Annotated in this window: 47 protein-coding genes, 8 tRNA genes, 3 rRNA genes and 1 pseudogene (1 of these 59 running past the window's edge); 20 read left to right on the top strand and 39 right to left on the bottom strand. The window is 43.0% G+C overall.

What is annotated here, in order from left to right; translation table 11 throughout:
- A protein-coding gene (metG, locus tag AO382_RS00370; RefSeq protein ID WP_064617207.1) for a methionine--tRNA ligase crosses the window boundary here: on the top strand, window positions 1–1,217 show its 3' portion. 838 nt of this gene lie to the left of the window's left edge; 1,217 of the gene's 2,055 nt are visible here — the last part of the coding sequence; its start codon lies off the left edge, out of view; the stop codon is at window positions 1,215–1,217.
- 99 nt (window positions 1,218–1,316) lie between these two features.
- Here metG and AO382_RS00365 read toward each other — a convergent pair whose 3' ends face one another.
- From AO382_RS00365 to AO382_RS00340, 6 genes are all read right to left on the bottom strand, one after another.
- Window positions 1,317–2,702, bottom strand: coding sequence for a wax ester/triacylglycerol synthase family O-acyltransferase (locus tag AO382_RS00365; protein WP_064617204.1), 1,386 nt, complete (start codon window positions 2,700–2,702; stop codon window positions 1,317–1,319).
- Window positions 2,703–2,849: 147 nt separating this feature from the next.
- Window positions 2,850–3,632 carry a thiazole synthase gene (locus tag AO382_RS00360; RefSeq protein WP_064604058.1) on the bottom strand — a complete coding sequence of 261 codons (783 nt, stop codon included), beginning with the start codon at window positions 3,630–3,632 and terminating at the stop codon, window positions 2,850–2,852.
- A gap of 178 nt (window positions 3,633–3,810) precedes the next feature.
- Window positions 3,811–3,886 (bottom strand) — tRNA-His (locus AO382_RS00355).
- A gap of 18 nt (window positions 3,887–3,904) precedes the next feature.
- Window positions 3,905–3,981 (bottom strand) — tRNA-Arg (locus AO382_RS00350).
- A gap of 54 nt (window positions 3,982–4,035) precedes the next feature.
- A tRNA-Pro gene (locus tag AO382_RS00345) sits at window positions 4,036–4,112 on the bottom strand.
- Between the two features lie 137 nt (window positions 4,113–4,249).
- Window positions 4,250–4,573 carry a rhodanese-like domain-containing protein gene (locus AO382_RS00340; protein ID WP_064617202.1) on the bottom strand — a complete coding sequence of 108 codons (324 nt, stop codon included), beginning with the start codon at window positions 4,571–4,573 and terminating at the stop codon, window positions 4,250–4,252.
- 87 nt (window positions 4,574–4,660) lie between these two features.
- On the opposite strand from AO382_RS00340, the gene AO382_RS00335 reads away from it, so the two are divergent.
- From AO382_RS00335 to AO382_RS00325, 3 genes are all read left to right on the top strand, one after another.
- Window positions 4,661–5,749: a DUF4105 domain-containing protein gene (locus AO382_RS00335; RefSeq protein ID WP_162270565.1), complete on the top strand. Its 1,089-nt coding sequence runs from the start codon at window positions 4,661–4,663 to the stop codon at window positions 5,747–5,749.
- A gap of 153 nt (window positions 5,750–5,902) precedes the next feature.
- A tRNA-Leu gene (locus tag AO382_RS00330) sits at window positions 5,903–5,987 on the top strand.
- 51 nt (window positions 5,988–6,038) lie between these two features.
- Window positions 6,039–6,115: transfer RNA gene (locus tag AO382_RS00325), tRNA-Ile, on the top strand.
- 250 nt (window positions 6,116–6,365) lie between these two features.
- On the opposite strand, the gene AO382_RS10820 is transcribed toward AO382_RS00325, so the two are convergent.
- From AO382_RS10820 to dxs, 3 genes are all read right to left on the bottom strand, one after another.
- Window positions 6,366–6,506 (bottom strand): hypothetical protein, encoded by a 141-nt coding sequence (locus AO382_RS10820; RefSeq protein WP_181878877.1) that lies wholly within the window; start codon window positions 6,504–6,506, stop codon window positions 6,366–6,368.
- Window positions 6,507–6,776: 270 nt separating this feature from the next.
- Window positions 6,777–7,610, bottom strand: a complete 834-nt coding sequence (locus tag AO382_RS00320) for an inositol monophosphatase family protein (RefSeq protein WP_064617200.1) — start codon at window positions 7,608–7,610, stop codon at window positions 6,777–6,779.
- Between the two features lie 152 nt (window positions 7,611–7,762).
- The gene (gene dxs / locus AO382_RS00315) at window positions 7,763–9,859 is read right to left on the bottom strand and encodes a 1-deoxy-D-xylulose-5-phosphate synthase (RefSeq protein ID WP_064617198.1); all 2,097 of its coding nucleotides are present in this window, start codon (window positions 9,857–9,859) and stop codon (window positions 7,763–7,765) included.
- Window positions 9,860–10,199: 340 nt separating this feature from the next.
- Here dxs and ribA point away from each other — a divergent pair, with 340 nt between their 5' ends.
- The 3 genes from ribA (at window position 10,200) to AO382_RS00295 (ending at window position 12,520) form a co-directional block, all read left to right on the top strand.
- Window positions 10,200–10,808: a GTP cyclohydrolase II gene (gene ribA / locus AO382_RS00305; protein ID WP_064617195.1), complete on the top strand. Its 609-nt coding sequence runs from the start codon at window positions 10,200–10,202 to the stop codon at window positions 10,806–10,808.
- A 17-nt stretch (window positions 10,809–10,825) separates the two neighbouring features.
- Window positions 10,826–11,776, top strand: coding sequence for an oxygen-dependent coproporphyrinogen oxidase (hemF, locus tag AO382_RS00300; protein WP_064617193.1), 951 nt, complete (start codon window positions 10,826–10,828; stop codon window positions 11,774–11,776).
- Between the two features lie 285 nt (window positions 11,777–12,061).
- Window positions 12,062–12,520 (top strand): c-type cytochrome, encoded by a 459-nt coding sequence (locus AO382_RS00295; protein ID WP_064604075.1) that lies wholly within the window; start codon window positions 12,062–12,064, stop codon window positions 12,518–12,520.
- Between the two features lie 159 nt (window positions 12,521–12,679).
- Here AO382_RS00295 and AO382_RS00290 read toward each other — a convergent pair whose 3' ends face one another.
- The 3 genes from AO382_RS00290 to AO382_RS00280 form a co-directional block, all read right to left on the bottom strand.
- Window positions 12,680–13,474, bottom strand: a complete 795-nt coding sequence (locus AO382_RS00290) for a crotonase/enoyl-CoA hydratase family protein (RefSeq protein WP_064617191.1) — start codon at window positions 13,472–13,474, stop codon at window positions 12,680–12,682.
- Window positions 13,475–13,584: 110 nt separating this feature from the next.
- Window positions 13,585–14,091, bottom strand: a complete 507-nt coding sequence (locus AO382_RS00285) for a DUF2726 domain-containing protein (RefSeq protein ID WP_227513585.1) — start codon at window positions 14,089–14,091, stop codon at window positions 13,585–13,587.
- Between the two features lie 108 nt (window positions 14,092–14,199).
- Window positions 14,200–15,297, bottom strand: a complete 1,098-nt coding sequence (locus AO382_RS00280; protein ID WP_064617189.1) for an SPOR and LysM peptidoglycan-binding domain-containing protein — start codon at window positions 15,295–15,297, stop codon at window positions 14,200–14,202.
- A gap of 346 nt (window positions 15,298–15,643) precedes the next feature.
- On the opposite strand from AO382_RS00280, the gene AO382_RS00275 reads away from it, so the two are divergent.
- Entirely contained in the window at window positions 15,644–16,831 is a 1,188-nt protein-coding gene (locus AO382_RS00275; protein WP_064617187.1) for an NnrS family protein, read from the top strand.
- A gap of 129 nt (window positions 16,832–16,960) precedes the next feature.
- On the opposite strand, the gene folC is transcribed toward AO382_RS00275, so the two are convergent.
- The 8 genes from folC to AO382_RS00235 form a co-directional block, all read right to left on the bottom strand.
- A complete protein-coding gene (folC, locus tag AO382_RS00270; RefSeq protein WP_064617185.1) occupies window positions 16,961–18,286 on the bottom strand; it encodes a bifunctional tetrahydrofolate synthase/dihydrofolate synthase in 1,326 nt (441 codons plus the stop codon).
- A 105-nt stretch (window positions 18,287–18,391) separates the two neighbouring features.
- Complete coding sequence (locus AO382_RS00265) at window positions 18,392–18,949, bottom strand: DUF2059 domain-containing protein (RefSeq protein ID WP_064617183.1); 558 nt, start codon at window positions 18,947–18,949, stop codon at window positions 18,392–18,394.
- 136 nt (window positions 18,950–19,085) lie between these two features.
- Window positions 19,086–19,967 (bottom strand): acetyl-CoA carboxylase, carboxyltransferase subunit beta, encoded by an 882-nt coding sequence (gene accD / locus AO382_RS00260; protein ID WP_064617181.1) that lies wholly within the window; start codon window positions 19,965–19,967, stop codon window positions 19,086–19,088.
- Between the two features lie 159 nt (window positions 19,968–20,126).
- A complete protein-coding gene (gene trpA / locus AO382_RS00255; RefSeq protein ID WP_064617179.1) occupies window positions 20,127–20,957 on the bottom strand; it encodes a tryptophan synthase subunit alpha in 831 nt (276 codons plus the stop codon).
- A 43-nt stretch (window positions 20,958–21,000) separates the two neighbouring features.
- Entirely contained in the window at window positions 21,001–22,215 is a 1,215-nt protein-coding gene (trpB, locus tag AO382_RS00250; protein WP_064610726.1) for a tryptophan synthase subunit beta, read from the bottom strand.
- A gap of 43 nt (window positions 22,216–22,258) precedes the next feature.
- Window positions 22,259–23,002: an SDR family NAD(P)-dependent oxidoreductase gene (locus tag AO382_RS00245; protein WP_064617177.1), complete on the bottom strand. Its 744-nt coding sequence runs from the start codon at window positions 23,000–23,002 to the stop codon at window positions 22,259–22,261.
- 147 nt (window positions 23,003–23,149) lie between these two features.
- Window positions 23,150–23,782 (bottom strand): phosphoribosylanthranilate isomerase, encoded by a 633-nt coding sequence (locus AO382_RS00240; RefSeq protein ID WP_064617877.1) that lies wholly within the window; start codon window positions 23,780–23,782, stop codon window positions 23,150–23,152.
- A gap of 45 nt (window positions 23,783–23,827) precedes the next feature.
- Entirely contained in the window at window positions 23,828–24,499 is a 672-nt protein-coding gene (locus tag AO382_RS00235; RefSeq protein WP_115346508.1) for a DUF4230 domain-containing protein, read from the bottom strand.
- A gap of 194 nt (window positions 24,500–24,693) precedes the next feature.
- On the opposite strand from AO382_RS00235, the gene AO382_RS00230 reads away from it, so the two are divergent.
- Window positions 24,694–26,412, top strand: a complete 1,719-nt coding sequence (locus AO382_RS00230) for a proline--tRNA ligase (RefSeq protein ID WP_064617175.1) — start codon at window positions 24,694–24,696, stop codon at window positions 26,410–26,412.
- An 80-nt stretch (window positions 26,413–26,492) separates the two neighbouring features.
- Here AO382_RS00230 and queF read toward each other — a convergent pair whose 3' ends face one another.
- From queF to AO382_RS00210, 4 genes are all read right to left on the bottom strand, one after another.
- Window positions 26,493–27,335: an NADPH-dependent 7-cyano-7-deazaguanine reductase QueF gene (gene queF / locus AO382_RS00225; RefSeq protein ID WP_064617173.1), complete on the bottom strand. Its 843-nt coding sequence runs from the start codon at window positions 27,333–27,335 to the stop codon at window positions 26,493–26,495.
- An 86-nt stretch (window positions 27,336–27,421) separates the two neighbouring features.
- A complete protein-coding gene (locus AO382_RS00220) occupies window positions 27,422–28,195 on the bottom strand; it encodes an ABC transporter permease (RefSeq protein ID WP_013108116.1) in 774 nt (257 codons plus the stop codon).
- A gap of 73 nt (window positions 28,196–28,268) precedes the next feature.
- Window positions 28,269–29,240: an ABC transporter ATP-binding protein gene (locus tag AO382_RS00215; RefSeq protein ID WP_064617171.1), complete on the bottom strand. Its 972-nt coding sequence runs from the start codon at window positions 29,238–29,240 to the stop codon at window positions 28,269–28,271.
- A gap of 129 nt (window positions 29,241–29,369) precedes the next feature.
- On the bottom strand, window positions 29,370–29,945 hold the full coding sequence (locus AO382_RS00210; RefSeq protein ID WP_064608495.1) for a c-type cytochrome: 576 nt from the start codon (window positions 29,943–29,945) through the stop codon (window positions 29,370–29,372).
- Window positions 29,946–30,239: 294 nt separating this feature from the next.
- On the opposite strand from AO382_RS00210, the gene AO382_RS00205 reads away from it, so the two are divergent.
- Window positions 30,240–30,316, top strand: a tRNA-Arg gene (locus tag AO382_RS00205).
- A gap of 55 nt (window positions 30,317–30,371) precedes the next feature.
- Here the strand turns inward: AO382_RS00205 and gloA are convergent.
- The 10 genes from gloA to miaB all read right to left on the bottom strand — a co-directional run bounded on the left by gloA (window position 30,372) and on the right by miaB (window position 40,571).
- Complete coding sequence (gene gloA, locus AO382_RS00200; RefSeq protein ID WP_064604400.1) at window positions 30,372–30,908, bottom strand: lactoylglutathione lyase; 537 nt, start codon at window positions 30,906–30,908, stop codon at window positions 30,372–30,374.
- A 40-nt stretch (window positions 30,909–30,948) separates the two neighbouring features.
- On the bottom strand, window positions 30,949–31,575 hold the full coding sequence (locus tag AO382_RS00195) for a carbonic anhydrase (RefSeq protein ID WP_064617169.1): 627 nt from the start codon (window positions 31,573–31,575) through the stop codon (window positions 30,949–30,951).
- Between the two features lie 20 nt (window positions 31,576–31,595).
- Entirely contained in the window at window positions 31,596–32,540 is a 945-nt protein-coding gene (locus AO382_RS00190) for a hypothetical protein (protein ID WP_064617873.1), read from the bottom strand.
- A gap of 12 nt (window positions 32,541–32,552) precedes the next feature.
- On the bottom strand, window positions 32,553–33,668 hold the full coding sequence (gene aroB, locus AO382_RS00185; RefSeq protein ID WP_064617168.1) for a 3-dehydroquinate synthase: 1,116 nt from the start codon (window positions 33,666–33,668) through the stop codon (window positions 32,553–32,555).
- Window positions 33,665–34,264 carry a shikimate kinase gene (locus tag AO382_RS00180; RefSeq protein ID WP_220271523.1) on the bottom strand — a complete coding sequence of 200 codons (600 nt, stop codon included), beginning with the start codon at window positions 34,262–34,264 and terminating at the stop codon, window positions 33,665–33,667. The genes aroB and AO382_RS00180 overlap by 4 nt, the downstream gene beginning before the upstream one ends.
- Before the next feature lie 230 nt (window positions 34,265–34,494).
- Window positions 34,495–35,916, bottom strand: coding sequence for a type IV pilus secretin PilQ (locus AO382_RS00175; RefSeq protein ID WP_064617164.1), 1,422 nt, complete (start codon window positions 35,914–35,916; stop codon window positions 34,495–34,497).
- A 3-nt stretch (window positions 35,917–35,919) separates the two neighbouring features.
- Window positions 35,920–36,570 carry a pilus assembly protein PilP gene (locus AO382_RS00170; protein WP_064617162.1) on the bottom strand — a complete coding sequence of 217 codons (651 nt, stop codon included), beginning with the start codon at window positions 36,568–36,570 and terminating at the stop codon, window positions 35,920–35,922.
- Window positions 36,560–37,198, bottom strand: coding sequence for a type 4a pilus biogenesis protein PilO (locus AO382_RS00165; protein WP_064617160.1), 639 nt, complete (start codon window positions 37,196–37,198; stop codon window positions 36,560–36,562). Before AO382_RS00165 ends, AO382_RS00170 begins: the two co-directional genes overlap by 11 nt.
- The gene (gene pilM / locus AO382_RS00160) at window positions 37,191–39,068 is read right to left on the bottom strand and encodes a pilus assembly protein PilM (protein ID WP_064617158.1); all 1,878 of its coding nucleotides are present in this window, start codon (window positions 39,066–39,068) and stop codon (window positions 37,191–37,193) included. Before pilM ends, AO382_RS00165 begins: the two co-directional genes overlap by 8 nt.
- Window positions 39,069–39,101: 33 nt before the next feature.
- Window positions 39,102–40,571: a tRNA (N6-isopentenyl adenosine(37)-C2)-methylthiotransferase MiaB gene (gene miaB, locus AO382_RS00155; RefSeq protein ID WP_064617156.1), complete on the bottom strand. Its 1,470-nt coding sequence runs from the start codon at window positions 40,569–40,571 to the stop codon at window positions 39,102–39,104.
- Window positions 40,572–40,734: 163 nt separating this feature from the next.
- Between miaB and AO382_RS00150 the strand changes: the two genes are divergently transcribed.
- The 10 genes and pseudogenes from AO382_RS00150 to fhuB all read left to right on the top strand — a co-directional run bounded on the left by AO382_RS00150 (window position 40,735) and on the right by fhuB (window position 52,449).
- Entirely contained in the window at window positions 40,735–42,744 is a 2,010-nt protein-coding gene (locus AO382_RS00150) for a lytic transglycosylase domain-containing protein (RefSeq protein ID WP_064617154.1), read from the top strand.
- Between the two features lie 250 nt (window positions 42,745–42,994).
- Window positions 42,995–43,981 carry a malate dehydrogenase gene (locus AO382_RS00145; RefSeq protein WP_064617152.1) on the top strand — a complete coding sequence of 329 codons (987 nt, stop codon included), beginning with the start codon at window positions 42,995–42,997 and terminating at the stop codon, window positions 43,979–43,981.
- A gap of 153 nt (window positions 43,982–44,134) precedes the next feature.
- On the top strand, window positions 44,135–44,374 hold the full coding sequence (locus tag AO382_RS00140) for a DUF2789 family protein (RefSeq protein WP_064610744.1): 240 nt from the start codon (window positions 44,135–44,137) through the stop codon (window positions 44,372–44,374).
- A 76-nt stretch (window positions 44,375–44,450) separates the two neighbouring features.
- Window positions 44,451–44,764: pseudogene (locus tag AO382_RS11390) on the top strand (IS701 family transposase); the annotation flags it as partial.
- Window positions 44,765–44,799: 35 nt separating this feature from the next.
- Window positions 44,800–44,979: a hypothetical protein gene (locus AO382_RS00135; protein ID WP_064617150.1), complete on the top strand. Its 180-nt coding sequence runs from the start codon at window positions 44,800–44,802 to the stop codon at window positions 44,977–44,979.
- Between the two features lie 249 nt (window positions 44,980–45,228).
- Window positions 45,229–47,364 carry a TonB-dependent siderophore receptor gene (locus AO382_RS00130; RefSeq protein ID WP_064617148.1) on the top strand — a complete coding sequence of 712 codons (2,136 nt, stop codon included), beginning with the start codon at window positions 45,229–45,231 and terminating at the stop codon, window positions 47,362–47,364.
- A 69-nt stretch (window positions 47,365–47,433) separates the two neighbouring features.
- A complete protein-coding gene (locus AO382_RS00125; RefSeq protein WP_064617146.1) occupies window positions 47,434–48,513 on the top strand; it encodes an SIP domain-containing protein in 1,080 nt (359 codons plus the stop codon).
- 156 nt (window positions 48,514–48,669) lie between these two features.
- A complete protein-coding gene (locus tag AO382_RS00120; RefSeq protein ID WP_081261314.1) occupies window positions 48,670–49,443 on the top strand; it encodes an ABC transporter ATP-binding protein in 774 nt (257 codons plus the stop codon).
- Window positions 49,440–50,402, top strand: a complete 963-nt coding sequence (locus tag AO382_RS00115; RefSeq protein ID WP_064617144.1) for an ABC transporter substrate-binding protein — start codon at window positions 49,440–49,442, stop codon at window positions 50,400–50,402. The genes AO382_RS00120 and AO382_RS00115 overlap by 4 nt, the downstream gene beginning before the upstream one ends.
- A complete protein-coding gene (gene fhuB / locus AO382_RS00110; RefSeq protein ID WP_081261313.1) occupies window positions 50,392–52,449 on the top strand; it encodes a Fe(3+)-hydroxamate ABC transporter permease FhuB in 2,058 nt (685 codons plus the stop codon). The genes AO382_RS00115 and fhuB overlap by 11 nt, the downstream gene beginning before the upstream one ends.
- Window positions 52,450–52,494: 45 nt before the next feature.
- On the opposite strand, the gene rrf is transcribed toward fhuB, so the two are convergent.
- From rrf to AO382_RS00085, 5 genes are all read right to left on the bottom strand, one after another.
- Window positions 52,495–52,608, bottom strand: a 5S ribosomal RNA gene (gene rrf / locus AO382_RS00105).
- A gap of 112 nt (window positions 52,609–52,720) precedes the next feature.
- Window positions 52,721–55,578, bottom strand: a 23S ribosomal RNA gene (locus AO382_RS00100).
- Between the two features lie 245 nt (window positions 55,579–55,823).
- Window positions 55,824–55,899: transfer RNA gene (locus tag AO382_RS00095), tRNA-Ala, on the bottom strand.
- Window positions 55,900–55,903: 4 nt separating this feature from the next.
- Window positions 55,904–55,980: transfer RNA gene (locus AO382_RS00090), tRNA-Ile, on the bottom strand.
- A 61-nt stretch (window positions 55,981–56,041) separates the two neighbouring features.
- Window positions 56,042–57,570: ribosomal RNA gene (locus tag AO382_RS00085) — 16S ribosomal RNA — on the bottom strand.
- Together the 16S, 23S and 5S rRNA genes with 2 tRNA genes alongside form the textbook arrangement of a ribosomal RNA operon.
- Between the last annotated feature and the right edge of the window lie 101 nt (window positions 57,571–57,671).

The following is a 57,671-nucleotide window of genomic DNA, read 5'->3' as shown; positions in this document are numbered from 1 at the left end:
TTGACGAATATTTTAATAAAGACAGTCAAACCGAGCTATATCATTTTATCGGTAAAGATATCGTGTATTTTCATGCGCTGTTTTGGCCAGCCATGCTTGAAGGTGCAGGCTATCGCACCCCAACAGCCATTAATGCACATGGATTTTTGACCGTCAATGGTGAAAAAATGAGTAAATCTCGTGGCACATTCATCAAGGCAGAAACTTATTTGGCACATTTAAATCCTGAATATTTACGCTATTATTTTGCCAGTAAATTATCAGCAAGCGTCGAGGACATTAACCTTGATCTGGATGACTTTATGCAAAAAGTCAATTCAGATTTGGTTGGTAAAGTGGTTAATATCGCGTCGCGTTCGGCAGGATTTATCCATAAAAATAATGCAGGCAAACTTGCCGACAGCTTATCTGAACCCAAGCTTTTGGAAGATATCATCGCAGCGGGTGATGAGATTGCCGCCGCTTATGAAGCACGCGAATTTTCTAAAGCTACCCGCCTAATCATGGCGTGCGCCGACAAAGCCAATGAATATATCGACACTCATAAGCCTTGGGCGCTCAATAAAGAAGGTAAAGTCGATGAGGTTCAAGCAGTTTGTACGGTCGCACTCAATATTTTCCATAAGCTTGTGATTTATCTTGCGCCTATTTTGCCTAAATTATCAGAGCAAGCCAAAGCATTTTTAAATGTCGATAGTCTGGATTTTGAGGCTCGCCATCAACACCTAACAGCGCACACCATCAATGCCTTTTCGCCGCTCATGCAGCGTATCGAAAAGGATAAAATCAGTGCCATGGTCAATGATTCAAAAGAAAGCTTGACTGAGTCAAAGCCTGCCAAAAACACCAATCAGCAACAATCTAACAAAAAATCAGCCGTACAAACTGGCGATCATATCAGCATTGATGATTTTGCCAAAGTGACAATGCAAGTGGCACATGTGGTCAAATGCCAAAGCGTTGAAGGTGCAGATAAGCTATTACAATTCACCTTAGATATCGGTGAAGAAACTACTCGCAATGTATTTAGCGGCATTGCCAAGTTTTACCAACCTGAAGAGCTGACCGGTAAAAAGGTGATTTGTGTAACCAATTTGGCACCCCGCAAGATGAAGTTTGGTATCTCAGAGGGAATGATTTTATCCGCCGAAAAAGACGGACAATTAACCGTGATCACCCTGCCTGATCAAATGCCAATCGGCGCCACTTTGGCATAAACGCACAATCATAAAATCCGCTGAATGTTAGGCATTCAGCGGATTTTTTTTCAAAAAATCAAATAAGTTTAATAGATATCATCTCTCAGCAACTGAATGTTAGCTATTCTTGTCATCACAGAGGCTTTCATATTCATCAAGCGCTTTTTCAAGCAATGATGGTAATGATTGGATGTTTGGCAGTGCCGCTTGGCAAGCGGTGATCCCAAAATCAATACAATCTTGATAATTGGTAAAGCTGATATTGAGTGCTTGACCATCAAATAAAACCGAAGCAGGATACATGGCTGTCAGCTTCGCCCCATTTAAATACAAAGGCGTACTATCACCGGGGATATTGGAGATAATCAGGTTGAATGCCTGCTTAGCTGGATAAAGACGCATTGCCAAATTTATCCCCGCCCAAGCATAATGCACTGCCGTATAATTGATGAATTCAGCTTGTGTCATACGCCCAGCACGCATCTTGCCTGCTTGCACACTGTCATGAATTAACCTAAGGCGTGCGATGGCATCAGGGTTATTTGTACCCAAATTGGTTGGAATAAATGAGATTTGATTGCCCAACGCAGTATCATTTTTTCGTAAAGAAATCGGCACAAAAGCAATCAATGGCATATCCGGCAAAGCGTTTTGAGACAGCAGGTAGTTTCTGATGGCAGTGGAACAAACTGCCAAAATCATATCATTGGTACTGACATTGAGCCGTTTTGCAACTTGGACAAACCGTGCTTTTTTTAAGGTCAGAGCACAGATATGCCGACTGGTACCAATGCGTTGATTAAGTATTGACGGAGGGGCTTGTAAACTGCTGATAAACTGCGTTTTTGATGTTTGGGATGCGATGGACTGGCTAAGCTGATAATCAGATTTAAGCTCTTGATAGACTGGCTTTAGACCCGCAATTTGGTCTTTAAAATGCTCAACGATTGGCTTTTTATCCATCACAAAGCTTGCGTCTTTGCGGCGAATATTACGAAGCCAAATTGGTTTGGACAGCTTTTCATCAGGTGAGTGCGACAGTGAACGCTGAAATAAACGCATCGCAGCAACACCATCTATCATGGCATGATGAGCTTTTAGGTACAATAAAAATCGCCGAGTGCCGCTTTGCGTTTCTGGCTCAAGATTATCAAATAAATGCAGCTCCCATAATGGTCTGTTGCGATCTAATTGACGCTCATGCAGTCTTGAGATTTGAGCGAGTGCCTCTGACATCTTGCCAGTCTGTAAACTGTGCCGATAACAATGGCGGTCTATATAAAATTTGCGAATGGTTTTCCAAGCAAATTTATGGTAAAGCACTTGATTAAATGGGAAATTAGGAATAGCATCAGAGTCAATTTGGTTGGCAAGCTCATTGATAAAGCTCACCTCATCTTGATCGTTGGGTAACTCAAATACACAAATGCCAGCCACATGCATGGGTTGTTTGGTATTTTCTAGCCATAAAAATAGTGAATCCACAATGCTCAGCGCACGCATAATCCAAGTTCCCTTAACCTAAAATCACCCAAAATTTTCTATGATAACAAAATTTTGGGTTAACAATAAGTCCTCAAATTTTATTTTTGATACCATTAAGTATTTCCCAAATCAAGCGACAACCACTCAATTTGAGATACCATCTGGCTATTTAAAAAAGTACCCTGTCTGCGGTGAGCTTGCTTGTGCCATATGGCGTGCAGGCATACGCCCTGCCAAAAACGCTTCTCGACCTGCGACAACTGCATGATTCATCGCCGAAGCCATCATCACTGGATTTTTGGCATGGGCGATGGCAGTATTCATTAAAACACCATCACAACCAAGCTCCATCGCTATTGCTGCATCTGATGCTGTGCCTACGCCTGCATCGACCAGTACAGGCACTTGGGTCTGCTCAATAATCAAGCTTAGAGTATGGCGGTTTAAAATCCCAAGCCCTGAGCCAATCAAGCTACCCAATGGCATAATTGCCACACAGCCCATGCTTTCAAGCTCTTTGGCAACAATTGGGTCATCTGAAGTATAGACCATGACCTCAAAACCATCATCAATCAACACCTTTGCTGCTTTTAGTGTTTCGGTGACATTTGGGTAAAGGTTTTTTTCATCACCAAGCACTTCAAGCTTAACCAAATTATGGCCATCAAGCAGCTCTCGTGCCAACATGCAAGTACGCACCGCACTATCGGCATCAAAGCACCCTGCAGTATTTGGTAAAATAGTGTATTTATTCGGTGAGATTACATCCAAAAGATTCGGCTCATCTTTATTTTGACCGATGTTGGTTCGGCGGATGGCAACCGTAACAATATTGGCACCACTGGCATGGATGGCGTCTTTGGTTTCATTTAGGTCTTTGTACTTGCCTGTACCAACCAACAAACGCGAATTAAAACTTCTGCTACCAATAATCAATTGATCCAACATATTACCCCCATAACATCTAAAATTCAGCATTATTCATGCTTTGATTGGTTCATCATCATGAAATACGCCAAATATTGTACAGTAAAGACCTTTTTATGACAATCATTCACCTTATAATTTCAACTATGGCAACAAACAAAAAATCCCATCAATAAATTATTGATGGGATTTTGAAATATGGGGCGACTAATGGGGCTCGAACCCACGACAACCGAGATCACAACCCGGGGCTCTACCAACTGAGCTATAGCCGCCATAGTAATGCAGGCATATGGCGCGCCTGGCAGGATTCGAACCTGCGACCACCTGCTTAGAAGGCAGATGCTCTATCCAACTGAGCTACAGGCGCTCGAGTGTCTTAATGTGTTGACAGTGCCAACAAAAAAGCCTGTTAGGCTTTAAATGGTCGGAGTGGAGGGATTCGAACCCCCGACCCTCTGCTCCCAAAGCAGATGCGCTACCAAGCTGCGCTACACTCCGATTTTATCACTTCAAGCTTCTTATTATCAGCTCGTCGTTGTGGTGCGTATAATACAACTAAGGCTCCAAGCTGTCAACCACTAATTTATAAAATAAACCATAAAATCTATAACTTATTGATTTTAATATAAAAAATATTAATTTCTTTCTAACGGTTGCTCAGAAATAATCACCATGCCACTGGCGATTGCCCCTCGGGTACCACCAGTTAAATGAATGATACGACGGTCATTATCCAGCTCATTGATGAGCTTTGCTGCTTTTTGTGCCTTAGTACCGCCGCCACATAAGACATAAATATCGCCTTTTGTGGCATCTAAAAGCGTTTTATCAATTGTGCTAAGCGGATGATTGACCGCATGTTCAATATGCCCTTCTTGGTACTGCTCGGCATCACGCACATCCCAAATAACCTTATCTTTGGTTGGTGTAAATTCAGTGATTTTAAGCTCAGTAATCATTGTTAACGCCTTTAATTATCCAAATAATTCTTATCAATCAGTTTATCATATATGCTATGATGATTAAAAATTATTTGATCAATGACCATGATACCACTTAAGTCCGATCAGTTTCGACAAAAATTACAGCGCCTTAATCCATTCACAAAGCCCAGCTCAGTATATTCAGCTTATTTGGCATCTTTTTTACGGCACTTGGCATTTGGGCTATGGACAGTTTGGGCGGTATTAGCGTTGTCCGTACACAGACCATTTGGTCTGGCAACCTATCCTGTCATATTGGCATTACCCATCATTTATCTATACACTTTTCGACGCTCAGCGACTACTCAGACGCTTCTATTGACGGCTGCACTTAGCATCATAACCTTTTGGCTATATACTCAAAAGCCAAGCAATGATCGACCTTGGCAAGATGAAGTTAAAGCACAGATCCAATTTCATCAAATCGGCGATCAAGTCACTGTCAAAAATGTCAGAAATTTTGAATGGATCAGCAAAACTGACTATGTGCCTAGATGGGAAGTGCGCAGTTATGATTTATCCCAAATTAAGTCGCTGGATTTGATCGTCTCAATTTGGGATAACGACAATATTGGACATACTTTGCTTTCATTTGGCTTTGATGATGGTCAGCAGATAGCCGTTTCTTTTGAAATACGCAAAGAAATTGGCGAAAGTTTTTCATCCATTGGTGGGTTTTTTCGTCAATATGAGATGACCATCATCGCCGCTGATGAAAAAGACATCATCTACACTCGCAGTAATGCCCGCGGTGAGCGCGTTTATCTTTATCCACTGTCATTGCCGCGCAGCGAAATCCGTAAGCTATTTTTGGCTTATTTATATGCCGCTGAAACTCTTGCCGCGCACCCTTCTTGGTACAATACACTATTAGATAACTGCACAACAGCAATATTTGATTTACTCAATCCGATACGCGCCATACCCAATGACTATCGCATCTTATTATCGGGCCGTTTGCCTGAATATTTATACGAAATTGGTATAATTGATTCGGATTTGAGTTTTGATGAACTTAAAACTTTGGCGTTCATCAATCCAAAAGTTGAACAATACAATCATCACAACCCCATATCGTCAGCAGAATTTTCCCAAAAAATCCGTGAAAATCTTCCAGATTCCACCATAGAATTTGACAAACAGGTGAAATAATTCCAAAAATTATCAATAAAATCAAAACTTTATAAAATTTTTATGAAATTGTTATCATTTTATCAAAAAAAAGCTTGCCAAAAGTTTAAAAATCTATATAATACCCAACATCAAGAACGCGCAGTCATGCGTAGATCGCTTGAAAAACAACTTGGGGACGTGGCGGAATTGGTAGACGCACTGGATTTAGGTTCCAGCGCCGCGAGGTGTGAGAGTTCGAGTCTCTCCGTCCCCACCAAATTTAAAAAGCCAGTGACAGTCATCATTGGTTTTTTTATTATCTAAATTTGGGCCTATAGCTCAGTTGGTTAGAGCAGAGGACTCATAATCCTTTGGTCGCAGGTTCAAGTCCTGCTGGGCCTACCATTTTTACCTTAATAATCAAGGGTTTGCCAGTGTGCAAGCCCTTTTTTTATTTAAGACTCCATAACCACCACTACTCATATCCTATTAGTCCTGATAAATCAGTCATGTCTAGAACTTTTAATCGTATTAAACTGAGCGAGCTTTGAGCCAAAACAAACAAACCGCCATTAAAGGCGGTAAGTTTGCTTGAAAACCAACAAGTTTTGGAGAAACGATTAAATAATTTAGTTATGTATTTTTAGTTATGCATTTAAGCGGTTAGTGCCAATGATTCACGACGACCCTTGGCAAGTTTTTTTAGGACGGCGGTGATCATCTCGGTGGTGATTGGTTTTTCGGTGCCTTTGGATAAAATATTCATTTCAATGTTTTGGCATTTTGGCTGATTCATTGTCATATCCTATGTCTATCACCAGCAGCTGTTATAAATTTGCTTTGGTGTTTGATTGATTTGTTGAGATTAGTATAGTCTATGTTTACAGATGTATACAACCAATTATTGCCAATTTACCCCGATAAAGTGTAAACACTTGTTTCATTTTTGACATATCTTGTCATATTTGATGGCTTTGGATAAATATGTTAAAAAACAAAGCTTTTTATGGATCATCCATAAAAATAACGCTCAAATTGAGCGTTATCATCAAAAATTGCAAAAGCATTAACCCACCAAAGCATTTTCCCAGCGTGGTACGACCAATTGCATCAGCGGCTTTAATAATTTGACATTACAAGCAAACACAGAACCAGTCGTCATCGCATTTGGCGCGCCTTTATGATCAACCACCACACCACGCGCTTCGGTGACAATTAGCTCGCCTGCCGCCACATCCCAAGGCTTCAGCGACATCTCAAAATAACCATCATAGCGACCTGCTGCAACATAGCACAAATCCAAGGCAGCAGAACCAAAGCGGCGTACTTGACCACCATTTTCGCAGATGGCTTGCAAACTGGCGAAATGCTGACGCGCAAAGCTGACGCGCTCTTCGCCCATCATACGCTCGTAAGGATGACCTGTGGTAAACAGTCCGCCTTCAATGGTCTTGCGCTCACTGACCTGCAAGCGGCGCTGATTCATCACTGCACCACGACCGCGGCTTGCCGAAAACATCTCATCACGAACAGGATCATAAATCACGCCATGCTCAGTGACGCCATTTTTTTGGACAGCGATAGACACACAAAAATGTGGGACGCCATGGACAAAGTTTTGGGTGCCATCTAGTGGATCAATTACCCAACACCAATCAGCATCATGACCCTTACCCTCTTGTAAGCCAAATTCTTCACCCAAATACGAATGACTGGGATAGCTTTCTTTGAGTGTAGCAATCGTCAGCTCTTCAGCATAACGATCAATTTGGGTAACCAAGCCATCAAGCCCCTTGGATTCTACCGCCAAATCAAGGCGATGGCGATTTTGATGTGCTCGCAAAATTTCATGACCCACTTTTTTGGCTGCGTTTGCCGCCATGACAACCATCGGTTCCATACTACACCTGCTTTATTGAATTAAACTGCTTAAAGAGTTAATTTGCGCTCATCACGCAAAAAATTTTTATTATACGTGAAAAACCGCCAAAAACCAATGAAAATTATGGCAATGGCGGCAAATACACAACACGGTATCAATCTGACAAGGATTTAATGTTTACTCATTAACTCACTCAAAGACTGATAAATCCCATCAGCATCCAATCGGCAATACGACAGCTGCTCTTCGTGACTGGCATGATGAATGAACGCATCTTTGATACCGATATTTAAAAGCTTAACTGGCGATTGAGTAGTAATCACAAATTCATTGACCGCACTGCCTGCACCGCCTGCGATTTGATGCTCTTCAACAGTTGCAATGTGATCAACGCCTGCTTCAAGCAGCTGTACAATCAGCTGGCTATCAATGGGCTTAACCCAGCGCATATCGACCACGATACAAGCGATTGCTTGGCTATCGGAGAGTCTTTGAGCAGCTGTCAGAGCATCTTTTAGGCGAGTACCGAATGACAATACCGCCAGTTTTTTGGTAGTTTGTGTATCAAAGTTTGGTGATTGCCAAACCACATTGGCGCGCCCGATTGGGTAATGTTCGTCCGTCATATCGACCTTGCGCCCCACGCCTGCACCGCGCGGATAGCGTACTGCTGCTACACCTTGATACTGATAGCACGTGTTCAAAAGCTGATGACATTCGTGCTCATCACTTGGCGCGGCGATGATCACATTTGGCACACATCTTAAGTATGCCAAATCAAAAACACCTGCGTGCGTTGCACCATCCTCACCCACCAAACCTGCACGGTCAATGGCAAAAGTCACATCCAGATTTTGTAGGGCAACATCATGAATCAGCTGATCATAACCCCGCTGCAAAAAAGTAGAATAAATCGCCACGACGGGCTTAACACGATCAGAAGTCGCCATGCCAGCTGCCAGCGTTACTGCGTGCTGCTCAGCAATCGCCACATCAAAAAACCGCTCAGGATATTTGGCAGCATACTCAACCATGCCCGAGCCTTCTGCCATGGCTGGCGTGATGGCGACCAATTTATCATCACGACAGGCTTGATGAAGTAGCCAATCACCGAATATTTGTGAGTATTTTTTTGGGGTGGATTTGGATATTGGGGGGTTATTTTCGCCTGCTTTGGGCAATTTTACAATGGCGTGATAGCCGATTGGATCAGCTTCGGCAGGTAAAAATCCTTTGCCTTTGACCGTATGCACATGGATAAGTACAGCACCTTTTAATTGTTTGGCACGCTCTAGCACTTGAATCAACTTAGGCAAATCATGACCATCATAAGGACCAAGATAAGTAAAGCCAATCGCTTTGAATAAATTATCTGCAAACAATCTGTCGCCAATTTTTTCGGCAATTTTATCAGGTAATGGTGACGATGGCACACCATGGATCAGCTCACTGATTTTTTCGCTGATTTTACTTGGTAGACGGCTTGAGACATCTTCGATCGCGCCATTTGCCATCTGTAGATAATGGCGGATGCGGCGGTCATCAGAAGAGATGGCACGCTTGACCATCAAAATATTGCCATGCTTATCAATATCCATAGCAAGACCGCGTTGCCAAAGCTTCGCCAAATGACGTGAAAAACCACCAATCGCTGCTGAAATGGACATATCATTATCATTAAGGACGACCATCAAATCGGCATTTTGTTGTACTGCATCATTCATCGCCTCAAATGCCATGCCACCCGTCATTGCGCCATCGCCGATGACCGCCGCCACTTTGCGATCCTCGCCATGCAGACGCGCCGCCAGACTCATGCCAAGGGCAGCTGAGATTGAAGTAGAAGAATGCCCCACGCCAAAAGTATCATATTCGCTTTCTTCTCGCTCAGGAAAAGCAGTCAAACCATCTTTTGAGCGGATGCTTGGCAAGCGCTCACGGCGACCTGTCAGCACTTTATGAGCATAGGCTTGATGACCTACGTCCCACACCAGTTTGTCATAGGGCGTGTTCAGTACCGCATGCAGCGCAATGGTCAGCTCAATCACGCCAAGATTGGCGCCAAAATGCCCGCCGCTGACGCCTGTAGAGTACAGTAAATACGCGCGCAGCTCATCGGCAAGCTGGATCAGTTCGGCGTGCGTCATCGTCTTTAGGTCATCAGGACTGGCGACACGGTCCAAGATCGGCGTGTCAGGACGCGTCGTCAAAATCTCATCAAAGACTTTGGCACGATACGATTGGCGATGGGTGGCTGAATCCGTCATGATTACTTGGCTTCCGATTATCAATAAATTCACATTTCATCATCAAAAAGAGTATGGCATAATAGCATTTTTGATGATATACCGCCAATCTTTTAATAAAATCACGGTTTTATTATCATCAGTTTACGCAATGGTACTGATGTGTTATTTTACAAGACAAGCTTTATTTTTGCTAGAAAAACCCCATTGATTGCTTAATTTTTATTAAAATTGAGATGTTAGCAACACTCAAATCATAAAAACACTCATTACCCATCGCTTAAGTGGTTGACTTACCCAAAGATTTGGGCAATTATTTATGATAAAAAACCGATTTTAAAAATGTTTAAGGTATTTTCCCTTGTATAAGTTTATTACCAAAGCCAAACTACCGACCATTCATGGTGAATTTGACATTCATATTTTTGAAAATGAGGACGGTCAAGAGCATATTTTATTAAGTACAGGGTTACCCAATCATACAGATAAATTACCCCTTATCCGTATCCATTCAGAATGCCTAACGGGCGATGCGTTTGGGTCACTAAAATGCGACTGCGGCCCACAGCTAAATGCTGCCATGAGTGCCATTCAATCGCATGGCGTGGGTGCAATTTTGTATTTGCGTCAAGAGGGGCGTGGGATTGGATTAACCAACAAAATACGCGCCTACGCTCTACAAGACCAAGGACATGATACACTGGAGGCAAATTTATTATTAGGTCTGCCAGCTGATGCACGCACTTATGAGATGTGCCAAGTGATGCTTGCACATGTAGGCATTAATCAAGTGGCTTTAATGACAAATAATCCCAATAAAGTCAATGAGTTAAATGAATTGGGTATCACAGTAGTTAAGCGAATTCCTCTGATTGTTGGCATCAATCAACACAACACTTCTTATTTAACCGTTAAAGGTGAACGCATGAATCACTATATTAATACAGATGATTTGAGCCAAAAACCCTAATCCATCAGGAACATCTTATGCAAGCACAAATCCAAGCAGTCAGAGAGTTTTTGTTAAACTTACAACAAGCCATCGTTCAAGCCCTTGAAAACCAAGAAAATTCAGGTGGTTTTGATGGTCGTACTGATACCAAATTCATCGCAGATACTTGGGAGCGTCCCGAAGGTGGCGGGGGTCGCTCTTGTGTCTTATCAGGTGGGCAAGTCATCGAAAAAGCAGGCGTCATGTTTAGCCACATTCACATCAAGCAGATGCCTGCTTCTGCGACCGTACGCCACCCTGAGCTGGTTGGTGCTCAAGCACAAGCACTGGGGGTCTCTTTGGTTGTCCACCCCAAAAACCCCTATGTACCGACAAGCCATGCCAATGTACGGTTATTTGTTGCCACACCCACCGATGGCAGCGCGCCAATTTGGTGGTTTGGTGGCGGATTTGATCTAACGCCTTTTTATCCCAACCTTAATGATGTCAAGCATTGGCATCAGGTGGCTTATGATTTATGCCAGCCTTTTGGCGATGAAGTTTATCCCAAGTATAAAACTTGGTGTGATGAATATTTTTATCTTAAACATCGTCATGAGTGTCGTGGCGTTGGGGGGCTGTTTTATGATGATGTTAATACCGCCTCCACAGGGTGGGATTTTGAAACTTGCTTTAAATTTATGCAAGCTGTCGGACAAGGCTATATTGAGGGTATCGTGCCAATTTTTGAGCGCAATAAACATCAAGGCTATGCCGAGCGTGAGCGGAATTTTCAGCTGTATCGCCGCGGTCGCTATGTGGAGTATAATTTGGTGTTTGACCGCGGTACGCTGTTCGGTCTACAATCCAATGGGCGCACCGAATCAATTTTGGTTTCTATGCCGCCGCTGGCAGCTTGGGAATATCGCTACGAGCCTGAGGAAGGTACGCCTGAGTTTGAGCTCACCGATTTTTATTTAAAGCCTCAAGATTGGTTAAACTTATAAGATAAATATCCAATAACCTTGCTAATGTTAAAATTTGTGTGTTTTTCTCACAACTGCAGATTTTTAGCCAAAACTTAATTACAATACCAAAATTCTATTTAATGGAAATTTATCATAAAGTTTTTGAGGTATAACTTCATCAAAAAACACTGTTATTCTGATTGCAGGTTATCATTGTTTATAATCAGAATAGACATTTCATCAATCATTTTGGTAAATAATATTAGGTTGCCAAATAACCTGTTTTACCAAAATAAGGTATTTTAACAAAACGGAGCCGCCGCCATGTTTCATAAAATTGCCTTAGCCGCTGCATGTTTTACGACTGTTATTTTAGCAGGTTGCAACAGCTCAGGGACTGCCACCGCCAATAATCCACAGGTTGAAGACCGTGCTAAGCTCATGAAAGATTGGCGTCATGCCAATGAAGGTATGAAGGCAATGATTGAAGACCCAAGTCGCTTTGATGCCATCACCTTCAAAGAACGAGCTGATTTTATTGCTGATACCAATGCCACCATGTGGGTACACTTTGAAGGAGAAATGGCTCAAGGCGGTCATGCCAAAGATGAGATATGGACAGACCCTGAAGGATTTAAAGCCAAAACCGAAGCGTTTACCAGCTCAATTAATGCACTTGCCTTAGCAGCATCAGAAGCTGCCTCGGCGGCTGATGTTGAAGCAAGCTATGGTGAGATGGCCAGCCAGTGTGGTTCTTGCCATAAGGCTTATAAGAAAAAATAGCACACCCAGCAGTCGTTTAATCCCCCTACCAATGCCCCTAATATACGGGGGCATTTTTAGTACAATCATGGATAGGCTTTCAAGTTTTGATCGTATGTTATAAAAAATATCATCAATGCTAAGCATACTTGATGCCAAAGCCTTAATGCCCTAAATTAATCACTCAAATTGACGCTGAATAAATTGCACCGTACTATCTTTTGCTTTTTTGATGGCAAGCTTTCGGTTGGCGCCAAGTATCAGTTTGATTTGCCAAAGCTTTTCTTGATACAGTGCCAAATAATCTTGTCGCTGCGTGGTATTTATCACACGCTTGGCTGCAAGTACTGCATCAGGCGAACGCATCTTGATGGTATCTATCAAAGATATCGCCATACAAACAGGGTCATCACTGATATGCGTCAATAGTCCATAATCTTTGGCAATCGGTGCATCCATCATCTCAGCGGTCATGGCAATCTGCTTCATCACATCTCGGCGAATATCACAAGCGGTATGCGTAATGCCCATATCAGCAACCAAACCCCACTTAGCCTCAAGCACTGATAAGCGAGCGTCCATCGCTGCAATACGAATATCCGCCCCAAGTGCCAGCTGCAGACCACCGCCAACGCACACACCCTGTACAACAGCAATGACTGGCACAGGTAAACTCTGCCAAATCAAGCAAACCTTTTGAAACTTACTGGGTGTCGGTTTGGCAAGTTCATACAAAGCAACGCCCAAGCTCTTAGGGTGATTTAAATCCACCAAATCCAGCCCTGAGCTAAAATTCCCATCTGCACCCATCACAATCACCGCTCGAACTTCACGATTGTGCTTAAGCTTATGAGCAACCTTGATCAGTTCGTCCATCATCTGAAAGCTGATGGCATTTTTTTTATCAGGTCGATTGAGCGTGATGGTGGCGATCTGATGTTCGATTTGTACAGTGAGCGTCTTTAAATTTTCCATAATTATCCTTTTTGGCGATTTAGCACATGGTATCATATTGAATACACACTAAAATAAAAATGAATAACCGATCGGTCACGATCATGATTTTTATAGTAAGTCTCTAAAAATCAGCGATAATGCCGCAGTACTTCTAAAATATCATAGCGCATCATCTGTGCTGTCGGCATTTTTTCGGCATGAAATCGAATAATGGGAATGCCAGAGCTGGCAAGCGCTTTATCTTTTTTAGCATCTTGCTTTTGGCGCGTCTTACTGCTGTGTGTCCAGTCGTCAAGCTCGATGGCGGCAAGCACAGTTTGCAAATCATCGGCCACCAAAACAAAATCAACGCTCTGCCGACAAACTCGATTAAACCAAAACTGTCTTTCATTCGCCACATCTTCGGTCGGCTCAATGATTCTAGATAATTGAACTTGTCCAAAAATATGATACTCTGGCAGTGCCATCTTGAGTTTCTTAAAAAACAACACTTCACTGTCAGTCATCAAAGGCATGGGTTCAAATGGCCACACAGGCATATCATCGCCTTTGACTTTTTTGGACTTAGGACGCAATAAAAACACCAGGATCGCCACACCAGCGATCAGTCCATAGATCATCAAATGATTATCCAATATTTTATCCTTGTTATGTCAAGCCGTATAAAAAAGCACGGCTTTTGATCCATGCTTTTAAATTCGATAGGTTATCGATCGGTCAATGCAGCGCAAACATCGTGCCGATTATTGAGCCTTATGTACAAAGGCGCCTGATGAAGGAACACGAGAGTCTGCCGCGATCTTGGAGCGCAGGGCTTTTGCCCCTTCTTCTGTTTTTTCGCTACCGACCAATACGCGCAAACCACGACTTGTGTTGCTGGTTGTGACTTTATAGCCAGCATCACGATACTTTTTAACCACCTCATCAACCCGATCTTTGTCTGGAGAGATTGCTACTTGAACCATGTACCGCTCAGATGTTTGGGAACTTTGAGATTTTGATTCGGTTTTTTTATCCGTCTTAGATTGAGACTGATTGTCAGATTTTTTATTATCGTCTTTGGATGCAGCTTCTCTGGCTTTATTATCACGCTCCAAACGAGCTATTTGAGATGCAGATGGTATCTTGATACGATGTTCTGCTCTTAAAATATCATTGCGTGTCATGCCATTAGCTTCAACCAAGGCGGCAACTGAAATGCCGTAACGATTTGCAATACCTTGCCAAGTTTCACCACGCTGAACATCGTGAGTACCCGCCTTAACAGGTGCTTTGGTTTGGGTGTTTTTATCCTCTTTTTTGTTTTCAGCTTTATTTTCGGTGGGCTTATCAGCGGTTTTGGCTTTTTCGTCCTTCGTTTCTTGTTCAGAGTTCTTAAGCGCCTCAGCAGCCTTTTTGGCTTCTTCAGCTTTACGGGCGGCTTCGATCGCCTCGGGGCGTGTCTGAACTGTTGGCGCTGCGATCAACTCACTTTTGGCAGCACTGTCCGCTGAAACTGTTTGGGTATCGTTCGTCATGCGTCCATTAGCTTCGGCACTGGCTTTTTCAAGTGCTTGTTTGCGTGCATTATTTTGTTCTTCAAGCAAGGCAGCTGCTTGCTTTTGCATTTGCAGCGTATGTGCTTCACGCGCACGCTGCTTTTCGGCAAGTAGCTTTTCTTCGGTAGCTATATCTGCCGTCAAAGGCTGAACCACAGGTTTTGCCACCTTGGTATCACTTGGTATCTGCTGGGGCGTTTGTACTGATTTGGTTGTTTGAGCGTCATTTTTTGCCAAGGCAAAAAAAGCCACGCCGCTACCAATGACCAGCGTAATGCCCAATACAATTTGTTTAGAAATCATAACCAAACCACCGACCTGTTATTGACTTTATGGATAGAATTTGCATGTGCAATCATAGGGCTAATTTTATCACAAACCATTAAAAATATAGTTTTTTTATCAAATTGTCAAGACAATCATGGATAAAATTTGTGTGATACGACCAATCTGCCACCAAAATATTTATTTTATCATCCATCTTATCAAAAATACCTTTGATTCTATCAAACCTCTTAGATGAATGTCATATGATAATTAATTTTAAAATCATGTGTTATTTTGAAATGAATTGACTATAATATACTTATGATTTAAATCATATATTTGATGAATTTAAATCAAAAATTTGGCGAGTAAGGATTTTTTGATGAATAAAATGCTTCCGAATCTGGCAGATCGAGCAATTTTTAATTTGGGTTTCCGAATATTTTTTGCAAGTGCGGCGGTATATGCTGTGATTAGTATGGCTCTTTGGCTATTTGTATATCGTGGCGGCGTGTTTAGTGCCCATATGAGCATTGCACCGCAATATTGGCATGGTCATGAAATGGTTTTTGGCTACTCAATGGCGGTTGTGGCAGGATTTTTATTGACCGCTGTTGGTAACTGGACAGGCAAAACCATGCCAAGCGGACAACGGCTTTATCTTATTTGGTTGCCGTGGTTATTTGCACGCATTATTTTCATTATTTTGCCACAGTTTTTATGGCTAGGTGTATTGGCAGATATTGTATTTACGATTTTATTTTTAATCAGTATTACAAAGCCTGTGATAAAAACCAAACAATGGCGACAAATGGGCATTATATCAAAAATTATCCTAATGCTTATTGCAAATTTATTCTGTCTTGCGGCAACATTAGGTTGGCAGATTGGTTGGTATTATGCACTTTATTTAGGGGTTTTTGTGATTATCGGTCTTGTTCTTACCATAGGAAGACGGGTAACGCCTTTTTTTATCTCACGGGGTGTGGGCTATGCGTTTGAACCACGCAATAATCACTACATCGATCGCATGAGCTTGATTAGTTTCGTGATTTTCTTTTTGCTTGAGGTTTTTACCTCACAGCAGCTGCTGGCCAGTTTATGTGCGTTGGTTTGTGCATTAGTACAAGCTTGGCGGCTTCAAGGGTGGTATACACAAGGGATTTGGAAAAAACCTTTACTCTGGAGTATGTTTGTTTCGATGGCTTGCATTGTATTTGGGCAACTCATGTATTTTTTGCGAATTTTCCAATTCGGCATCACCAATTCATTAGCAATGCATATGATGGCAGTTGGCGGCATTGGCATACTCAGCCTTTCTATGATGGCACGCGTCAGTCTTGGGCATTCAGGGCGTAGCATCCATCAGCCACCAAAAACAGTGCCTTGGGCTATCGGCTTATTAAGCATGGCAACAGTTTTTCGTGTTATTTTACCGTGGTTTATGCCACAGCATCTGGCAATATGGATCATTCACGCACAAATACTATGGTTGATAGCCTTTTTCTTACTTAGCATCAGCTACATGAATATTTGGCGAACACCTCGTATTGATGGCAGAGCAGGATAGCACTACTATCCACCAAAATAATAGCGTAAATCTTGCATGCGCTATTATTTTGGCATTATGATTACTGCTCAAAGCGATAACAATCACACTTGTCCAAATACCACAGTACATAAAAAGGTGATTAATGTCCTAATACGGTCTGCCCAATAACGCCACCAAAGTTTCGCTGATGGTATGAAAAGAGCCAAAAACCACAATCAAATCTTGGGTGCTGGCATTGGTTGAGACACTTTGGGCAGCTTGTGCTAAATCTTGGTATACTTTAAGGTTTGATGGCTGGATATGCGTATGAACATGGTCCAAAAGCGTCTGTAAATCCATCGCACGAGGATGATTGATTACGGCGATTGACCAATCATGGATGCTTATTTTTTTATCATCAAGGGCAGCTTTAATCACCTCAAGAACCGCATCAACATCTTTATCGCCCAACATTGAAAATATGACCTTAAGCTTAGCATCTGGATATATTTTTTTGTGTTTATGCCATTCATCAGCCCATTGTACCAAAAAAAATCTTATCCCATGTGAATTATGCGCCACATCAAATATCCAATGCCGATCATTAATGATACGCCGATCAAATCGCCCTGCCAGTTGTACCTGATGAAGTCCGTCGATTACGCTATCTAAATGAATTTTTATCCCACTTTCTAACACCGCTGCAACAGCATTAACAGCATTTTGCAATGATAATTTTGGTTTGGGCAATTGTATGGTTAATGCTGCATTTGAAAAAATCCATGTCTCACCTTGCTCCATATAATCATAGTTAACACCCAGCTGATGCACATGCTTTGTCAAACGATTTGCAAGCTCATGCACACTATTTGGTAGCTGCCTTGCACCCAAGATGACAGGAATATTTTCTCGAATGATGCCCGCTTTTTCTTGACCGATACGCTCAATGTCATCACCCAACCAATCCACATGGTCAATACCAATGTTGGTAATCACTGCCACATCAGGATCGATGATATTAACCACATCCAATCGCCCGCCAAGCCCAATTTCCAGCACCCAAACATCACATTTTTTTTGATTAAAATGCCAAAATGCCGCCAAAGTTGTCATCTCAAAAAATGACAGTGTGACATTTTTGGCCACTCGTGCATTTTCCACCGCCTCAAACGCTGCCACCAAGTCGCTTTCACTAATTTCATTGCCATTAATACAAATGCGTTCTGTAAAAGATACCAAATGCGGTGACTGGTACAGTGCTGTTTTTAGACCGCCAGCTTCACAAATGGCAGCGATGGTTTTGGTGGTTGAACCTTTGCCGTTGGTGCCTGCGACAGTAAAAATGATTGGTTTTTTGTCCATCTGATCTTGGGTTTTTGTCGGGATAATGCCCAAATAACTTGCCACAGGCAACACCCGCTCAAGCCCCATATCAATGGCAGATACATGAATGCCGCCAATATATTCTAGCCACTGGCTTAAAGTTCTTGTCATAATTATGATTCCCAAATACTTTAGGCTATTGTACTTGGTTTGGTGGGCTTTTAAAATAAAAATCACTCAGGGTTGGAGGATTTTATTCAAGGCAGTAGCGTGACTTTATTTCTCAAAAATTTGATGTAATTGCGGGAACAATTTATCATATATCGCTTCAAGCTCTTCTTTGGGTATACCCAATTCATCCATCTCCATGAAGATATTTGATAAGCTATTTATGAGATCTCGATTAAACGCCATATGTTTTTTGTGTATACTTTTGCCTATTGGTGAACTATAAAACTCAATCAAAGCATCCATCTGTTGTTGCGTGAAATGCTGTTTTACCATCTTATTAAATACTTGTTGCACTTTCTGATAAAAGTGTGGGTTTTTAGAAACTCGTTCGGCGGGTTGCTGAAGCATATCTTCAATTAGCTGATCGGCAGCGGCAATTTGTTCAGCCGTGGCATCAGGATAAGCTTTTTTAATGGATAATAAGATTCTTGTTTTAGCAGAGCTGATATAGCCAATTACCACTCCTTGCTCAAAATCATTTTTAAAATCAGTAATCAGTGCCCACTGAGCGATCGATTCATCGCTGGGCGTTTGTGCGTATGTATTTTGACTTAATAAACCCAAACTTAATAAGCTTACCATCATAGCCATTTTTATATGCATAAGATTCTCCATAACCAGTTTTCATTTACAAATAAGAAGTAATTCTATCAAGATACGATTCATTATTCAAGATGATCTTTTGATAATAAAAAAGACGCCCACAAAGCGTCTTTAATGCATCAAATTTAAGTGAAGGCTAAACGGCAGATTTTGAGAGTTTTGCTAAAATACGATGTGTGGTATTGATAAGCTCATGGCGATGTACCACCATATCCACTGTACCTTTTTCAAGTAAAAACTCAGCACGCTGAAAAGGTTCACCCAGTACTTCTCGCACAGTCTGCTCAATCACTCGCTTACCTGCAAAGCCAATCATTGCTTTAGGCTCGGCAATATGTACATCGCCCAGCATTGCCAAAGATGCTGTCACACCACCATAGACAGGGTTGGTCAAAATAACCACATAAGGCACGCCTGCCAGCCTTAACCGTTCAATGGCTGCTGAAGTGCGCGCCATCTGCATCAGCGATAATAAGCCTTCTTGCATACGAGCCCCACCTGAGGCAGCAAAGCATACTAAAGGCTTGTTCTCTGTCAAGGCTTTTTCGGCAGCTTGTACAAAGCGGTCGCCCACGACAGAACCCATCGAACCGCCCATAAACCGAAAATCAAACGCACAAGCAATGATATCTAAGTTTTTAAGCTTACCTGTCATCACCACCAAGCCTTCAGATTCGCCGGTCTTATTTTGGGCTTCTTTCATGCGTTCAGGATAAGGCTTAGAGTCAATAAAATTTAATGGATTGCCTGTCGTGAACTCTTGACCAAGCTCTGAATCAATGCTGCTTAAGAACCACTCCAAACGCTGACGCGCCGTCATAGTCAAATGATGATCACATTCAGGGCATACATACTGGTTCAAATTCAGCGCCGTATTGGTAATCAGCGCATGGCAATTTGGGCACTCGGTCGACGGCTCAGTCTCGACAGCGGTCAAGGTCGGCACAGTGGTTCGCTTAACGCCAGGCACTTCACGCTTTAGCCAGATGGTGGGTTCGGTCAGTTGAGCTTGACTCATAATTTATCCTTTTTACTATTTTTGGGCATCCACCCAATATGGCATATAGTTTACACTTGTAAATTGATTTTGGCAAACAAAATTTAGCCCACAGCCCATCAAGTCATGCCATCACAAGCGACCATACCCGCCCTCTTAAGACTTTTGATTCAGCAAAAATCAATAAATCTCATCAAGCGCTTGTCTTAATTCATCCATCTTGGCAAGCAGCTTAGCTTTGGCTTGGGTGATTTTTTGATCATTATTGTTACAGCCCGCGAAGTTTTTGACCAGTTCTGAGCCGACGATCACGCCATCTGCCACCACGCCCAGCGACTTGGCCGAAGCACCATCACGGATACCAAAGCCCACGCATACAGGGATGTCGGTTTCGCTCTTGACTTGCGCGACTTGCTTGCGCACTTCGTCCACATCCAGCGCGCCCGAGCCTGTCACCCCTTTGAGCGATACATAATAGATGAATCCGCTACAGTTTTCGATCACTTTGGCGCGGCGGTCGGGCTCGGTGGTCGGTGAAAGCAAGAAAATTTGATTGATGGGGTGATCGGTCCGTCCAGTGAGCGCTTTGGGATAATTCACTGCCTCGCTTGGTGGCAGATCCACCATTAAGATCGCATCGACGCCAGCGTCAGCGCACATCTTAGCAAAGTTATCATACCCAATGATCTCAACTGGATTTAGGTAACCCATCACTAATACAGGCGTCGTTTGGTCGTGTTCACGGAATTTGGCAACCATATTCAGCGCATCTCGCGTACTCACGCCTGCCGCCAGCGCCCTTTCAGCTGCATGGGCAATCACAGGTCCGTCTGCCATCGGATCACTAAATGGCAGCCCCACCTCGATGATGTCCGCCCCATGCTCAACAAGCTTATGCATCAAATCCACCGTCACATCAGGACGTGGATCGCCGGCCATAATATAAGGGATTAACGCTTTTTTGCCGGCTTGGCGCAGTGCCTCAAAAGTCAGTTCAATTCTTGTTTTCATTATGTTCTCATCAAATCATTTACTGTCGGTAATTGGTGATGGCTTAGTCAGCCTCAATGCCATCTTTTGCCATGACTGTATGCAAGTCCTTATCGCCACGACCAGACATATTCACGATAATTGACTGATCTGGGCGCATAGTTGCTGCTAATTTTAGACCATAAGCCACTGCATGGGCGCTTTCAAGCGCTGGGATAATGCCTTCTTTGCGAGTGACTTCTTTAAAGGCATGTAAAGCCTCATCATCTGTCGCGCCGACATAGTGAACACGCTCAACATCTTTTAAAAAGCTGTGCTCAGGTCCCACGCCTGGATAGTCAAGCCCTGCCGAGATCGAATGCGTGCCCAAGATTTGACCTTCGTCATCTGCCATCAGATAAGTACGATTACCATGCAAAACGCCCACGCGTCCTGCCTGCAAGGGGGCTGCATGATCAGGCGTATCAAGACCCAGGCCATTGGCTTCCACACCATACATCGCCACTTCACTGTCATTCAAAAAATCATAAAACAGCCCAATGGCATTCGACCCGCCGCCAACACACGCCACCAGTGCATCAGGCAGGCAACCTGTTTTTTCAAGATGCTGAATCCTTGCTTCACGACCAATGATCGCCTGAAAATCGCGTACGAGCATCGGATAAGGATGCGGACCTGCCACTGTGCCGATGATATAATAAGTGGTATCAACATTTGCCACCCAATCACGCATGGCTTCATTCATGGCATCTTTTAGGGTGCGTGAACCTGAAGTGACAGGCACAACGGTCGCCCCAAGCAGGCGCATCCGATAGACGTTCATTTTTTGGCGCTCGACATCATCTGCACCCATATAAACCACACACTCCAGACCAAGGCGTGCCGCAATCGTGGCGGTAGCGACGCCATGCTGACCTGCTCCCGTCTCCGCAATGATGCGCTTTTTACCAACCATCTTAGCGAGCAGCGCCTGACCGATGGTATTATTAACTTTATGGGCACCTGTATGATTCAAATCCTCACGCTTAAAAAAGATTTTGGCGCCGCCAATCTCACGGCTCAAGCGCTCAGCAAAATACAGTGGCGTTGGGCGTCCGACATAATCCGTCAAGTCCGCCATGAATTCACTCCAAAACTCAGGATCGGCTTTAGCAGTTTTATAGATCTGCTCAAGCTCTTCAAGCGCCTTCATCAAAGTCTCTGAAACAAAACGACCACCGTGTACGCCAAAATGTCCACTGGCGTCAGGGAATTGTCCAAAATCAAGATTCGTTGTCATAAATTACCTTATTTTATTAACCTTTTAAACCACTTCTAAAAATTTAAATATCACGCGCAACCGCAAGCCCTGTATAAGTTTGGGCGGTTGGCATCAGCTCGATGGCATTGATATTCACATGCCAAGGCTGTGAGGCGACCCACTGCACTGTATTGCTAATATCGCTAGCAGTCAGATACTCCACACCTTCATAGACTGCGGCTGCCTTAGTGTTATCGCCTTTAAAGCGCACCTGACTAAACTGCGTACCACCGCACATACCAGGCTCGATATTTGTCACACGCACTCGTGTATTGATCAGATCAGCTCTAAGATTATTACTAAATTGCTTAACAAAAGCCTTAGAAGCGCCATACACATTTGCGCCAAAATATGGATGATTGCCCGCTGTTGAGCCGATGTTAATGATTAATCCATGATTATTTGCCACCATATACGGCAAAACCAGATGCGTCACACCCACTAATCCTTTGATATTCACATCTATCATGGTCTGCCAGTCTTGAATGTCGGCAAGATGTGCCGGCTCAAGTCCAAGCGCAAGCCCCGCATTATTAATCAGCACATCAATCTTGGTCAGATCAATGCCGCCAAGCACTTCTGACATCGCCTTAGTATCACAAACATCAAAATGAAGTGGTATGAAGTGCTCGCCAAGCTCTGCCTTGAGTGCATTTAATTTATCCAGTCGCCTGCCTGTACCATAGACGGTGTGCCCTGCAACGACAAAATCTCGCGCAATTTGCTCTCCCAGTCCTGCTGTTGCACCTGTGACAATAATATGCATATGGTGTCCTATTTTATTCATAATTGACTCACTGAGGGCTGAAAAAGCCACTATATCAAAATCGTCAGAATTTGGCATCATTTGATTGTTGGCTTTTATTTTGTATTTATATATAAAGCCAATCAGCCGTCTAACGCCAAACAAAATCTATCTGACAGCTGCAATAAAAGCTTGCATTTTACCAATGTCCTTGACGCCTTTGGCTGATTCAATGCCGCCGCTGACATCCACAGCATGAATCGGCAGCCGCTTGGTGAGCGCGACATTTTCAGGGGTCAGACCACCCGCCAAAATGATCGGCAAACTGGCATGTTCAGGGATAATTGACCAATCAAACCGCTCGCCCGTGCCGCCAAACTTGTCCGCATGATAAGCATCAAGCAAAATCGACACCGCCCCTTTGGCATGATACTCATTGACCATCTGAGTGATCGCTTGGGCATCGTGTCGAGATGCATCGATGCGAAGTGCCTTGATCCAGCGCTTGCCTACAAGTGCTGCTTGTCTTTGGCATTCGCTTGCAGATTCATCACCATGAAACTGTATCACATCAAAAGGTACAGTGTTAGCGATATGAATCATCTCATCATCACTGATATTCACCACCAGCGCCACAATACTCACAAAAGCTGGAATATGTGCCACAAGGGTTTGGGCAAGTGAAACATCGACAGATCGCGGGCTGGGCGGATAAAACACAAGTCCAATGGCATCGACACCCACCGCTACTGCCGCTTGAACATCTTGGGCGCGCCTAAAGCCACAAAACTTGATGCGCATGACTGACTGAGGCGCATCTTTCAAAGAGTAAGTCATTTAAAATACCTATGAGCTTGGCAACTGACAAGCGCCTGTACCTTGGGTTGAGACTTCCACCTGAGCACCTGTGAGCATGAATAGATTTTTGACTTGCTCGGCAGCGTTGGTCATCGCCAAGGTCAGCACATCACCTTGACATGCTTTAGAAAGCACCTGTGCTTTGGCATCGGCTTGAGCTTTAGCAAATAATGCCGGATCGCCAGCTACCGCCCCAAATAAACCAGTCTGCCAATCATACACTTCAATATTATCCAAAAATACCTCAAAGATCTCAGACGGCGGCAAAGTGATATGTACGCTTTGGATAGGCTCGCCTGCTGCATTCTGCGATTCGCTGATATGCACCATCTCAGATCCGATGGCACTCAAATCAATGCCTGCGAGCACTCGACCTTTGATAACAAATAGCCCTCGTTGCTTGTCTTGCCAAAGCGCCTGCCATGTGCCATCTTTATTGGCAGTCACAATGGTCTCAACCCCAAATGCCGCCGTTTGTAGGCGAGACAGCGACTGAATCTCTGTGATAACGCCCTCTCGTGTGATCACTTCGGCTTGAGCATCCGGCTTTTTGACTAGCATAAATACGGCAATCAGCGTCAACATACCCAAAAGTGCCATCACAATATATGCCGCCTTGCCTTGTTGGCGGCGATGATTGGTCAAATCTTGTCGAATCATTTTAAAATCCATTGATTGAGATCGTGTTGTTTAAAATACCATAAAAGCCAAGAAATTTGTGTAAAATCCCCAAAAATTTGTTGTACATTCTTTAAAGTTTGCCGTAATATAAGCTGTTTATTATGAGTTTTGTTTCATAAAATATTTATTTCAAAAAATAAAGTTTAGCTTTGCTTAATTTTAAAGGTCATATCATGAAAGCCAGCCAATTTATATTTGCCACTTTAAAAGAAACGCCCAATGATGCCGATATTGCCTCAAGCCAGCTGATGGTTCGTGCAGGTCTGATTCGTAAGCTTGCCTCAGGGTTGTATGTATGGATGCCAATGGGTCTGCGTGTGCTTAAGCGCGTCGAGCGCATCGTGCGTGAGGAGATGGAGGGCATTCATAGCCAAGAGCTTTTGATGCCGGTGACGCAGCCAGGCGAGCTTTGGCATGAGTCTGGGCGCTGGGAAGATTATGGCGCTGAACTTTTAAGATTCAAAGACCGTCACAGCCGCGATTTTGTGTTGGGCCCAACCCACGAAGAAGTCATCACTGACATCGCGCGTAATGAACTTAAAAGCTACAAGCAGCTACCGATTACCTTTTATCAGATCCAAACCAAATTCCGCGACGAGATCCGTCCACGCTTTGGGGTGATGCGCGCTCGCGAATTTACCATGAAAGACGCGTATTCTTTTCATATTGATCAAGAATCACTGGCAACGACTTATCAAGATATGTATGACGCCTACAGCCGCATTTTTACGCGCTTGGGGCTAAATTTCCGTGCCGTGCAAGCAGACACAGGCTCGATTGGTGGTTTTGCATCGCATGAGTTTCATGTGCTGGCGGACAGCGGTGAAGATGACATTGCGTTCTCAAGTGATTCTGATTTTGCTGCCAATGTAGAGCTTGCCGAGGCGGTTTGTTATGATAAGCGAGCAGCACCAACTCAAGCACGCACCGATGTGGATACACCAAATATGACCACATGTGAAGCGGTTGCTAAGCACCTAAATATTCCACTTAGCCAAACCGTCAAAACACTGATTGTCAAAGGTCGTCATAGCCAAGATAATCCAAAAGCACCCAAATTTATTGCTTTGGTTTTACGAGGCGACCACACACTCAATGAAATCAAGGCTGAAAAAATTGCCGATGTTCATACGCCTTTGACTATGGCAACCGAAGATGAGATCAAAGAAATTGGACTTATCAAAGGCTATATCAGTACCGATTTGCAGCTACCTGTTTATGTCGATCGTGCGGCGGCGGCATTATCTGACTTTGTGTCAGGTGCCAATATCGAGCACAAACATACCACAGGCATGAACTGGGATCGTGATGCCACCATCACGCAAATTGTTGATATTCGTAATGTCGTTGATGGTGATCCTTCTCCTGATGGTAAAGGTATCATTAGTATCAAGCGAGGGATTGAGGTGGGTCATATTTTCCAGCTTGGGGATAAATATTCAAAAGCCCTAAACTGCTCTGTGCTTGGAAAAGAAGGCAAACCTGTCACTTTGATGATGGGTTGCTACGGTATTGGTGTCAGCCGTATCATCGCCGCCGCCATTGAACAAAATCATGATGATAATGGCATCATCTGGGCAGAAGCTCAAGATAAGGCGGACAGCATCGCCCCGTTTTATGTTGCCATTGTACCAATGAAATCCAAAGATGGCGATGCTGAAGCTAAGGCTGAAGAGCTGTACCAAACCCTAAAATCTCGCGGTATTAATGTCCTACTTGATGACCGTGATGAACGCCCAGGTGTGAAATTTGCTGACCTTGAGCTGATCGGTATTCCGCATCGTATTGTGGTTTCACAAAGAAATCTTGCCGAAAATAAATACGAATACACCAACCGAGCTACAGGTGATCAGCAAATGCTAAGCCTAGATGAACTATTGGCATTATTTTAATTTAAATCATAAAATCAGTGCTATAAAAAACCTTGTCATAAAGACAAGGTTTTTGAATGATTTGGTAATTTATCCATCATTCATTGACGCACCTGTCTGGTTACCGCTGGCAAAGCATGGTTTAGCACACGGACAGGATTGATATCAATGCCCCCACGGCGAGTATAGTTGGCTTGTACCATCAAGGCCGATGGCTCAAAATTCACTAAAAAATCTGCAAAAATACGCTCAACGCATTGTTCATGAAAACCATTATGCTGACGGAAGGTGAGTACATATCTTAGGATTTTTTGGTAATCTAAGGCTTTGTTGGTTGTGATTGAAACTGACAGCGTCCCCCAATCTGGCTGGCTGGTCACAGGGCAATTTGAGCGTAATAAGTTGGTATGAAATTGATAAGTCATCATCTGATGCACAGGCGGCTGACTTAATATCGCTGAATTAATATCATCACAAGCAATAACCTCACCTTCTGTATCAAGCACCTCATCAATACAGATACCCAGTGGCTCTTGTACCTCAAAGCCACTGCCGCCAAGTGGTACAATCTCAACGCTCACCTCAGCCCCCACACAAGCCGACAAGTCTTTTTGGATGAGTTCTTGAACCTCTGCCATGTCACCAAATTTGGTAAAATTCAAGCTATTTAGATAAAGTTTTAATGATTTGGATTCCACAATATTGGGTGAGTTAGCAGGAACACGAATGCGGGCAATCGCAACTTTACAAATGCCTTGTAAGTTTAGCCATGACAGCTCAAACGCTTGCCATACATCCACGCCATCTGTCAGCTTATCAGCTTGGATACCAGTTTGTTTTAAAACTTCATCACGACCCAAATGACGAGAAATGGCAAATAATATACTGGCATCATAATTTTTTGGGTAACTTGTTGTCTCACCTAAAACACCATGAATACTCATTTTTTAATTCCTTTAACACTCAAGCTAAGTTTATACTTTAAATGGTTGATTTTGTTCATTATTTTTTAATAATTTTGGTTAATTGATTATAATCTTAGTCTCGACCCATTAACCAATAAGCGATACGCCCAGCCATAAAGCAGAATACAAAATACCAAAATTGCAATCAGCGACCACCAAACATTGACATCACTATGCCCCAAAATACCAAAGCGAAACGCATTCACCATATAAACGATGGGATTAAGTAAAGATAAATTTTGCCAAAATGATGATAAATTATCTAACGAATAAAAGACACCGCCAAGATAAGTCAATGGCGTCAGCACAAAACTTGGAATAATGGAAATATCTTCAAATGAGCGAGCAAATATCGCATTAATCAACCCACCAATCGAAAATAGTACCGAAGTACCCAAAATAGTCATCAGCATCACACCCAAATTCACCACAGCCAACTGAGTAAAAAACTGTGCGACTATCGTTACAAGCAACGCAATAACAATGCCACGAAATACACCGCCACCCACATAGCCCAATAAAATTGTATGTTTTGAGAGTGGAGAAACCAAAAGCTCTTCGATACTACCTTGAAATTTCATGCTAAAAAAACTTGATAAAACATTAGAGTAGCTATTGGTAATCACTGCCATCATAATCAAGCCTGGGACGATAAATTGCATATAAGACACACCACCCATCTCACCGATGCGACTACCGATCATCTGCCCAAAAACCACAAAATACAAAGTCATCGTAATGACAGGTGGCAATAAAGTTTGTAGCCAAATCCGCAATATTCTTTTAATCTCTTTTTTTAAAATGGTGAAAAATGCTACCGATTGCTTACTAAAATCCATGGCGTACTCTTAAATTGGCTGGTTATCTGATGGGTAGTTGATTAATAATTTGGTTAAAATTAAGTCGGCATGATTAACGAAGCTGATTGGAGATATCTTCTTCAACCAAATTCATAAATAACTCCTCTAAACGATTTGATTTATTACGCATGCTGGCAATTTGAACGCCCTGATTGGATAATTGTGCAAAAACATCATTTAAACTTTCACCTTTTTTGAGAGTGACCTCAAGGCTTTGTGCGTCAATTTTTTGATAATGTAAGACTTGCTCAAGCACAATGGGCGGCTCAAATGGTCTTGAAAAGTCTAAAATAAAGCTTTCAACATCCAAGCTGGCGAGCAGGCTTTTCATGTCGGTATTAATACGAATTTCGCCCTTATCCAAAATAGCGATATATTTACACAGCTGTTCAGCTTCTTCAAGATAATGCGTCGTTAAAATAATCGTGGTTTTTTCTTCTTGGTTAATGCGTTCTATAAACTCCCACATCGAGCGACGCAGCTCAATGTCCACGCCTGCTGTTGGTTCATCTAAAATTAATAATTTAGGGCGATGCATTAATGCACGAGCGATCATCAAGCGGCGTTTCATGCCCCCAGAAAGCATTCTTGCGGTTGTATCTTTTTTATCCCATAAACCCAATGCTTTGAGCAACTCTTCCGCCCTTAGCTTGGCATCTTTAGCGGTAATGCCAAAATATCCCGCTTGATTGATTAAAATATCTTGTACATTTTCAAATTGCATAAAATTAAATTCTTGGGGAACAATACCCAAAAATTGCTTCGCCTTTGCAGGATTTTTGACCAAATCAATCCCAAAAATTTCCACAGTCCCAGCAGAAGGAGGAAATAAAGAGCTGATAATGCTGATGGTGGTTGATTTGCCCGCTCCGTTAGGGCCAAGTAACGCAAAAAAACTGCCTTGTGGTACGGTCAAATCAATACCTTTGAGTGCGGTAAAGCCGTTATTATAAGTTTTGCTCAATCCTTTGATCTGTAGTGCTGGTATATTCTCATCAATGCGCTGGGTACTGTCAGTGGTCATAAAAATACTCTAAACTTTATCATTGCCCTATTAATGTAGATCGATATAAAATTTTCAAGGTTAAAAGCTCAAATGCAAAAATCTCAAATCACTCGTTGAATGATTTGGGATAGATCTTAGATCAGGCGATTAGCTTGACTGCTGGATAATATAATCAACCGCATTTTGAACCTCTTCATCAGAGATATCAGCACCGCCACGAGCAGGCATCGCATTAAAACCATTGATGGCATGATTATAAAGCGTTGCTGTGCCTTTACCAATTCTTGACGCCCAATCGCTGGTGCCAATTTTTGGTGCACCAATCAAGCCTGCATCATGGCAAGTTGAGCATATGGCTTTATACAAGCTTTCACCATCACGAGCTTGACCTTCAACGGCTGGTGCAAGTACTGTGATATTAATATCACATTCCTCGCCATCAAAACAAACTTTACCATAAGGTGCAATACGAGCGATCAAATTGGGATACATCGCCACAAGCTTTTGAACCTGTGGGCTTTCTTTTGGTGCTTCTTCTGCAGGTGCTGCCGCTTGAGCGGGTGCTTCAGCTGTCGCTTCTGCTGTAGTTACTTCGGTTACTTCGGTTGCATCAGCAGTCTGAGTTTCTGCAGGTGCGGCAGCTTCTTGTGCTTGGGTTGCCATTGTTGACACTGCTAACAATGCAGCAACAGAAAACATAACAGCTTTTTTCATTGTCATCATCTCGTTTTAGCCTTGAGCAATCGCTCTGGGGGTGTCGAACAGCGGTGCAAGTCATTGTGCAAAGCCACCATCCCTACAATATAAAATTCACCCTATTATTATAAGGGAAAAGGCAGGTAAAAAGCCATATTTTTTATAAAATCTGTTAAAATTTAGCAAGAATTGCATAAATTTGTCATTATTTTATCAGCTTAGGTGGAATTTTTCCCAAAAACTTGCTACAATTGAGCGGTTTATATTTATGTGCCCAAATATTTATTCGCCCAAAATATACACACCCAAAAAAATATTTCTGTGCTTGTAGCTCAGTTGGATAGAGTGTCAGCCTCCGAAGCTGAAGGTCGCGGGTTCGATTCCCGCCAAGCACACCATTTTATCAAAACGCTGGACAATGCCAGCGTTTTTTGTGTGAATGTTATCATTGATTTAGCGATTATTATTAATCTCAATAATTTCAATCCAATATCCATCTGGATCTTTGATGAAGGCGATGTCTTTCATCGTACCCTCTTCAGGACGCTTTTTAAATTCTACGCCATTTGCATCAAACCAAGCAACCGCTTCTTTTAAACTTGGTACGCTAAAACAAATGTGACCAAAGCCACGAGGTTCACTATTGCCATCATGGTAGCTAAAATCTGCCTGATTTTCGGTACCATAATTATGAGTCAACTCCAAAATACTGCGTTGGCGTGATACAAAATCTTTTAGCTCATCACCAGCAGGCAGATTTGCTCGTTCATCTTCGGTTAATCGTGCCAAAAAGTACAAATCAAATTCACTGTCAGCAAAACGACTGTGCTTTAGCAAAGTCATACCAAGTATGCCTGTATAAAATTCCAAAGATCGAACTGGGTCTTTAATTCTTAGCATGGTGTGATTCAAAATATAACCCTCTGACTGCACAGGAATGTCTTTAACACCTTCTGCAACCAAAGCATTTTTGGGTTGTTGAATACTCATCATACTCTCCTTTTGTCATTAATCATGGGTTTGTTTTTGGTCAGTCATCTAAAAAATGGACTTTGCCTGTGGCGACATCATATTCAGCACCAACAACCAGCAAATCACCCTGTCTGACCATGTCTTCTAAAATACGCGATCCATACTTGATTTGACTAACTGACATGCCAACATTGGCACGCACAGAGCGTTCAATCAGTTCATCCATATCCACATCATCACCTGATGCTGTCGCAATTTCATGTAAGTTTAACACACTGGGGCGAATGCGATCTACAATAGATTGTAAATTTGGCGAATAATATTGATCTGGGTTGATTAAAGCTTCAACACAAGCGGTCACAGCACCACAATGCGAATGACCAAGCACCACCACCAATCGTGTCCCAAATTTTTCAGCGGCAAATTCAATCGAACCAATTTGGCTGGGTGCAACAACATTACCAGCAACCCGAATCACAAACAAATCACCCAAACCTTGATCAAAAATCAGCTCAACAGGTACACGCGCATCTGAACACCCCAAAATAATGGCATTGGGTTTATGCTCTTTTACCAAAGCTGGTGGTGATAATGGTGTTTTTTTGGTACTTGATAGATTTTCCACATATCGATCATTGCCCGCCTTAAGTGCATTTAAAATCTGTTTTGCGTATTCATTTGACATAGGATATCCTTGCCCATCTTTTATTGCGATTCTGCCTCTGCCGAATGGTTTTGGGTTGGTGCAGTGCCTTTAGATATTTCATTTTTGGGCGCTATATCGGCTGTTTGCTGCGACGACTGTGGGCGTGCAGTTGGTGCCATGGGCAAATCGCTAGAGCTGACTTGTGATCTTTGATTAGACAAACGATTGATATCATTTTGGATATCTAAATCAGTCGGCTGTCTGATTGACTCGGTTTGCTGGGAAATTTGTGTTTGTAATGCACGCTCACGGCTTAGGCGTGCTAATTCTTCATCTGCTGGCGTGGCTGCTTTGACTGGAATTTCGGTACGCGTCGCTTGCAGGCGAACTTGGTGAGGCTGGGAGTCTGCCAAATCCACCACATCTTGACCCAATTCATAATTGTCCATCACTGCGACCAACTCAGAGATTTTGGTGGTCTTTTGTGTCACTGATTTTGGCAGTCTAAAGTTTACGGTTTGCAAAGCGGATTCTGCATCAGCTGGACTGGTAAATTTACCATAAGTTAGCACATATCGCTTATTATCATTGGCATCAGTATAGCGAAAATAAGCAAAATTGTTGCGATCGTCTCGACTGTTGAGATAATCCACGATAACTTCATTTTCGGTAACATCCATCAGCTCAATGGTATAACGACCACTAATACCATTAAAGTAAACTTTGTCCTTAAATTCAGGTGGATAGTTGCGTAAGTCTCGCACAAGTGCCGAATTATCCATGGGCTTAACAACATGATCAAGCTCATTTAACGCTGTGATTGTAGTCGGCAATGTATCAGCAGAAGATACCGTTTGATCGGCTTGCTGTTTGCTGATGATCGCTGGTGCAGAGCTGGTCAGCCACACAATCAACCACAAAACCGCGATCACAGCCGCCATAATCAGCCAATAAAGCGCCTGACGACGAAAATATTTTTCACTCATCATGGGAGTTTGTGACATAATCTTACCCATTCACTCATCAATTAAAGGACTTGCGGTCATCTGCCCTGCCAGCACAACCTCTAAGTCTGATAACTCAAAATCCGCTGTTACGAACGCATCGCCTATGCTACGCAGCAGCACCAAGCGGATTTTACCTTGTTTAACCTTTTTGTCATGCCCCATCAGATCCAACGCTTGTGCGACATCTATCTTAGGAGGCTTGGTCGGCAGATGATATTTTTTAATGATATTTTCAATACGCTCAACATCACAAGCACGAATTAGGTCCAATCTGTACGACATTTGGGCAGCTTGCACCATGCCAGCTGCCACCGCCTCTCCATGTAGCCATTTGCCATACCCTTGATGTGTCTCGATGACATGACCAAAGGTATGACCAAAATTTAATAACGCACGCTTGCCAGATTCACGCTCATCAGCAGCGACAATTTGAGCTTTAAAATCACAGCAGCGATAAACCATCTCTGCAAGCAAATGCCTATCTTTGGCATTGATTTGATCGGCATGTTCTTCCAGCCAAATCAAAAAATCAGCATCCATAATCAGTGCGTATTTGATGACCTCTGCCATGCCTGCTGCAAATTCACGCTCAGGCAGTGTTTGAAATGTCATCATATCTGCCAAAACACAGCTGGGCTGCCAAAATGCACCAATCATATTTTTGCCACATGGATGATTGATGCCCGTTTTGCCACCGACACTTGAATCCACTTGGGCAAGTAGCGTGGTAGGTACTTGGATAAAATTTACCCCACGCATAAAACTTGCAGCCGCAAATCCCGTCATATCACCAATCACACCACCGCCCAGTGCAATCAATGTACAATCTCGTGCAAAATGCGCCCCAAGTAGCACATCATAGATTGTATTAATACTGTCTTGATTTTTATAAATCTCGCCATCAGGCAGTACGCATACCTCAACATGAAATCCAGCAGATAATAGCCTTTCTTGCATTTGTGCCAAATATAAAGGTGCAACCACATCATTGGTCACAATAAGCACTTGTTTGGCGGTGATAAATGGGATAATTTGGCTAACCAAGTCAATTTGATCATCACTTGCTCGGATAAAAATGGGATAATCATGGCGTTGGGTTTTGACAATAAGTGATGCTTGGGTCATGAATTTTCCTTAGCGTGTTGATCGGTTTTTAATTGATTGGATGTATGATCCAAAGCATAATTTTCAAGCACTGCTAAAATCTCTCCGATCATTTGCTTGGGATATGCTCGTCCAGTCAGTATGATGATATCTGCCACTTCACGATACAGCGGATGACGCTTTTGATACAAAGACTCAAGTACTGCTCGTGGATTTTGTGCTTGTAGTAGTGGGCGGTTTTTATCCTTTTTGGTACGAGCCAGCTGCGTATCGACGCTGGCGTCTAAATAAATCACCAAGCCTTTTTTAAGCAGTTCTCGATTTTTGGTGCGTCCAACCGCCCCACCACCTGTTGCCATGACAATATTAGGCAGTGCGGTCAGCTCTTGTAGTGCGCGCGTTTCACGATCTCGAAAGCCTTCTTCACCTTCTTTTTCAAAAATCCATGGGATATCAGCACCCGTCTGATCAACGATATACCAATCGCAATCAATGAAATTACGCCCCAAATGTTTGGCAAGCAGCTTTCCTATCGTTGTTTTGCCTGCACCCATAGGTCCCACCAAAAAAATCGCAGGCAGCTGTTTTGATAAGGCATTACCTGCTTTTTCGACCATCACCTCTTCAATGAAAGCCGAATCGTCATCAAGCATTGTGATTTTCCAATTAATATAGCCTATCCGCTATGTTGGGTGCTGACACGCCAACACGCTTCAATAAAATGAATGAAAATTATCTTATAATACAATGTTTGGCAATTTGTTACCAGTATTTTTGTGTATTGACCATTCAGATATCGAGTGCTTAGATAAAATTTCATTCATTGTATATGTTACTCTGATGCCAGCTATCTGACCAATTTGGGCGTAATAAAAATCAAAAGTTCTGACTTTTCGCGTGCCTTAGAATCATGCCGAAACAATCGCCCAAGCACGGGCACATCACCCAATCTAGGCACTTTGTTTGCACCTTCATTCTGGCTGGTGCGATAGATACCGCCAAGGACGACGGTTTGTCCATCTTCGATGATGACATTCGTTTCGATGGCATCTTCTTGAATGGCGATATGACCAAGTGTTGGTACTGGATTGCCATTTTTGATATTCAGCTTAAGACCAATTTTACCATCAGGTGTGATATTTGGTGTCGCCTCCAAAATTAAAGACGCTTCTTTAAATTTTGTTGTGCTGGCACCTGAATGCGTGGTTTCTTGATAAGGAATTTGTAATCCTGATGAGATACGCGCGGTTTGTTTATCAGCCGTCAAGACTTTTGGTGTTGAGATAACCTCACCTTGATTTTCTGCTTGCATGGCGGAGAGTTCTAAATCCAAAATCACATCAGGTAAATTTAACAACCCAAAAGCAATGCGTCCCATGGCGTTATCAACGCCCAAATCAACATTCAGATGGTTTTTTTGATAATTACCCGCTGCCACACCCTCTTGTTGCATTGTCCACAAACTTCCCTGAGAGCCGCCATAATGCACTTTACCAATTTGACCACGCGCCCCAAAACTTACGCCAAGCTGTTTGCCAAAATTTTCATTAGCAGAAACAATCCTAGCTTCAATCATCACTTGTTCAACAGGGATATCAATACGCTCAATCAGCACCTTGATATTGGTAACGCTTGCAGGCACATCTTGGATAATTAAAGTATTGGTACGCTTATCCACCGTCACTGTGCCACGCTCAGACAGTAATGTCCCACGCACAGCGGTGGTAATGAGTTCATCAGTTTGGGTGTTATAGACCCGTGATAATGGTGCTTCAGGATAAATAACATCACGGTGATTGGTTCGATTGACATTACCACGCTGGGTTTTTTCGCCCATGATAAGTGTTGCCACATCATCGGCAAGTGCATAGTTTAGACGAATGTATTCGGTTGTTGTCGGCTGATTGGATTGGATAGATTTTGAGCTGATCAGCCATACATTACCGTGCTTTAATACTGATAAATTTTGTGTTTGCAAAATCACATCAAATGCTTGATCCCAAGGGATATTCATCAAGCGAATGGTCATACTGCCTGTCACACTGTCATCAGTGATGATATTAATACCTGTAAAACCTGCTAAAATATCAAAAACCGCTCGTACAGGAATATCAGCAAACTCAAGGCTAATGGGCTTGCCTGTATAATGTTGCTCTGTTGTTTGGGTAACAGACACATGATTAATATGAGTATCAGCACGCACCTCCATATGAACCACACCGAGCATCACAGCGATTACCAAGCTATTTTTTAAAAATTTTTTGTCCATGTGTCATTGCTTATGAATAAAATGAATGTTTGCATCACGGCGATAATAGCCACCTTGTGTATCAGCGACCGCTTCAATCAGATGTATCGTACGACTGTCAATATGGGTGATTTTTCCGTGATTTTTACCCAAATATTGTCCAGTACTCACACGATGAATGATGCCATCAGGACTCATAATGAGTGCCACAAGTCTAACATCATCAGAAATACTACCATGATAGCGTAGGCTTGATAACTCATAGCTTTCTAAAGGCTCTCGAATACGGTTGGTATCAATGGCTATCGGATCGCCTTTGAAGACTTGTGCCTGAGCCTTGGTAGACTGGTGAGTATCAGATGGCTGAGATGGTATAGCGTCTGCCATAGGCCAAGCTTTGGCAGATTCGGTTTTTGGTTCATCTTGCTGATTAGTGGTATGATTGGTATCACTCGCTGCTACATTTCTATAAGGATTGATAAAAGGATCTTTGCCTTGCTGATATGTCATCGGCACAGATAAGGGTATCGGCACAGGCTCACTGATCGCCATACGCTCTTCATGGGTAATATGTGCAAGCTTATCATCAACAATTTGACTGGTATTATCAGCACATCCAATCCCAACCCAAATCCAAGCACCCAAAATGCCCCACCGATAATATTCATTGAACATCTGGCACCTGCTGAGCAACTGGTTTTGGGTTTTTGTTTGCTTGATAAGTTTTCATCTGAACAACCATCATCAGCTGACGGTTCAAGCCAGCTTTCAGATCAAAATCATGCACTGTCAGCAAATGGTTGGCGTCTGACAACTCAAGTAGCCATCGACCCAAAGCATGATAATCCCCTGTCGCACTCACTGCGATGGGGCGTTCGGTATAATAGTCTTGTTCACTACCCGCTTGAACTGACGCACTCACCACCTGCACATTAACCGCTTGTGCTTTGGTATTTATCATCTCGATAATCTCGCTCATCGGTGCTGTGCGTGGCAGAGCATTGAGCTGATTTTCAAGTTGTGTATTTTTTTGTATGACCTGATGGCTTAGATGGTCAAACTGCTGGGCTTTATGATATTTGGTGGCAAATTCATCAATTAAGGCAGTTTCTTGACTTTGGGCTGCATTAAGCTTTTGAATGGTTGGTAAAATCGCAAGTAGCCAGCCAAAAATACCAATAATCATCACAATTAAACCAAGTACCGTCAGCTGGATATATTTGGGTGATTGAGCAATGGTATGACGATTGACCTGATTAAGTTCATACCAAAAACTTTGTAGCTGATACACAAAATTATTCATTACCATGCTCGTTCACATCAGTATTTTCATCTTGATTTGTTAGGTTGACTGGCTGTATCATATCTTTGGCATCAAGTGGCAGCTGAGTGGCAGTGAGCGTAAAACTCATCGCTTGATCTGCTTGTTGCAAAGACACCACAAGTACATCAGTATACAGCCCAGATAACTCAAGCCGATGAGCAAATGCAGACACGGATTGTGTCGATACCGCCTTCCCTGTCAAGCTAAGCATATCCGCCGCCTGACTCATTTCGTCTAGATACACACCCTCAGGTATCAGGTTTGATAATTGTTGCCAGCGATACGAAACTTGTCGATCTTCTGACAAAGCATTTAACGCCTCACTGTGTTTTTGGGCAGTATCTAGCTGTACTTTGAGTTGCTGCATTTGATGGATCTTATCGTCCAAGGTGCTGATGCGTGCTTTAATCTCATCATTGATTGCTTGTTGTTGATTGAGCCGATAATAAATCACACCAAAAATCAGCATCATCACCAAAACAGTAAGCCCCACCACCGACACAAATATTTGACGAAACTTAGCATCGGCTTGACTGCGACGCTCTTCACGCCACGGCAAAAGATTAATCCCCTCAGATCTTGTCAAAGCCAGTGCCGCTGCTGCTGTTAGCATGGGTGCTTGTGCCATGTCATTATCTTTGATGGCGTGATTGACCGTGTATTTAGGGTGCATGGGCATGCACAAAATATCAAGCTTTGCCTGTAAAGCCTCTGCCAGCTGTGATGCTTTTGTCCATGTTGTGCCGCTGATGTATAGCCGCTCAATCGGTAAAACGGTTTGTGTCTGACAGTTTTTGATCAGTGATAAAATTTTTGTGGTCATCTGATCAACTGCCAATTCAGACCGATCAGATGACTTGATATGTGGATCATTTGCCGACGCTTCACCAAATGAAAGTTCATCAGCTGCCACTTCATCCACCCAATCATCAAATCGGATATGGTAATTATCAGTTTGAGCTTTTATAGCAATATCTGGTGTTTTTTGGATAAAATTGTCTTGCAAAGGCTGTATAAAGTCATTTTGGATTGATGCATGCGTCTGGGACAATCGATCTGTCAAATCGTCAAAATTCGTCTTTAATGGTGACTGATTAGCCCAATTTTTAGGCGTATCAACATCATGGGTAAACTGAGAAAACTGATCAAGTTCTGATTGCTCATCCGATGGCTGATTGCCAAGATTTTTCAAGGTATGTATTGGCTCATTTTGCTGATATAGCAATACGCCATGATGTGTGATATAACAGCTAATATCGTGATCGGTAATCTCCACCAAAGCACTGACTTGTGCTGTCACTTTAGCCATCATGCGTGCCAAACAGGATGTATGGACATCAACCGCTACCGTCTCTATTCCCGCCATGGCAAGCACTTCACAGCAGTCATGGATACTATTTTGGTGTGCCACTGTCAGCGTGATTTGAGTTGCTACTGGTGATCGCTTAAGTACTTGAAAATCAAAATAAACATCTTGGATATTACGCCCAATATAACGCTCAGCATCAACTAAGATTTGTGCTTCGATATCCTCATCTGATAAATCGGCTGGCAGATCGATGAGCGTCTGCATGACTGCATCATCAGGTACACAAGTGATGGCATTCGCCTGACTTAACCCAAGCGTTTGCATCATCTGTCGTAGCGTCTGGGCAAGTTTTTCTTTATCAACAATTTTGCCCGAAACCACTACATCGGTATACAACACACATGCCGAACCCAACCAATGATAGCGTCCATCATGCTCATCTAGCCAAACTGCTGTTGCCGCCTTTTCTCCAAAATATATACCAATGGTTGGTGTATCAGATTGCCCTCTTAACCAAGCACGCAGCTTATTTAATCTCACATCCCACTCCGTGCCTGTATCCCTAAGCCAAAATTAGCCCAAGACCTCAACCAACTCGCCTTCAACCAAATGCATGCTGATGGCCTTGGTGATTTTAATCATCACAAATTTGCCCAAAAGATCAGCATCTGCTTTAAAAATTACCGAACGGGTATTATCCGCTGTACCGTGTAAATATCCCTGACGACGATTTGCAGGCTCTTCGGCCAACACACGCAGCGTCTGACCGACCATGGCTTGTGTTTTATCAAAAGTTGAACGCTTAATCAGCTCTTGAAAAACTGCCAAGCGTTGTTTCTTGGTTTCAAGGCTGACATCATCGAGCAAATCAGAGGCAGGCGTACCAGGTCGTTTAGAATAAATAAAACTGTATGAATGATCAAAATCTAAGTCTTTTGCAAATTGAAGTGTCTGTAAAAAGTCTTCGTCTGTCTCTCCAGGAAATCCAATGATAAAATCACTTGATAAATGTAAATCAGGACGAATTTTGCGTAATTTTGCAATTTGATTCATGTAGACATCGACCGTATGGTTTCGCTTCATGGCGGCTAAAACTTGGTTTGAACCACTTTGAATTGGCAAATGCAGATGCGATACCAGTTTATCAATACTTTGGTAAGCTTCAATGATATCATCGGTAAATTCCAAAGGGTGACTTGTGGTGTAGCGAATGCGTTCAATCCCATCAATGTATGACACATAATGTAAAAGCTCGCTAAATCGGCAAATACTGCCATCGTCTTTTTCGCCACGATAGCCATTGACATTCTGACCCAAAAGATTAATTTCACGCACACCCTGCTCAGCCAAGCTATCAATTTCAGCCAATACATCATCCAAAGGGCGTGACAATTCCTCACCACGAGTATAAGGCACAACACAAAATGAGCAATATTTTGAGCAGCCCTCCATAATAGACACAAATGCGGTATAGCCCTCAACTCTTGGCTCGGGCAAAAAATCAAATTTTTCAATACTTGGAAAGGAAACATCAACCACACCGATACGATTTTTGGGGATTTGACCCACATCAGTTTTGGCTTGATTGGTTGTACTTTCATACAACTCAGGTAGGCGATGCAAGGTTTGGGGACCAAAAACCATATCCACATATGGCGCACGCTTTTGGATATTATCACCCTCTTGAGAGGCAACACAACCACCAACACCAATGACAAGATTTGGGTTTTTTTCTTTTAATTTACGCCAACGACCCAATTCAGAAAAAACTTTTTCTTGTGCTTTTTCACGGATTGAGCAAGTATTCATAATCAACACATCAGCATCATTAATATCACTGGTAATGACCATGCCATGGCTATTACCCAAAACATCGCCCATCTTTTGGCTGTCATATTCATTCATCTGACAACCTTGGGTAACAATATAAACTTTTTTTGGCACAGCGGTATCATGCTCAGATTCCCTGATTTCATGTAAGGCTGTTGCTGGATTTTTGATGGCGGTTGCTTGAGTTTTAGGATTGAAAGTGCCAACGGTCATGGTTTTCTCCAAGGGTCTGCAAAATAAAAATTTGTCTATTATATCATACCAATATGCCAGTGTCATTTTTGTCAATATCAATTTGATGCATGTATTGGATAATTTTGGACTTTTTTATCAGTGATTGGTAGAATAAGCAAAATTTAACTCATTTAAGCTAATGATGAAAACAGCAAATAAATTGACCATCACCGCACTGCTTGCCACAATCAGCATTATGCAAGCTGCCTGTGCACAAGGTCATGCCAACGACGGTAGTATTTATCAATTTTTTGATGTCGAACGCCAAAAAAGTAGCCCAAATGCCCTACGCCAATACGAAAAAAATATGCAAGGCACACTATTTGGGATGTATCCTACCTATTGGCGGCTAAATTATAACCTATCTAGTCAATCGCCCGAGGCAGTCAATCAGTTTGTCCATCAATATCCAAGCACTGTCATGAGCGAAAAACTCGCTGCTGACTATGCTGAGATTAAGGCTCGCCAAGGTGACTATGCGTCTGTGCGTGCCGTAGCAGACAGCATTGAAAATCCTGATGAATCTGAAGCTTGTGCGATTGCCTTAGGATTTAACCAAAGTCGTGATTCATTGCGAGCGTTATACCAAAAACCCAATGTATGGTTAAATACTCAAATCCGCCAATCTTTATGTGATAAACTGGCCACCGAAATGGTTTACAACCCACGCATCACCAACATCGATAAGCATGAACAACTTTTGCGTATGCTACGCATTGATAAACGGCAACTTTCCAGCCGCCAAGCACCTTTGGATAAAACAGGCGACATCATCTCATTACTTGGACAATTAAACACATCCGTCAGCTACCAAACCATTAATGAAATTCGCAATAATCCCAATGGATTTTTGACACGCTTTTCTCAAGAAAGCTACAGTAATACCAATCAATATCTATATGTTTATGCCATCAGTGTGCTGGCACACCGTTCATACTCAGAAGCTGCCATACAGCTTAATTATGACATTGCTCAAGACGAGCTTAGAACACAAAAGCTCATCTCTGATATGGCTCGTCGGTATGCTTGGCGTAGCATTGCGGTCAAGCGTATGAATATGAACACCGATGATGGCTATAGTATGGATGCGGTACATTGGTTTAGAAATAGCTTGGGTGAAACTTTTAATTACGAAGAAGCAGAAGACTATGCCCAAGCAGCAATTTATTTTGGTCAATGGTCGGATGTAATTACAGCAATTGGTGCAATGACAGCCGTTGAACAACAAGAGCATATATGGCAGTATTGGTTGGCTCGAGCTTATGAACAGCTTGGTCAGCAAGCCAAAGCACAGCATATTTATCACAATCTTGCAAAAGGCATTGATTACTATGGGCTACTTGCCAAAGATCGCATCGGACAGCGTTTAAATCTATCTGATATTGGTGGCAATACACTACCATCAATCAGTACCAGCGATGAACAGCGTATGATGGCAGATCAGCACTTTGCCCGTGCAATACTACTCATGCAAAATAATGCCAGCCTTGAACATATTAATCGTGAATGGAATTGGGCGGTCAAAAAAGCACGCGACTTAGGCAATACCGCTTTACTGCTGAGTGCCGCCAAAAAAGCCCATGACTTAGGATTTTATCACCGTAGCATCCATGCCATCGAAACTACCGATTATCTCCGTAATGCGGCATTATCACACCCAACCCCTTATCAAGACAGCACTTTAAAACACAGCCGCAATGCAGGTATTGATCCTGCTTGGGCGTATGGCATCATGCGTCAAGAAAGCCGATTTCAGCCATCTGCTCAATCTGGTGCAGGTGCAGGTGGTTTGATGCAAATCATTCCCAGCACAGCCGCCCAAATTGCCCGAAGCTTGGGTGAATCTACAGGCAATATGAGCAATCCTGATACCAATATACGCTACGGCACTTGGTTTTTAAATGATTTGGCAAACCGTTCTAGAGGACAAATTGCAGTCGCAACCGCAAGCTATAACGCAGGCCCTAACGCTGCTCGTCGCTGGGTACCAACACACGGTACCATCAGTGCTGATCAGTATGTAGAAGCCATCGCATACGCTGAAACCCGAGCTTATGTCAAACATGTTATGGAAAATGCGACAATTTATAGCCTACTTTTAGGTCAATACACCCCAATTTCTCAGCGTATGGGTACAGTTAGCCCTTACTAATTATTCTAAAATCTAAAAAGTCCAGTATGGCGACTGGACTTGTGAGTCTATCCGACTGATTAAATGCCAGTTTTTAAGAATTAATATCCAAAACTTGCCATCTTATACACACCAAAAAGGTTTGTCTTTAAATCCATAAAATGATACACTAACAATGATTTGACATTTTTATCAATAATATCATTATTAAAAATGTATAATCAATCTATTTTTTAAAATTTCTTAATACTTTAAACAAGGATTTTTATTCATGAAACAACCTGTACGAGTTGCTGTCACTGGTGCTGCTGGTCAAATTGGCTACAGCTTACTATTCCGTATCGCATCAGGTGAAATGCTGGGCAAGGATCAGCCCGTCATTTTACAACTACTTGAAATTCCTGTTGAAAAAGCACAACAAGCACTACAAGGCGTTATCATGGAACTTGATGACTGTGCTTTTCCATTATTGGTTGATGTCATTGGTACCGATGACCCTAAAGTAGCATTTAAAGATGCTGATTATGCACTATTGGTTGGCGCTCGCCCACGCGGTCCTGGCATGGAGCGTGCTGACCTACTTCAAGAAAATGCAAAAATCTTTACTGTTCAAGGTAAGGCGCTTAATGAAGTTGCAAGTCGTGATGTTAAAGTATTGGTCGTTGGCAACCCAGCAAATACCAATGCTTATATCGCCATGAAATCAGCGCCTGATTTACCAGCCAAAAATTTCACCGCCATGCTACGCCTTGACCACAACCGTGCGTTAACGCAAGTTGCCAAAAAAACAGGCAAGGCTGTCAAAGACATTAAGAAGCTAACTGTCTGGGGTAACCACAGCCCAACCATGTATGCTGATTATCGCTTTGCTACCATTGATGGCGAATCGGTCAAAGATATGATCAATGATCAAGAATGGAATGCTAACACATTCTTACCTACTGTTGGTAAGCGTGGCGCTGCAATCATCGAAGCACGCGGTCTATCATCAGCTGCTTCTGCTGCCAATGCAGCCATCGATCATATGCGTGATTGGGCATTAGGTTCAAATGGCGAATGGGTAACCATGGGCATTCCATCTGATGGCTCGTATGGCATTCCTGAAGGTGTCATGTTCGGCTTCCCTGTGACTACCGAAAATGGCGAATACCAAATCGTTCAAGGTTTGGAAATTGACGACTTCAGCCAAGAGCGTATCAATATCACACTAAACGAACTTGAAGAAGAGCGTGCCGCTATTGATCATTTATTTTCTTAATTCTAGAAAATACATTCAAATATCCAGCTGGTTTTGGCTGGATATTTTTTATGTTAAAAACAACACTTAAAAAACACAAACTATACACACTTGCATTGCTCAAGTATTGGCAAATTGCTAAAATAAATTTAATCACAATAAAAGGAGATAGTCATGTTAGGTGATATCGAATATACGATGAATGAGCTGTTTGCTCAATTAGGTCTTGAAAGTAGCGATGAAGCCGTTGAAAAGTTCATTGCAGACAATCAACTTGATGAAGAAACCAATTTAAAAAATGCGCCATTTTGGAGCGACTCACAAAGAGCATTTATCCAAGAAGAGTGGAAACATGATGCTGTTTGGGCTTTAGTATTGGATGAGCTCAATGCTCGTTTACATGAGAATATTTAGTTTTACAGTCCTTATCTCTATAGCCACTTATGAATTGCATACTAGTATTTTATCTTAGTATGCAATTCAACTCTGTGACCTCTACGACCAAGCAATAGCACACATCAACCCATTTGATGGCATCATCAGCATAGACGACACCGTCCTTGACAAACCCTACAGCAACAAAACCGACCTCATCGGCTACTACGACAGTGGCAAACACCACAAAGCCGTCAAAGGCATCAACCTTATCACCCTATACTACACTGACCGACAAGGTAACAGCCAACCGATTAACTATCGACTTTATGACCACAAAGACAAGATATCACAGGTGATAGTTGGTACAGCAGTAAAGAAAACCTTAAACACATCAAAAAAGCTGAGTTAGGGTTTATGTTTGCTGTTAAAGCCAACCGAACCGTTTCAATCAAACAAGGTGAATGGCTACAAGTACAGAAAAAAAGTTTCAGCTTCGCCGTGAGTGTAAAATCCGTAATCATGTATTCTCATCATTGATGGCGTTTGTGTATTTAAAACAGCAAGCAAGCCTTGGCTTTTCTTCGGTGTATGCTTGGGTTAGTCATCTTTTTACGCCTGTGGTTGCTCAAGTGTCCAAATAGGTCGCTGATGATTGATTCCATTTAAATCCAAAATCTAGCTAGAACTATCATGTTTTTTTGAGTTAAGATGGTGCGTAAGTTCTATATTATTTAGCTTTGTCTTCTTCATCATTTAACTTCATTTCACCTTGTCCAAAATCATTCATCAAAAACTTTTTTAATATATATTGATAATGATAATTATTATTGGTATGATAACACCCATAACACATCTCTTTTTTTAAATATCAGTTTTAAAGGACGGTTGCCATGCGTTTGTCTTTATTGCCCATCACGATACGCCATATCATCACCATAGGCTTGGTCTCAAGCTCAATATCAGCAATGGCGACTACCCCCCCCCTCATTTCTTCTGAGCCATTGCCCACAGTCAGACTTGATGCCATAACAGTTTATGGTGAAACATATCGAACCACCGCCACCAAAACCACACTACCACCCAGCCAAGCCCCTATGAGCTATCATCGCATTGAACAAAATACGCTTAAACAACGCCAAGCCGACAGTGTGAGCAGTGCATTACGCTATGAAGCAGGTGTTGATACAGAAAATCGGGGAACGGTCAGTATTTTTGATGAATACAATATCCGAGGATTTAAAAATTATTCAAATTTTTATGATGGTATGAGACTGCCTTATGACGGCACATGGAACTTGATGCCACAAGTAGATGCTTATGCCACCGAAGCCATTGAGATATTAAAAGGTCCTGCATCTTCATTATACGGCTTTAACCAACCAGGTGGTATGGTCAATCAAGTTGCCAAGACCCCCAAAAGCTCGCCTCAGCATGAAATAAGACTGCGTACAGGCACACATAACCTAAAAGAAGTGGGCATTGACAGCACATCAAAGCTCAGCGATGACATCAATTATCGCATGGTTGCATTGGTTCGTAAAAAAGATGGACAAATGCAAGATACCAAAGAAAAACGGACATTAATCAATCCTTCGCTGATTTGGAGACCCAATGATGACATCTCGGTACTTGCCAGTGTTTATTATCAAAATGACCCAAATATGTTACCCTCCACACCATTGCCAAGTTTAGGAACGCTATACAACGCAAGCTATGGCAAGCTTGGTGCAAATGCTTATGCAGGCGACCACTGGAATCACTTTAGTAAAAAAGTCTTCATGCCAAGCCAAACCATTAACTGGCAAATTAACGACGCTTTAAAGTTCAAGCACATCTTACGCCACACCAACGCCAAAGCTCAACAAAAAAATACTTATCATCAAGGATTTGTACAAGGCTCAGACTCCAAGCTCAACCGTACAGCCTATACCACAGATGAAAATATGACAAACTGGTCAACAGACAATCAATTGGCCTATGATTTATTTATCAAGGATTCATCACACAACCTATTGCTCGGTGTGGATTATCAAAAAACAAACAGTACCGCCAAATATGCCGACGCCATGTATCAAGGCGTTCCAACCATTGACCTTGCTCAACCAGACCATGGATTATTTAGCAAAACCAATCTAAACTTGACAGGCTATCAACAAAAAGATGACATTAAGCAAAAGCAGCTTGGCGTATATCTACAAGATGAGATGCAATGGAACAACCTGACCGTTGTTGCAGGGCTACGCCGTGATAACTATGAAAGTGTAACCAATACCCAAACGGCAAATAATACCCATAAAACCACCATCAATCAAGCCAATAAAACTTCTGGTCGCTTGGCAGGGATTTATCATTTCAATCACGGTCTTTCACCTTATGCAAGTTATTCTCAATCATTTCAACCTTTGGTTGGCAATAATTTTGTGACAAACAAACCGTTTGAACCCACCACGGCCAATCAGTTTGAAGTTGGGGTAAAATACGCCTCAACTGACAATAAAACCAAAGCAAGCTTGGCAGCCTTTGACATCACTAAGAAAAATGAAAAAGTGGCAGCAGTTGATTGGACAAAACAGACACAAACAGGCGAAACCACCTCAAAAGGGTTTGAGATATCAGCCGACCATCATTTTAACGACTGGCTTCATGCGGGTTTAAGCTATGGCTATGTAGATGCCAAAATCAGCAAAGATGAATTTAATCCACAATTGGTTGGCAACCGCCCTCAACAAGTCGCCAAGCATACCGCAAGCCTTTGGACAACCATCACACCCAATGATAAAACTTTGCTCAATGTTGGCATTCGCCATCAAGCAGGCATGCAAGTTGATAGACAAAATTCCGATACCTTGCCAAGCGTTACTTTGGTAGATTTGGCAGGCAGTCATCAAATCAGCCCCACACTCAGTGCAGGCTTAAGTGTCAGTAATTTGTTTAATAAAACTTATGTTGGCTCTTGCTATGATAAGATGAACTGTTGGATGGGTGCAGAACGCCAAGCCAGTGTCAGCCTGACGGCAAACTTTTAGTATGTTTAGATTGCTGATAAAAGATTGCTGATAAAACATAACGACCCCCACAACAAATACCAAAACATCATGCAAAAACACACTTTAACACCGTTAAATGATTCTAAACTGGCTGATCTCGTTAACCACATCAATGAAGATCACCTTGATGACATCAAAAGTATGGCAATCGGTCTGCTTGAGCTGACTCAAAATCAATGCAAAAACCTACAATCTGTGATGCTAAAACAGATTTATCAAGAAGGTTTTGTCTTGGATTTACAGTTTGAGCAAGACTGGTATCAACCTAATAAACAAGAACAACAAATTTGGTTTTTACAATTTGATACCGCCATTCAATCCGCCGAGCAACTCAATGAGCAATACATCGCCCTGCTGCAACGCAGTGATCGTAAACAAGGTAAAAAAACCATCGAAATTAGACAGCGCCACTTTGTTTTACAGGCGGTATCAGCAGTTAGCCAAAATATGTATCGCCTGACCTTACAGTCAAAAACAAACCTATCCCAACTGCCTGCTGGTTACGCATTTTTACTAAATCTTAGCTCATCTGCCACCAAGCAAAATTCCAATCGACCTTATCGCTACTACACACTTCGAAAAGCTTGGCAAGCCATATCCCCCCAAGGAGAAAAACAACATTTGGCATGGATTGACATATATTGTCATGGCAAAAAAAATGGTGAGTTTAGTCTTGGTGAAACATGGGTAAAGTCAGTTCAAATCAATGACATCATTACCAGCGAAAGAGAATTCCCTGAAAAAATTGAGCATCTAAATGGTCAGAGTTTATTGATTGCTGATGAAACCTCTCTACCTACGGTAGCAAGGTTGATAGAACTTTGGCAAAACCCCCAAATGCCCATTGTGCTGCTTTTTTTACAAAGCGCTCAGGAACTGGCTTATTTAGATGAAGCATTACCATCATCTTGCATCACAGTTCTACCCGTGATTGCAAAGATAAATGACGCACCACACGAACAAATTTTTGCCCAATTAATCGATTTTTTACAGCACACACCAATCAAAATTGATTCTATTTGGGGCGGACTTGAGGCAGCCACAACCAAACATCTTCGACCAATGCTTCGCAACTTTTTGGGCTCAAATTGCGACATTGTGCTAAAAGTATATTGGCGAGATGAATAAGACTGATAAACACACCATGTTACCAAGCCTGCTTGGTTCATTTTGCCCCATGTTGCTTTGTTTTGTCTGATTGGCTTAACAACTTGCCTTATTTTTTACCATGATTTTTTACCATTTGTTATCTTTTTTGATTAATTTATCTTTTTTGGTTAATTTATGCTCTTTACTCAATCACTTACGGTTATTCGCCAAGAAAAAACCTTACTGCATGATATTAATATCACCCTAGAAAAAGGAAAAATATATGCTTTAATTGGGCATAACGGATCAGGCAAATCAACACTTATCAAAACCTTAGCAGGTGAAATAACACCAACCAGTGGGCATGTGGCATTAGATGAATTGACAAATCAATCAATTTTTGATTTACCGCCCAAAACGCTTGCTCAATATCTGTCCTATCTGCCACAAAAGCTGCCTGATGCCAGTCATTTTACCGTTTCTGAGCTTGTGATGCTTGGTCGGTATCCCCACCAAAAATGGTTACAAAAACCCACTTCGCAAGACCACGCCATCTTATGCGAGGCAATGCAACACACTCAAATTGAACAATTTGCCAAGCAGTCGATGACAACGCTGTCAGGTGGCGAAAGAGCCAGAGCATGGCTTGCCATGTGTATTGCCCAAGATACGCCTTATCTTTTGCTTGATGAACCACTTGCTGCACTTGATATTGTATATCAAGTTGAAATACTTCGCCTAATCCAACACTTGGCAAAACAAAAAAACAAGGCAGTTATGATTATTATTCATGATATTAATCTTGCTTCACAATTTTGTGATGAAGTCATTGCTCTAAAAAATGGCAAACTGTGCCATATTGGTAATATTGCCAGCACAATGCAGCCAAAGGTGCTTGAGCGTATCTTTGGCATTCATTTACATTTACTAAGTCACCCCATGAATGGCAAAAAGGTGGCGGTCATATGATGCAAAAAAGCTTACTGTTTGCCATCAGTTTACTGCTATCTGGCTGCCAACCACAAAACCATCAGCAAAATACCCATCAAGCTACTCAACACAACCAGCAAAACACTTCTTCAACCACCACACAAAACCAGCCTCTTAAGATCATCACCCCTGATTGGGCGATTGCTTCCACCTTAACCGCCATGGGTTATCCACCCGTGGCAGTCGGTGATGTTAAAATTTATCCTGATTGGGTTGGCAAACCTGAACTACCAAGCCAAACCATTGACTTGGGAGCAAGGTCTTATCCAAATCCCGAACGATTGGCACAATTACAGCCTGATATGATTATTGACAATGATTTTTACGCTCATTTGCGTCCCTTGTATGGCGACACGCCTCATGCCAGCGTCTTTTTTGGCTCATACGGCGACATTGCAACTTGGCAAAATTATGCCGAGACAACCAAAAAACTGGGAGAAATCATCAATCAGCCCAAACAAGCCGAAGCATTTTTAATAGAATCTAAACAAAAACTGCATGAACTGGGATTAATATTTAGACAAAAAAATCCCGATATTCAAAAAATTGCCGTGGTGAAGTTTGCAGATGCCAATAATTTACGAATTTATGCCAACAATAGCTTATTTAAACCTGCCACTCAAGAAATGGGGCTGAGTCTAATCACGCTTGAAGATAAAATGGGACAAGCGAACATGTGGGGATTTGTATCAATCACATTGGGAGATTTGGCAAAATTAGACCAACAGACTTGTCTGGTCGTGGTTGAACCTTTTAGCCCCATGCTTTACCAAGATCTCAGAGACACCTTATTATGGCAAAGGCTCGGATATGCAAACAATCTTTGTATGACGGTCATAAAACCACTGTGGGTATACGGTGGCATATCGTCCATGGTTACCTTCGGTGAACGGCTTAATGAAGCAACCTTTCAAGGAAAAATAGCCAATGCCCAATAAAATATCAGCAATAAAACAAGTAATCACCCCAAAAGCCCCTGTCATTTTATGGTTTGTCTGTTTGTTATGTTTGGCAATGGTAAGCACAAGCTTGGTCATAAAAACAGCCTGGCATGATCCATTTGTATGGTTGTTTTTACCATCACAATCACTTAGCCTAAATCAGATGGTTGTACAATTACAACTCATACCAACCATATTTGTGGCAATGCTATCAGGTGGTTTGCTTGGCGTGGCAAGTGTGTTACTACAACAACTGGTCAAAAACAACTTAGCCTCAGATACCACACTGGCAGTCGGATCAGGGGCTGAATTATCGTTATTAATTGTTGCCATCGTTGCACCAAGTTTTGGGCTACATGGAAGTTTTTGGGTTGCATTTTTTGGGTCGCTGCTGGGCATGGTGCTGGTCTTTGCCATTTCTACCAAAAGCCATATGAACTCTGTGATATTAATTTTAAGTGGCTTAGTGGTGAACATCTTATTTTTCTCCATTGCCCAACTGCTCATCATATTTTATCCTGATTGGACGATGGGGGTTTTGGTTTGGGGCAGTGGATACTTAACTCAATCAAGCTGGCAAACTGGTCAATTTTTATTAGCAATCAGCGTATTTTTACCCCCAGCTCTATTTTTATTGCTCAAACCATTAACCTTAATGGGCTTAGATGACCGACAAGCCAAAAGTCTGGGTGTGCCTGTCGCACAGGTACGATTGGCGGCAATCATTTTGGTCGCCATCATTACAGCCAGCGTGGTGAGTCGGGTTGGCATCTTAAGTTTTGTTGGACTTGCCTCAGCCAGCATGGTCAATCTATTGGCAATCCGCCATATTTGGCAGCGATTGTTGGCAGGATTTGGATTTGGTGCGGTATTCTTATGGCTAAGTAACAACTTGGTTACACTACTCACAACATGGCTTAAACCCATGATTCAGCTTAATTTGCCTGTTGGTGCATTGACAGGCATTTTAGGATCAGGCATGGTTATTTGGCTGGTAATCCATCAAAGCAAACAGCAAATTCATCACGAAGAATCTTTCGCCTTTTTAACCATAAAAAGAAGTAAAAAAACACGCTTTTTTTGGTTTGTAATGGCACTTATATTGGTTATCATGGGCGGGCTTGCATTATATATTGCCCCAAATGCCATGGGTCATTTAACCATTCAAACAGATGTTTATTTAATTGAACAATTTCGTCTACCACGCACATTATCTGCAATGGCAACAGGTACCATGCTCGCCTGTGCTGGTGTCCTATTACAAAAACTCACTTGCAACCCCATGGCAAGCCCTGAGGTGATGGGAATTAGCTCAGGTGGCGCATTAGGCGTCATATTGGCATTTTTGTTCAACCCATTATTACTGGCAATGCTGGGATTAGAAAATCAAAAAAATGCAGACATTACTGTATTATTGGTATCAGGCATGATTGGATCAGGCTTGGTGCTTCTTTTGGTCATATGGCTAGCCAGAAAATTATCACCTTCTTTATTGTTATTGGTTGGGGTTGCCATCTCAGCGATGATGACCAGCGTTTTAACATTGATTAAAATATCAGGTGATCCCAGATTACAAGCAATATTAAATTGGCTATCTGGCACAACCTATTACGCCAACCCAAACTCAGCTTGGTGGGTGGTCATAGCGGCATTGGTACTATTCATCATCAGCTTATTCATACTAAAACCACTGCAAATAATGAGCCTAAATGAGACCATGGCTCGTAATTTAGGCGTATCAATTAAACGCGCCAAAATGATCACCTTAATCCTTGTTGCATTACTTAGTACCATATCAACCCTTGTTGTCGGCCCTTTAAGCTTTATTGGACTGATGACACCGCATTTGGCAATGACGCTTGGAGCAGTACGCTTATCTCAACAGCTGGCATTGTCAGCAATGTTAGGAGCAGGATTGATGCTTATCGCAGATTGGATTGGACGCTATGTCATTTTTCCATACGAAATCCCAGCAGGTATCATTGCTTCAGTCATCGGAGGAATATATCTGTTATATCTAATGAAAACGATGTCCAAGGAATAGGTAAAAAAACACCCCTCTTCAAAAGAAGAGGGGTTTAAAATAAGGTGCTGACGATGACCTACTCTCACATGGGCGAACCACACTACCATCGGCGCTAAGACGTTTCACTTCTGAGTTCGGGAAGGGATCAGGTGGTTCCATCTTGCTATTGTCGTCAGCGTAAAAGGATTAACAACGCGGTATGAGTCTGTTTGTTACTAAATCAAGATTAAGGTTCATCTTACATATTACCAATCAACACAGTCAGTGGGTAAAACCACTTGGGTGTTGTATGGTCAAGCCAAACGAGCAATTAGTATTGGTTAGCTACATGTATCACTACACTTCCACACCCAACCTATCAACGTCGTCGTCTACAACGGCTCTTTAGGGAAATCTCATCTTGAGGTGGGCTTCCCGCTTAGATGCTTTCAGCGGTTATCCCATCCGAACGTAGCTACCCGGCAATGCTTCTGGCGAAACAACCGGAACACCAGAGGTTCGTCCACTCTGGTCCTCTCGTACTAGGAGCAGATCCTCTCAAATTTCCAACGCCCACGGTAGATAGGGACCGAACTGTCTCACGACGTTCTAAACCCAGCTCGCGTACCTCTTTAAATGGCGAACAGCCATACCCTTGGGACCTGCTTCAGCCCCAGGATGAGATGAGCCGACATCGAGGTGCCAAACACCGCCGTCGATATGAACTCTTGGGCGGTATCAGCCTGTTATCCCCAGAGTACCTTTTATCCGTTGAGCGATGGCCCTTCCATACAGAACCACCGGATCACTAAGACCTACTTTCGTACCTGCTCGACTTGTGGGTCTCGCAGTTAAGCGCGCTTTTGCCTTTATACTCTTTGAACGATTTCCGACCGTTCTGAGCGCACCTTCGTACTCCTCCGTTACTCTTTAGGAGGAGACCGCCCCAGTCAAACTACCCACCATACATTGTCCTTAGATCTGTTAATCTCAAGTTAGAACCCCAACATAACCAGGGTGGTATTTCAAGGTTGGCTCCACAAATACTGGCGTATCTGCTTCAAAGCCTCCCACCTATCCTACACAAGTTAGGTCAAAGTTCAATGTAAAGCTGTAGTAAAGGTTCACGGGGTCTTTCCGTCTAGCCGCGGGTACACAGCATCTTCACTGCGATTTCGATTTCACTGAGTCTCTGCTGGAGACAGCGCTGCCATCATTATGCCATTCGTGCAGGTCGGAACTTACCCGACAAGGAATTTCGCTACCTTAGGACCGTTATAGTTACGGCCGCCGTTTACTGGGGCTTCGATCAAGAGCTTCGCATACGCTAACCCCATCAATTAACCTTCCAGCACCGGGCAGGCATCACACCCTATACGTCCACTTTCGTGTTTGCAGAGTGCTGTGTTTTTAATAAACAGTTGCAGCAGCCTGGTATCTGCGACTGCCAACAGCTCAAAGAGCAAGTCTTATCACCATCGGCAGCGTACCTTCTCCCGAAGTTACGGTACCATTTTGCCTAGTTCCTTCAGCAGAGTTCTCTCAAGCGCCTTGGTATTCTCTACCTGACCACCTGTGTCGGTTTCGGGTACGATTCATTTATGACTATGCTTAGAAGCTTTTCCTGGAAGCATGGTATTTGCCACTTCGCTGATAAATCAGCTTGCTATCAGATCTCATTAATAACCGAGCGGATTTGCCTACTCAGTCTAACTACATCCTTCCACCTGGACAACCATCGCCAGGCTGGCATAACCTTCTCCGTCCCTCCATCGCATCATAAACAAGTATCGGAATATTAACCGATTTCCCATCGACTACGCCTTTCGGCCTCGCCTTAGGGGTCGACTCACCCAGCCCCGATTAACGTTGGACTGGAACCCTTGGTCTTCCGGCGAACGGGCTTTTCACCCGTTTTGTCGTTACTCACGTCAGCATTCGCTCTTGTGATACCTCCAGCACACCTTACAGTGCACCTTCACAGGCTTACACAACGCTCCCCTACCACTTAATTGAAACAATTAAATCCGCAGCTTCGGCTCCTAGTTTGAGCCCCGTTACATCTTCCGCGCAGGCCGACTCGACTAGTGAGCTATTACGCTTTCTTTAAAGGGTGGCTGCTTCTAAGCCAACCTCCTAGCTGTCTGTGCCTTCCCACATCGTTTCCCACTTAACTAGGAATTTGGGGCCTTAGCTGGCGGTCTGGGTTGTTTCCCTCTTGACGACGGACGTTAGCACCCGCCGTCTGTCTCCCGGATATCACTCATCGGTATTCGGAGTTTGCATCGGTTTGGTAAGTCGGTGTGACCCCCTAGCCGAAACAGTGCTCTACCCCCAATGGTGTTCGTCCGAGGCGCTACCTAAATAGCTTTCGGGGAGAACCAGCTATCACCGAGTTTGATTAGCCTTTCACCCCTATCCACAAGTCATCCCCTGGCTTTTCAACGACAGTGGGTTCGGTCCTCCGGTGCCTGTTACGGCACTTTCAACCTGCTCATGGATAGATCACTCGGTTTCGGGTCTATACCCTGCAACTCATTCGCCCTATTAAGACTCGGTTTCCCTACGGCTCCCCTATTCGGTTAACCTTGCTACAGAATATAAGTCGCTGACCCATTATACAAAAGGTACGCCGTCACGGAACAAGTCCGCTCCGACTGCTTGTATGCACACGGTTTCAGGTTCTATTTCACTCCCCTAACAGGGGTTCTTTTCGCCTTTCCCTCACGGTACTGGTTCACTATCGGTCAGTCAGGAGTATTTAGCCTTGGAGGATGGTCCCCCCATCTTCAGACAGAATTTCTCGTGTTCCGCCCTACTTAATATGTCGCTTAAACAGTTTCGCATACAGGACTATCACCTACTATGGTTGGCTTTCCCACGCCATTTTGCTACTGTAAAATTGATCGGCTCCTCCGTGTTCGCTCGCCGCTACTTACGGAATCTCATTTGATGTCTTTTCCTCGGGGTACTGAGATGTTTCACTTCTCCCGGTTTGCCTTACACAGTAAACTGTGTAATAACCAACTTGTGTTGGTTGGGTTTCCCCATTCAGAAATCGCCGGGTCACAGGATATTGCCACCTCACCGACGCTTATCGCAGGCTATCACGTCTTTCATCGCCTCTGACTGCCAAGGCATCCACCATGTGCACTTCATTACTTGACCATACAACCCCAAGGGGTCTTATGGGTAATGTGTAACGATTCACCTATGTTTACGCTTGATTCAGTTCTCTTTACTTTAGGTGATTGTATTGGGTACAATCACCATGGTTAATTATTACGTTGGATAATAATTAACCCAGACTCATACTATGTTGTTAAATAATGTTATAAACTTCGTCAGTTTATAAAATGAAAGCATAAATAAGAAATCTTATTTAAATTGCTTATGTATGCTTTGATGTTTATTGGTGGAGCCAAGGAGAGTCGAACTCCTGACCTCCTGCGTGCAAGGCAGGCGCTCTACCAACTGAGCTATGGCCCCAAAATGGTGGGTCTAATAAGACTTGAACTTATGACCCCCGCGTTATCAACACGGTGCTCTAACCAACTGAGCTATAGACCCGTTTTAAACATCTTACCAAAGAACAACTTGTTGTGAATTCTTGCCAATCAGATAACTTCGTTAAGGAGGTGATCCAGCCGCAGGTTCCCCTACGGCTACCTTGTTACGACTTCACCCCAGTCATCGACCCCACCGTGGTGATCGCCCTCTTGCGTTAGGCTAACCACTTCTGGTGAGATCAACTCCCATGGTGTGACGGGCGGTGTGTACAAGGCCCGGGAACGTATTCACCGCAGCATTCTGATCTGCGATTACTAGCGATTCCGACTTCATGGAGTCGAGTTGCAGACTCCAATCCGGACTACGATAGGCTTTTTGAGATTGGCATCACATCGCTGTGTAGCAACCCTTTGTACCTACCATTGTAGCACGTGTGTAGCCCTGGTCGTAAGGGCCATGATGACTTGACGTCGTCCCCGCCTTCCTCCAGTTTGTCACTGGCAGTATCCTTAGAGTTCCCGACCGAGTCGCTGGTAACTAAGGAAAAGGGTTGCGCTCGTTGCGGGACTTAACCCAACATCTCACGACACGAGCTGACGACAGCCATGCAGCACCTGTATGTGAATTCCCAAAGGCACTCTCGCATCTCTGCAAGATTCTCACTATGTCAAGACCAGGTAAGGTTCTTCGCGTTGCATCGAATTAAACCACATGCTCCACCGCTTGTGCGGGCCCCCGTCAATTCATTTGAGTTTTAACCTTGCGGCCGTACTCCCCAGGCGGTCTACTTATTGCGTTAACTGCGTCACTAAGTCTTTAAAAGACCCAACGACTGGTAGACATCGTTTACGGCGTGGACTACCAGGGTATCTAATCCTGTTTGCTACCCACGCTTTCGCACCTCAGTGTCAGTATGATGCCAGGGAGCTGCCTTCGCCATCGGTATTCCTCCAGATCTCTACGCATTTCACCGCTACACCTGGAATTCTACTCCCCTCTCACCTACTCTAGTCATCCAGTATCAGATGCAGTTCCCAGGTTAAGCCCGGGGCTTTCACATCTGACTTAAATGACCACCTACGCGCGCTTTACGCCCAGTAATTCCGATTAACGCTTGCACCCTCTGTATTACCGCGGCTGCTGGCACAGAGTTAGCCGGTGCTTATTCTGTGGGTAACGTCAGGGCTTATGGGTATTAACCATAAGCTTTTCCTCCCCACTTAAAGTGCTTTACAACCAAAAGGCCTTCTTCACACACGCGGCATGGCTGGATCAGGCTTTCGCCCATTGTCCAATATTCCCCACTGCTGCCTCCCGTAGGAGTCTGGGCCGTGTCTCAGTCCCAGTGTGGCTGATCATCCTCTCAGACCAGCTACAGATCGTCGCCTTGGTAGGCCTTTACCCCACCAACTAGCTAATCCGACTTAGGCTCATCTAATAGCGAGAGCTTGCGCCCCCTTTCACCCGTAGGTCGTATGCGGTATTAGCTTGAGTTTCCCCAAGTTATCCCCCACTACTAGGCAGATTCCTAAGCATTACTCACCCGTCCGCCACTAAGTATCAGAAGCAAGCTTCCTAACTTCGTTCGACTTGCATGTGTTAAGCCTGCCGCCAGCGTTCAATCTGAGCCATGATCAAACTCTTCAGTTTAATCTTTTATTTGCCAATGAAAAAGACAAGCTTTTTTATTGGACTTTAATTTTGGCTCATTCATCGTGTACATTATGTACTTACTAGCAATAATTGATATT

This window comes from Moraxella catarrhalis (assembly GCF_001656295.1).
GTDB classification, from domain to species: domain Bacteria; phylum Pseudomonadota; class Gammaproteobacteria; order Pseudomonadales; family Moraxellaceae; genus Moraxella; species Moraxella veridica.
This window is presented reverse-complemented; position numbering and strand designations above follow the sequence as displayed.

Excerpts from the sequence above, each read along its gene's own strand:
- AO382_RS00365 (WP_064617204.1), bottom strand. The coding sequence starts at position 2,702 with ATGCGTGCGCTGAGCATTGTGGATTCACTATTTTTATGGCTAGAAAAT.
- accD (WP_064617181.1), bottom strand. The coding sequence starts at position 19,967 with ATGAGTCAAGCTCAACTGACCGAACCCACCATCTGGCTAAAGCGTGAA.
- AO382_RS00245 (WP_064617177.1), bottom strand. The coding sequence starts at position 23,002 with ATGCATATTATTGTCACAGGTGCAACAGCAGGACTGGGAGAGCAAATT.
- aroB (WP_064617168.1), bottom strand. The coding sequence starts at position 33,668 with ATGACCCAAGCATCACTTATTGTCAAAACCCAACGCCATGATTATCCC.
- AO382_RS00130 (WP_064617148.1), top strand. The coding sequence starts at position 45,229 with ATGCGTTTGTCTTTATTGCCCATCACGATACGCCATATCATCACCATA.
- trpA (WP_064617179.1), bottom strand. The coding sequence starts at position 20,957 with ATGAAAACAAGAATTGAACTGACTTTTGAGGCACTGCGCCAAGCCGGC.
- AO382_RS00140 (WP_064610744.1), top strand. The coding sequence starts at position 44,135 with ATGTTAGGTGATATCGAATATACGATGAATGAGCTGTTTGCTCAATTA.
- hemF (WP_064617193.1), top strand. The coding sequence starts at position 10,826 with ATGCAAGCACAAATCCAAGCAGTCAGAGAGTTTTTGTTAAACTTACAA.
- AO382_RS00125 (WP_064617146.1), top strand. The coding sequence starts at position 47,434 with ATGCAAAAACACACTTTAACACCGTTAAATGATTCTAAACTGGCTGAT.
- AO382_RS00170 (WP_064617162.1), bottom strand. The coding sequence starts at position 36,570 with ATGTTCAATGAATATTATCGGTGGGGCATTTTGGGTGCTTGGATTTGG.
- AO382_RS00120 (WP_081261314.1), top strand. The coding sequence starts at position 48,670 with ATGCTCTTTACTCAATCACTTACGGTTATTCGCCAAGAAAAAACCTTA.
- AO382_RS00180 (WP_220271523.1), bottom strand. The coding sequence starts at position 34,264 with ATGGTCGAAAAAGCAGGTAATGCCTTATCAAAACAGCTGCCTGCGATT.
- AO382_RS00280 (WP_064617189.1), bottom strand. The coding sequence starts at position 15,297 with ATGATTTCTAAACAAATTGTATTGGGCATTACGCTGGTCATTGGTAGC.
- AO382_RS00265 (WP_064617183.1), bottom strand. The coding sequence starts at position 18,949 with ATGCATATAAAAATGGCTATGATGGTAAGCTTATTAAGTTTGGGTTTA.
- AO382_RS00215 (WP_064617171.1), bottom strand. The coding sequence starts at position 29,240 with ATGACCACTGACAGTACCCAGCGCATTGATGAGAATATACCAGCACTA.
- AO382_RS00335 (WP_162270565.1), top strand. The coding sequence starts at position 4,661 with ATGATACCACTTAAGTCCGATCAGTTTCGACAAAAATTACAGCGCCTT.
- queF (WP_064617173.1), bottom strand. The coding sequence starts at position 27,335 with ATGAGTATTCATGGTGTTTTAGGTGAGACAACAAGTTACCCAAAAAAT.
- AO382_RS00150 (WP_064617154.1), top strand. The coding sequence starts at position 40,735 with ATGAAAACAGCAAATAAATTGACCATCACCGCACTGCTTGCCACAATC.
- folC (WP_064617185.1), bottom strand. The coding sequence starts at position 18,286 with ATGACAAGAACTTTAAGCCAGTGGCTAGAATATATTGGCGGCATTCAT.
- AO382_RS00275 (WP_064617187.1), top strand. The coding sequence starts at position 15,644 with ATGAATAAAATGCTTCCGAATCTGGCAGATCGAGCAATTTTTAATTTG.
- AO382_RS00165 (WP_064617160.1), bottom strand. The coding sequence starts at position 37,198 with ATGAATAATTTTGTGTATCAGCTACAAAGTTTTTGGTATGAACTTAAT.
- AO382_RS00235 (WP_115346508.1), bottom strand. The coding sequence starts at position 24,499 with ATGATTCGACAAGATTTGACCAATCATCGCCGCCAACAAGGCAAGGCG.
- AO382_RS00195 (WP_064617169.1), bottom strand. The coding sequence starts at position 31,575 with ATGTCAAATGAATACGCAAAACAGATTTTAAATGCACTTAAGGCGGGC.
- AO382_RS00175 (WP_064617164.1), bottom strand. The coding sequence starts at position 35,916 with ATGGACAAAAAATTTTTAAAAAATAGCTTGGTAATCGCTGTGATGCTC.
- AO382_RS00295 (WP_064604075.1), top strand. The coding sequence starts at position 12,062 with ATGTTTCATAAAATTGCCTTAGCCGCTGCATGTTTTACGACTGTTATT.
- AO382_RS00240 (WP_064617877.1), bottom strand. The coding sequence starts at position 23,782 with ATGCGCATCAAGTTTTGTGGCTTTAGGCGCGCCCAAGATGTTCAAGCG.
- gloA (WP_064604400.1), bottom strand. The coding sequence starts at position 30,908 with ATGAGTATTCAACAACCCAAAAATGCTTTGGTTGCAGAAGGTGTTAAA.
- AO382_RS00145 (WP_064617152.1), top strand. The coding sequence starts at position 42,995 with ATGAAACAACCTGTACGAGTTGCTGTCACTGGTGCTGCTGGTCAAATT.
- AO382_RS00340 (WP_064617202.1), bottom strand. The coding sequence starts at position 4,573 with ATGATTACTGAGCTTAAAATCACTGAATTTACACCAACCAAAGATAAG.
- AO382_RS00190 (WP_064617873.1), bottom strand. The coding sequence starts at position 32,540 with ATGTCACAAACTCCCATGATGAGTGAAAAATATTTTCGTCGTCAGGCG.
- AO382_RS00290 (WP_064617191.1), bottom strand. The coding sequence starts at position 13,474 with ATGGAAAATTTAAAGACGCTCACTGTACAAATCGAACATCAGATCGCC.
- fhuB (WP_081261313.1), top strand. The coding sequence starts at position 50,392 with ATGCCCAATAAAATATCAGCAATAAAACAAGTAATCACCCCAAAAGCC.
- miaB (WP_064617156.1), bottom strand. The coding sequence starts at position 40,571 with ATGACCGTTGGCACTTTCAATCCTAAAACTCAAGCAACCGCCATCAAA.
- AO382_RS00220 (WP_013108116.1), bottom strand. The coding sequence starts at position 28,195 with ATGGATTTTAGTAAGCAATCGGTAGCATTTTTCACCATTTTAAAAAAA.
- AO382_RS00210 (WP_064608495.1), bottom strand. The coding sequence starts at position 29,945 with ATGATGACAATGAAAAAAGCTGTTATGTTTTCTGTTGCTGCATTGTTA.
- AO382_RS00135 (WP_064617150.1), top strand. The coding sequence starts at position 44,800 with ATGGCTACAAGTACAGAAAAAAAGTTTCAGCTTCGCCGTGAGTGTAAA.
- AO382_RS00360 (WP_064604058.1), bottom strand. The coding sequence starts at position 3,632 with ATGTTGGATCAATTGATTATTGGTAGCAGAAGTTTTAATTCGCGTTTG.
- AO382_RS00320 (WP_064617200.1), bottom strand. The coding sequence starts at position 7,610 with ATGGAACCGATGGTTGTCATGGCGGCAAACGCAGCCAAAAAAGTGGGT.
- AO382_RS10820 (WP_181878877.1), bottom strand. The coding sequence starts at position 6,506 with ATGAATCAGCCAAAATGCCAAAACATTGAAATGAATATTTTATCCAAA.
- AO382_RS00230 (WP_064617175.1), top strand. The coding sequence starts at position 24,694 with ATGAAAGCCAGCCAATTTATATTTGCCACTTTAAAAGAAACGCCCAAT.
- AO382_RS00115 (WP_064617144.1), top strand. The coding sequence starts at position 49,440 with ATGATGCAAAAAAGCTTACTGTTTGCCATCAGTTTACTGCTATCTGGC.
- dxs (WP_064617198.1), bottom strand. The coding sequence starts at position 9,859 with ATGACGGATTCAGCCACCCATCGCCAATCGTATCGTGCCAAAGTCTTT.
- trpB (WP_064610726.1), bottom strand. The coding sequence starts at position 22,215 with ATGACAACGAATCTTGATTTTGGACAATTCCCTGACGCCAGTGGACAT.